At 62.6% G+C, this 51,854-nt stretch carries 35 protein-coding genes and 3 pseudogenes (1 of these 38 running past the window's edge); 21 read left to right on the top strand and 17 right to left on the bottom strand.

The window, feature by feature from the left end; all coding sequences use genetic code 11:
- Positions 1–143 precede the first annotated feature (143 nt).
- Positions 144–1,031 carry a threonine/homoserine exporter RhtA gene (gene rhtA / locus PSH80_RS09665; RefSeq protein ID WP_057441473.1) on the top strand — a complete coding sequence of 296 codons (888 nt, stop codon included), beginning with the start codon at positions 144–146 and terminating at the stop codon, positions 1,029–1,031.
- A gap of 169 nt (positions 1,032–1,200) precedes the next feature.
- Positions 1,201–1,482, top strand: coding sequence for a hypothetical protein (locus PSH80_RS09660; protein WP_057445083.1), 282 nt, complete (start codon positions 1,201–1,203; stop codon positions 1,480–1,482).
- 4 nt (positions 1,483–1,486) lie between these two features.
- On the opposite strand, the gene PSH80_RS09655 is transcribed toward PSH80_RS09660, so the two are convergent.
- A complete protein-coding gene (locus PSH80_RS09655; protein WP_057441472.1) occupies positions 1,487–2,047 on the bottom strand; it encodes a TetR/AcrR family transcriptional regulator in 561 nt (186 codons plus the stop codon).
- 90 nt (positions 2,048–2,137) lie between these two features.
- On the opposite strand from PSH80_RS09655, the gene PSH80_RS09650 reads away from it, so the two are divergent.
- Both PSH80_RS09650 and PSH80_RS09645 read left to right on the top strand, forming a co-directional pair.
- A complete protein-coding gene (locus PSH80_RS09650; RefSeq protein ID WP_057441470.1) occupies positions 2,138–2,869 on the top strand; it encodes an SDR family oxidoreductase in 732 nt (243 codons plus the stop codon).
- Between the two features lie 36 nt (positions 2,870–2,905).
- Positions 2,906–3,496 carry a 2-hydroxychromene-2-carboxylate isomerase gene (locus PSH80_RS09645; RefSeq protein WP_289142360.1) on the top strand — a complete coding sequence of 197 codons (591 nt, stop codon included), beginning with the start codon at positions 2,906–2,908 and terminating at the stop codon, positions 3,494–3,496.
- A 44-nt stretch (positions 3,497–3,540) separates the two neighbouring features.
- Here PSH80_RS09645 and PSH80_RS09640 read toward each other — a convergent pair whose 3' ends face one another.
- The 3 genes from PSH80_RS09640 to PSH80_RS09630 all read right to left on the bottom strand — a co-directional run bounded on the left by PSH80_RS09640 (position 3,541) and on the right by PSH80_RS09630 (position 7,050).
- Positions 3,541–5,349 (bottom strand): aminopeptidase P family protein, encoded by a 1,809-nt coding sequence (locus PSH80_RS09640; RefSeq protein ID WP_289142358.1) that lies wholly within the window; start codon positions 5,347–5,349, stop codon positions 3,541–3,543.
- Positions 5,350–5,386: 37 nt separating this feature from the next.
- Positions 5,387–6,547, bottom strand: a complete 1,161-nt coding sequence (locus tag PSH80_RS09635; protein ID WP_057441465.1) for a cysteine desulfurase family protein — start codon at positions 6,545–6,547, stop codon at positions 5,387–5,389.
- A 233-nt stretch (positions 6,548–6,780) separates the two neighbouring features.
- Positions 6,781–7,050: a hypothetical protein gene (locus tag PSH80_RS09630; protein WP_057441463.1), complete on the bottom strand. Its 270-nt coding sequence runs from the start codon at positions 7,048–7,050 to the stop codon at positions 6,781–6,783.
- Positions 7,051–7,365: 315 nt separating this feature from the next.
- Here PSH80_RS09630 and PSH80_RS09625 point away from each other — a divergent pair, with 315 nt between their 5' ends.
- Entirely contained in the window at positions 7,366–8,469 is a 1,104-nt protein-coding gene (locus tag PSH80_RS09625; RefSeq protein WP_115127883.1) for a sigma-54-dependent Fis family transcriptional regulator, read from the top strand.
- Here the strand turns inward: PSH80_RS09625 and PSH80_RS09620 are convergent.
- Positions 8,458–8,823 (bottom strand): antibiotic biosynthesis monooxygenase, encoded by a 366-nt coding sequence (locus PSH80_RS09620; protein ID WP_057960206.1) that lies wholly within the window; start codon positions 8,821–8,823, stop codon positions 8,458–8,460. The genes PSH80_RS09625 and PSH80_RS09620 overlap by 12 nt on opposite strands.
- Before the next feature lie 193 nt (positions 8,824–9,016).
- Between PSH80_RS09620 and PSH80_RS09615 the strand changes: the two genes are divergently transcribed.
- The 9 genes and pseudogenes from PSH80_RS09615 (at position 9,017) to PSH80_RS09575 (ending at position 15,974) form a co-directional block, all read left to right on the top strand.
- A complete protein-coding gene (locus PSH80_RS09615) occupies positions 9,017–9,472 on the top strand; it encodes a VOC family protein (protein ID WP_057441459.1) in 456 nt (151 codons plus the stop codon).
- 337 nt (positions 9,473–9,809) lie between these two features.
- Positions 9,810–11,020, top strand: a pseudogene (locus tag PSH80_RS09610) (PepSY-associated TM helix domain-containing protein).
- The gene (locus PSH80_RS09605) at positions 11,020–11,559 is read left to right on the top strand and encodes a hypothetical protein (protein WP_057441455.1); all 540 of its coding nucleotides are present in this window, start codon (positions 11,020–11,022) and stop codon (positions 11,557–11,559) included. Before PSH80_RS09610 ends, PSH80_RS09605 begins: the two are co-directional and overlap by 1 nt.
- Entirely contained in the window at positions 11,556–11,885 is a 330-nt protein-coding gene (locus PSH80_RS09600) for a hypothetical protein (RefSeq protein WP_057441453.1), read from the top strand. The genes PSH80_RS09605 and PSH80_RS09600 overlap by 4 nt, the downstream gene beginning before the upstream one ends.
- 5 nt (positions 11,886–11,890) lie before the next feature.
- Entirely contained in the window at positions 11,891–12,457 is a 567-nt protein-coding gene (locus PSH80_RS09595) for a DUF6162 family protein (RefSeq protein ID WP_115127880.1), read from the top strand.
- A 34-nt stretch (positions 12,458–12,491) separates the two neighbouring features.
- Positions 12,492–13,412, top strand: a complete 921-nt coding sequence (locus PSH80_RS09590) for a metal ABC transporter substrate-binding protein (RefSeq protein ID WP_057960209.1) — start codon at positions 12,492–12,494, stop codon at positions 13,410–13,412.
- Positions 13,409–14,155, top strand: a complete 747-nt coding sequence (locus tag PSH80_RS09585; protein WP_057441447.1) for a metal ABC transporter ATP-binding protein — start codon at positions 13,409–13,411, stop codon at positions 14,153–14,155. Before PSH80_RS09590 ends, PSH80_RS09585 begins: the two co-directional genes overlap by 4 nt.
- On the top strand, positions 14,152–15,051 hold the full coding sequence (locus tag PSH80_RS09580) for a metal ABC transporter permease (protein WP_057441446.1): 900 nt from the start codon (positions 14,152–14,154) through the stop codon (positions 15,049–15,051). The genes PSH80_RS09585 and PSH80_RS09580 overlap by 4 nt, the downstream gene beginning before the upstream one ends.
- Positions 15,051–15,974 carry a metal ABC transporter solute-binding protein, Zn/Mn family gene (locus PSH80_RS09575; protein ID WP_305419992.1) on the top strand — a complete coding sequence of 308 codons (924 nt, stop codon included), beginning with the start codon at positions 15,051–15,053 and terminating at the stop codon, positions 15,972–15,974. Before PSH80_RS09580 ends, PSH80_RS09575 begins: the two co-directional genes overlap by 1 nt.
- 250 nt (positions 15,975–16,224) lie before the next feature.
- Here the strand turns inward: PSH80_RS09575 and PSH80_RS09570 are convergent.
- From PSH80_RS09570 to PSH80_RS09545, 6 genes and pseudogenes are all read right to left on the bottom strand, one after another.
- Positions 16,225–17,584, bottom strand: a pseudogene (locus tag PSH80_RS09570) (IS3 family transposase).
- Positions 17,585–18,452: 868 nt separating this feature from the next.
- On the bottom strand, positions 18,453–18,677 hold the full coding sequence (locus tag PSH80_RS09565; RefSeq protein ID WP_032862749.1) for an MbtH family protein: 225 nt from the start codon (positions 18,675–18,677) through the stop codon (positions 18,453–18,455).
- A gap of 79 nt (positions 18,678–18,756) precedes the next feature.
- Positions 18,757–20,169 carry an aspartate aminotransferase family protein gene (locus tag PSH80_RS09560; RefSeq protein ID WP_120732428.1) on the bottom strand — a complete coding sequence of 471 codons (1,413 nt, stop codon included), beginning with the start codon at positions 20,167–20,169 and terminating at the stop codon, positions 18,757–18,759.
- 152 nt (positions 20,170–20,321) lie between these two features.
- Positions 20,322–21,095, bottom strand: a complete 774-nt coding sequence (locus tag PSH80_RS09555) for an N-acetylmuramoyl-L-alanine amidase (protein ID WP_305419989.1) — start codon at positions 21,093–21,095, stop codon at positions 20,322–20,324.
- 123 nt (positions 21,096–21,218) lie between these two features.
- Positions 21,219–22,538, bottom strand: a complete 1,320-nt coding sequence (locus PSH80_RS09550; protein WP_057960212.1) for an ATP-binding protein — start codon at positions 22,536–22,538, stop codon at positions 21,219–21,221.
- Positions 22,538–23,218, bottom strand: a complete 681-nt coding sequence (locus PSH80_RS09545) for a response regulator transcription factor (RefSeq protein WP_057439143.1) — start codon at positions 23,216–23,218, stop codon at positions 22,538–22,540. The genes PSH80_RS09550 and PSH80_RS09545 overlap by 1 nt, the downstream gene beginning before the upstream one ends.
- 171 nt (positions 23,219–23,389) lie before the next feature.
- Between PSH80_RS09545 and dsbD the strand changes: the two genes are divergently transcribed.
- Genes dsbD through dsbG form a run of 3 tightly spaced genes read left to right on the top strand, consistent with a single transcriptional unit; the run spans position 23,390 to position 26,726 of the window.
- Complete coding sequence (gene dsbD, locus PSH80_RS09540) at positions 23,390–25,120, top strand: protein-disulfide reductase DsbD (RefSeq protein WP_057960213.1); 1,731 nt, start codon at positions 23,390–23,392, stop codon at positions 25,118–25,120.
- The gene (locus PSH80_RS09535) at positions 25,120–25,989 is read left to right on the top strand and encodes a TlpA disulfide reductase family protein (RefSeq protein ID WP_057960214.1); all 870 of its coding nucleotides are present in this window, start codon (positions 25,120–25,122) and stop codon (positions 25,987–25,989) included. The genes dsbD and PSH80_RS09535 overlap by 1 nt, the downstream gene beginning before the upstream one ends.
- Complete coding sequence (gene dsbG / locus PSH80_RS09530; RefSeq protein WP_057439145.1) at positions 25,965–26,726, top strand: thiol:disulfide interchange protein DsbG; 762 nt, start codon at positions 25,965–25,967, stop codon at positions 26,724–26,726. The genes PSH80_RS09535 and dsbG overlap by 25 nt, the downstream gene beginning before the upstream one ends.
- A 129-nt stretch (positions 26,727–26,855) precedes the next feature.
- Here dsbG and PSH80_RS09525 read toward each other — a convergent pair whose 3' ends face one another.
- The 3 genes and pseudogenes from PSH80_RS09525 to PSH80_RS09515 form a co-directional block, all read right to left on the bottom strand.
- Positions 26,856–30,278 (bottom strand): hypothetical protein, encoded by a 3,423-nt coding sequence (locus PSH80_RS09525; RefSeq protein ID WP_305419986.1) that lies wholly within the window; start codon positions 30,276–30,278, stop codon positions 26,856–26,858.
- A gap of 177 nt (positions 30,279–30,455) precedes the next feature.
- Positions 30,456–43,402, bottom strand: a pseudogene (locus tag PSH80_RS09520) (non-ribosomal peptide synthetase).
- 70 nt (positions 43,403–43,472) lie between these two features.
- A complete protein-coding gene (locus tag PSH80_RS09515) occupies positions 43,473–44,231 on the bottom strand; it encodes a thioesterase II family protein (protein WP_057960217.1) in 759 nt (252 codons plus the stop codon).
- Between the two features lie 312 nt (positions 44,232–44,543).
- Between PSH80_RS09515 and PSH80_RS09510 the strand changes: the two genes are divergently transcribed.
- Positions 44,544–45,095 carry an RNA polymerase factor sigma-70 gene (locus tag PSH80_RS09510; RefSeq protein ID WP_029298131.1) on the top strand — a complete coding sequence of 184 codons (552 nt, stop codon included), beginning with the start codon at positions 44,544–44,546 and terminating at the stop codon, positions 45,093–45,095.
- A 159-nt stretch (positions 45,096–45,254) separates the two neighbouring features.
- Here PSH80_RS09510 and PSH80_RS09505 read toward each other — a convergent pair whose 3' ends face one another.
- The 3 genes from PSH80_RS09505 to PSH80_RS09495 all read right to left on the bottom strand — a co-directional run bounded on the left by PSH80_RS09505 (position 45,255) and on the right by PSH80_RS09495 (position 47,870).
- Complete coding sequence (locus tag PSH80_RS09505) at positions 45,255–46,268, bottom strand: GNAT family N-acetyltransferase (RefSeq protein WP_057960218.1); 1,014 nt, start codon at positions 46,266–46,268, stop codon at positions 45,255–45,257.
- Between the two features lie 81 nt (positions 46,269–46,349).
- Positions 46,350–47,147 (bottom strand): ABC transporter substrate-binding protein, encoded by a 798-nt coding sequence (locus PSH80_RS09500; protein WP_081044287.1) that lies wholly within the window; start codon positions 47,145–47,147, stop codon positions 46,350–46,352.
- Between the two features lie 99 nt (positions 47,148–47,246).
- Entirely contained in the window at positions 47,247–47,870 is a 624-nt protein-coding gene (locus PSH80_RS09495; protein WP_057960220.1) for a TetR/AcrR family transcriptional regulator, read from the bottom strand.
- Between the two features lie 157 nt (positions 47,871–48,027).
- Here PSH80_RS09495 and PSH80_RS09490 point away from each other — a divergent pair, with 157 nt between their 5' ends.
- The 3 genes in view from PSH80_RS09490 to atuC are tightly spaced (at most 12 nt apart) and all read left to right on the top strand, a layout consistent with a single transcriptional unit that may run on beyond the window.
- Positions 48,028–49,809, top strand: coding sequence for an acyclic terpene utilization AtuA family protein (locus PSH80_RS09490; RefSeq protein ID WP_305419983.1), 1,782 nt, complete (start codon positions 48,028–48,030; stop codon positions 49,807–49,809).
- 12 nt (positions 49,810–49,821) lie between these two features.
- Positions 49,822–50,694 (top strand): SDR family oxidoreductase, encoded by an 873-nt coding sequence (locus PSH80_RS09485; protein ID WP_057960222.1) that lies wholly within the window; start codon positions 49,822–49,824, stop codon positions 50,692–50,694.
- Between the two features lie 3 nt (positions 50,695–50,697).
- Positions 50,698–51,854, top strand: partial view of a geranyl-CoA carboxylase subunit beta gene (gene atuC / locus PSH80_RS09480; RefSeq protein ID WP_305419981.1) — the 5' portion only. 460 nt of this gene lie beyond the right edge of the window; 1,157 of the gene's 1,617 nt are visible here — the first part of the coding sequence; the start codon lies at positions 50,698–50,700; its stop codon lies off the right edge, out of view.

Here is a 51,854-nt window from a genome sequence, read left to right as displayed (position 1 = left end):
TTCTATCGAAGAGCCCAGCAACTCTCAAAAACCTCGCCTTCTATATAGAAGGCCCAAGAAATTGAGCAATATATTGCTCAATTGCCAGCAGTTGATCATCATAGTGCCCTCTGCCTCTATATGAACCTGGACAAACACCCCCAATGACCACCTCATCCCGCAGCCTGGGCTCGGCGCTGTTTCCTGTCGGCCTACTGCTGATTGCCATGGCCTCTATACAGTCGGGCGCTTCACTGGCCAAAAGCATGTTCCCGATTGTGGGCGCCCAAGGCACCACCACCCTGCGCCTGGTTTTCGCCAGCATCATAATGCTGCTGTTGCTGCGCCCCTGGCGCGCCAAACTCACCGCCAGGTCACTGCGTACCGTCATCGTGTACGGCATGGCGCTGGGCGGCATGAACTTCCTCTTCTATATGTCATTGCGCACCGTGCCCCTGGGTATTGCGGTAGCCCTGGAATTCACCGGCCCACTAGCCGTTGCCATCTATGCTTCCCGGCGTGCCGTCGACTTCCTGTGGATAGCCCTGGCCATTATCGGCCTGCTGCTATTAATACCCGTCGGTGAAGCAAGCCAAGGCATCGACCTGACCGGCGCCGCCTACGCATTGGGTGCGGGGATCTGCTGGGCCCTCTATATTCTGTTCGGCCAGAAGGCTGGCGCGGACAATGGCGTGCAAACCGCGGCTCTCGGCGTAATGATCGCCGCACTGTTCGTCGCCCCCATCGGTATCGTCCATGCCGGTAGCGCGCTGCTGACACCCGCGCTGATTCCGATCGCCATTGGCGTGGCGATTCTTTCCACCGCCCTCCCCTACACCCTGGAGATGGTCGCCCTGACCCGCCTGCCCGCGCGCACCTTCGGCACGCTGATGAGTATCGAGCCCGCGTTCGGTGCGCTTTCCGGGCTGTTTTTCCTCCAGGAATACCTGTCCCTGGCGCAATGGCTGGCGATCGCCTGCATTATCCTGGCCTCCGTGGGCGCAACGCTGACCATGCGTAGCCAGTCAAAGCCAATCATCGCGGCAGATTGAGACAGGATTTAACGAAGCTCTGGCATTTGCCGCTCAATTAGGCCATGTTTAGGCTGTAACTCAGTGTCAGTCATGGAGATTTTCGAATAAGGACATCCACCGACCCTACACTTGAGAGCGAGCAAAGCCAGCATCGGGCATTCCAACGGCGCGGCTATTAAGGATGGTAATGAAGCGAATTTTGATACTGCTTGTCGTCATCGCCTTGGCTGGGTGTGCCGCAACCACCAAGACAGAAGTCAAACGCGGAAAGAAAGGGCTGCATATCAACTGCTCTGGCCTGTCCTCCTCTTGGGACCAGTGCTACACCAGCGCAGCCAACTCGTGCGGCAAGAAAGGCTACAGAGTGATCGCCAAATCCGGCGACAACAGCGAGGAGCCGGGTGACTACCCCTTCGGCATCAACCCGGCCGGCTATACCAGCCGTAGCATGATCGTGCTCTGCAAGTAAGCGCTCATTCCTGCGAAATTCTCTGACTGAGCTCTTCATAGCTCGATGCAAGTACCTGCGCCTGAACCTGCGGGTCGACCATCATCCTGGCCACCACCAGTGCACCCACACACTGGGATAAGATCGCCCAGGCCAGGCTTTCGCTCTCCAAGGTCCGCGCCCAATTGGCCTGCAGCCGGCAAATCCACTCCTGGGCGTGTTGGCGTACCGCGATATCCGCACGGGCAATTTCCGCGCCCATGCTCGGCAAGGCGCAACCGTCTTGCACTTGCTCCACATGGGCCATGCTCAGATAGAACTTGAGGCAGCGCTGCAGGCGCTCCCGACTCTGCACCTCGCCCACACTCAAACGCTCCAGGCTTTGGCTCAACTCATGCTCGACGATGGAGCTGAACAGCGCGTCCTTGGACGAAAAGTGGCTATAAAAAGCCCCGCCACTCAGGCCAATGGCTTTCATCAGCCCATCTACGCCAACGCTGGCAAACCCTTCTTTTTTCGCCAGGGCCGCACTGCTGTGCAGGAGCTTGTCCCTGGTTTGCTGCTTGTGACTGACTGAATAGCGCATCGCCTCTCCCCTTGAAGACACCACCTTGACGCCTGCCGAATCGTAGCATAACGTTCGTTTAGTTAACGATCGTTTAACCAAGGACTTGCCATGACTGAGAATAAGAAAATCGTACTGGTCGTCGGCGCAGGCGACGCTACAGGCGGCGCCATTGCCAAGCGTTTTGCCCGCGAAGGTTATGTGGCCTGCGTCACCCGACGCAGTGCCGACAAGCTGCAACCCCTGGTGGACAGTATCCAGGCTGCGGGCGGCGAGGCTCACGGCTTTGCCTGCGATGCACGCAAGGAGGACGAGGTGATCGCGCTGATCGAGCAGATCGAAAGCGAGCTGGGTCCGATTGAGGCATTCGTGTTTAACATCGGCGCCAACGTGCCGTGCAGCATCCTCGAAGAAACCGCCCGCAAATATTTCAAGATCTGGGAGATGGCCTGCTTCTCAGGCTTCCTCAATGCCCGTGAAGTGGCCAAGCGCATGGTGACCCGCCAGCGCGGGACGATTCTGTTTACCGGGGCCACCGCCGGGTTACGCGGTGCCGCAGGCTTTGCCGCCTTTGCCGGGGCCAAACACGGTATTCGCGCCCTGGCCCAAAGTATGGCCCGCGAGCTGGGCCCGATGAACATCCATGTGGCCCACGTGGTCGTGGATGGCGCCATCGACACGGACTTCATCCGCGACAACTTCCCAAGCAAATACGCGCTCAAGGACCAGGACGGCATTCTGGATCCCGAGCATATCGCCGACAACTATTGGCACCTGCACCGCCAGCCACGGGATGCCTGGACCTTCGAACTGGACCTGCGCCCCTGGAACGAAACCTGGTAAGCACGCCAACATAACAATAAGCAGCGAGCATCCAACATGAGAAAAACCCTGGAATTTTTCTTCGACCTCGGCAGCCCCACCACCTACCTGGCCTACACCCAACTGCCCGGAATCTGTGCCGAAACCGGCAGCCAACTGGTGTATCAGCCCATCCTGCTGGGCGGCATCTTCAAGGCCACCGGCAATGCCTCGCCCGTCACCATCCCGGCCAAGGGCCGCTACCTGCTGCAAGACCTGGCACGCTACGCCAAGCGTTACGGGGTCCCCCTCAAGTTCAATCCGCACTTCCCCATCAATACCCTGACCCTGATGCGCGCCGTCACCGGCATTCAACTACGCCAGCCAGAACGCTTTATCGACTTCATCGACTGCCTGTTCCGGGCGATATGGGTGGAAGGGCGCAACATGGGGGATCCGGCAGTCGTAGCGGCGGTGCTGGCGCAACACCACTTCGACCCTGCCCAGGTGCTGGAGCTGACCCAGGATGAGGAGGTCAAGGACGCCCTCAAGCACAAGACCGAAGAGGCGATTGCCCGTGGCATGTTTGGGGCGCCTGCCATGTTTGTCGGCCAGCAACTGTTCTTCGGCCAGGATCGCCTGGACTTTGTCCGCGAAGCTTTGAGTTAAGCCTGCAAGCCGCTCGCCGGCCCACGCCTGCGAGCGGCCAGGCCTTATATAGCTGCCGTGCGCAACTGCAACCATTCCAGCGCGGCGCCGCTGAGCAACGGGCTCAAGCGTTGATGCACCTCGGCATGGTAGTCGTTGAACCACTGTCGCTCCTCGATCGTCAGCAGGGACGGTACCAGGCAACGGGTATCAATCGGGCACAGTGTCAGGGTTTCGAACTTGAGGAACTCGCCGAACTCGGTCTTGCCCGCCTCCCGGTTCAACACCAGGTTCTCGATACGCACCCCCCAACGCCCTGGGCGGTAGGTACCCGGTTCAATGGAGGTGATCATGCCCGGCTGCATCGCAGTTTGCGGCGCGGCCGCCGCCTGGTAGGCAATCACCTGCGGGCCTTCATGGACATTAAGGAAGTAGCCCACCCCGTGACCGGTGCCGTGACCATAATCCACGCCTTCGGCCCAGATCGGTGCGCGGGCGATGGCGTCCAGCAATGGCGAGAGGATGCCCTTGGGAAACTGCGCGCGCGACAAGGCAATCACGCCCTTGAGCACCCGCGTGCAATCGCGCTTTTGTTCCTCGCTCGGCGTGCCGATGGGCACCATCCGCGTGATATCTGTGGTGCCGCCCAGGTACTGGCCGCCCGAATCAATCAGCAGCAGGCCATCGCCTTCGATCACCGCGTGTTCTTCTTCGGTGGCATGGTAATGGGGCATCGCGCCATTGCCATTGAACGCGGCGATGGTATTGAAGCTCAACGACACATAATCCGGACGACGGGTACGCGCGGCCGTCAGGTGTTCATCAATGGTCAGCTCAGTGATGCGCTCGCGGCCCAAGGCCGAGTCCAGCCAGGCGAAAAACTCGCACAACGCCGCGCCATCCTGCTCCATGGCCCGGCGAATATGCTCGGCATCCGCCAGGCTTTTACGGGACTTGGCCAATGTAGTCGGGTTGAGGCCTTCGACCAGCTTCACGCCACTGGCCAGATTCTCCAGCAGCCCCGCCGTCACGCGTGCAGGGTCCACCTGCAGGCTGGCCCCGTCCGGCACTTCAGCCAGGGCCGCGGCCACTTCACTGTAGTCCCGCAGCGTCACGCCATCCTGTTCCAGCACCCCACGCAACTGGGCATCGACCTTGCCGAGGGCAACAAACAGCGTGGCCTGCTGCTGGTTGATCAGGGCGAACGAGACAAACACCGGGTTGAACGAAACATCTGCGCCGCGCAGGTTAAACAGCCAGGCGATGTCATCCAGGGTGGCAATAAAATGCCAATCCGCGCCCTTTTCCTTCAGGCTGGCGCGCAGTGCCGCGAGTTTTTCGCCTCGGCTGACGGTGGCCTGGGGCGGCAGGTGCTGGTAGATCGGCTGGTTGGGCAGCGCTGGGCGGTCGGTCCAGACCTCGCTCAACAAATCAATATCGGTACGCAGGCGCGCGCCCCGCTCAGCCAGCTTGCCGCCCAGGGTACGGGCCGACGCAACAGCCATCACCGCGCCATCCACGGCCACCACCCCGCCTTCCGGGGTTTGCTCCCCCAGCCACTCCAGCGGGCCGGGCTGCCCCGGTTGCAACTTCACCAACTCAATGCCGCTGCCGTTGAGTTCCTTGGTCGCCTGCTCCCAGTAACGGCTGTCTGCCCAGACGCCGGCGAAATCAGCCGTGACAATCAGCGTGCCGACCGAGCCATGAAACCCCGACAACCATTGCCGGCCCTGCCAGTAGCCCGGCAAGTATTCGGACAGGTGCGGGTCGGCCGATGGCACCAGCAGGGCATCAATGCCCTCCCGCTTCATCAACTCGCGGGTGCGCGCCAGGCGCTGGGGAACCGTTCCATGGGGCAAAGGCTGCGTACTCATCATCTCTCCTGCTAAGCACTCATAATTGTTATGTATTTCAAACCGCCCAAAAGGCCGGTGCGCTGGCCAACGAGTTCTTGATCAATTGCACCGCCTGATCGATATCCTGCCCGGTGGTAAACCGCCCCAGGCTCAAGCGAATGGTGCGACCGGCACTGCGCGCATCATGCCCCAGGGCAAGCAGTACATGGGAGGGCGCATTGCTGGCCGAATTGCAGGCAGAGGTCGCCGAAAAAGCGATCCCGGCGCTCAAGACCGCCGAATTGAACTCGCCTTCGCTGAAGGTCAGGCTCAAGGTGTGGGGGATCCGCTGGGTGGCGCTGCCGTTCAGGCGCACGCCGGGAATGTCCAGCAATTGCTCAAGCAAACGCTGGCGCAGGGCGACAATACCTGCCGACTCTTCGGCAAAGGATTGCGCGGCCAACGCGAAGGCACTGCCCATGCCTGCAATCTGGTGAGTCGCCAGGGTTCCCGAGCGCAGCCCGCCTTCGTGACCACCGCCATGGATCTGCGCCGTGACGTTCTGCTGCGCCCGCGGCCCGACATACAGCGCACCGATGCCTTTGGGGCCATACAGTTTATGCGCCGAAAACGACATCAGGTCCACCGGCCAGTGCGCCAGGTCGATCTCGACTTTGCCCGCCCCTTGCGCCGCGTCCACATGCAGCAGCGCGCCATGCTCACGCACCCGCGCACCAATGGCCGGGATGTCGTTGAGCGTGCCCAGCTCATTGTTGACCAGCATCAACGACACCAAAAACGTGTCTTCGCGCAGCGCCTGGCTGACCGCCTCGACGGTAATCAGGCCATCGGCATCCGGCACCAGGTAGGTCACCGCAATCCCGGCTTGCTGCAATTGGCGGGCGGTGTCCAGCGTTGCCTTGTGCTCGATCTGACTGGTGATGATATGGCCACCGGCCACGCCCCGCGCCTGGGTCACACCCTTGAGCGCAAGGTTGTTGGATTCGGTAGCACCCGAGGTCCAGACGATCTGCTCGGCCTGGGCGCCGACCAACTCCGCCACCTGACGGCGCGCCTGCTCGACCGTGTGCCGGGCCTGTTGGCCAAACGCATGGGAGCTGGACGCAGGGTTACCGAAATTGGCGTTGAAACCCAGGCACTCGACCATGACCTGGATGACCCGCTCATCCACCGGGGTGGTGGCGGCGTAGTCAAAATACAGAGGACGTTTATTCATGACGTTTAGAGACCCGCAGAGCATGTTCCCGAGATCAGCGTCTCAGGGGCAGCGACCAGTACAGAGTTCGTCAGGTTAACCTGATCGGATGCCGTTAAAGAAAGACCACTTTATTTAAAAGTGCGTAGGAACGCTCCTGAAATTGAGCTTAACAGGCTCGACGAAAAGGATGGAAAACAAAAAGCCCGAAGTTCCTGTACGGAACCTCGGGCTCTGGGACGCCGCAGTTTGTCTCAGCTCGGACGGTCATGCAGGGTAACGTTGCGCTCGGCATTCATTGCACCCTGGCGATCAAAGCCCATTGGCGCCTGTGGCCGGGCTGCGAGTTCAGTTTTCTTCTGTTGATATTCATCAAACGACAAACCCCGCCGGTTCAGCCCTTCCATTGCCAATTGCCGGCTCTCCTCGGCGGAGTACGGGCGCAATTCAGGCGCCGGATGGGTCGCACAACCAGCAAGAAAAGAGGCGACCAGCAACAAGGCAACAGAAAGTGAATGGTTCATGACGAAGGTCCTGCGAATTGGGCGTTGAGGCAATGGACACAGGCTACTCCCGCCTTTGCATCGGGAAAAATCATCCTCTGTGATAGTCGCTATCAGTCAATCCTTCATATTTCTTTTTGTTCTATAAATATATAAACACATTTGTTTGCGGAATAAAAAAGACCCTCTATAACAGACTCCCAGCGTCGCAACTGCCTCCACGAGCCGCTCGGCCTCGCCACTGAACGCCTGCAAGCGGCGCAGGCCTGGTACGAGGTGGCGCACCGCGTTGGGCCAGCCCCTGCCGACATCCACGTCCTATTCCTTGAGGTGCCCATGCAGCTTTTGACCCTTGCGCCCTCGCCCGCACTCGCCACGTCGATTCGCGCCACCGCGCAAGTCTTCGAAGACCCCAAATCCCGGGCCTTGCTCGCGCATATCCAGCAAGTGGCGCCCAGCGAAGCCAGCGTGCTGATCATCGGCGAAACCGGCACCGGCAAAGAGCTGGTGGCCCGCCATATCCATAACCTCAGCGCCAGGCGCAACCGACCGTTCGTGGCGGTGAATTGTGGGGCGTTTTCCGAATCCCTGGTGGAAGCGGAGTTGTTCGGCCATGAAAAAGGCGCGTTCACCGGCGCTCTCGGCGCCAAGGCTGGCTGGTTCGAGGAGGCCGACGGCGGCACCCTGTTCCTCGATGAGATCGGTGATCTGCCCATGGCCATCCAGGTCAAGCTGCTGCGCGTCCTGCAAGAACGCGAAGTGGTGCGCCTGGGCTCACGCAAGAGCATTCCGATTGATGTGCGGGTGCTGGCGGCGACCAATGTGCAACTGGAAAAAGCCATCAATGCCGGGCATTTCCGTGAAGACCTGTACTACCGCCTGGACGTGGTCAGCCTGGAACTGAGCCCCTTGCGCGAACGCCCCGGCGATATCCTGCCCCTGACCCGGCACTTTATCGACGCCTACAGCCAGCGCCTGGGCTACGGCCCCATCACCCTCAGCCCCGAAGCCGAGCACAAGCTCAAAGGCTACAGCTGGCCGGGCAATATCCGCGAGCTGGAAAACGTCATTCATCACACCTTGCTGATTTGCCGCAATGGCCTGATTGAACGCGATGACCTGCGCCTGTCGAACATGCGCATCGAGCGCCAGGATGATAGCCAGCACAGCCTCGACCACAGTGCCGAAGCCTTGCTGGAGCGTGCCTTCCAGAAACTGTTTGACGAACAGGCCGGTGCCTTGCATGAGAAAGTCGAGGACGCATTGCTACGCGCCGCCTACCGCTTCAGCCACTACAACCAGGTACACACCGCCAACCTGCTGGGCCTGAGCCGCAATATCACGCGTACGCGCCTGATCAAGATCGGCGAACTGGCGGTCAACAAGCGCCGCCCAGAGGGAAGCCTGCAAGGTGAGCGCATGCTGCATCTATCGATATAGGCTGCACGCCAACGCGTTGTCGGCGCTGCGCTCGATACTGCGCAGCACTTGGAATGAGCCAAAGGTCACGGCAGTGGCCCGATGGGCACGAATCAATGCCCAGAAGTTCTCGCCCTCGCGCTCCAGCCGCTGGAACGCCGTATCACCGTCTTCGCGTGCCTGCCATTGCAGGTAGTTGAGCACCCGCCGCCCGTCATCACTGACCAGCACACTGGCACTCAGAAACCCCTCATGGCCTTGGGCCAGGCGCTCGGTCTGCTCGGACAGCGCCAATACCAGCGCGGACTGCTGCCGGGGCTCGATCTGAAACTCGATCACTTGGGTAAAACCATGACTTTTCACTGAAGCTTGCATGACAAATCCCCTTTAGCTGTAGGTGCCACGCAGGGTAAAACCTCTAGTTAAGTTAAGGTCAAGCCTCTGTTTGAGAAACTGTTGAATGCACCTTTACAGGGCAGTCGTCGGTTGCCCGCAGGCCACGAATGGCCTGACCTATAGTGAAAAGACCGGAAGACCCGGCCCCTCCCCCCCCCTCAAGGAGAGCGAAATGAGCGTTAAACCCATTCCCGATGGCTACCACAGCATCACGCCCTACCTGGGCATCGACAAGGCAGCTGAAGCCATCGAGTTCTACCAAAAAGCCTTCGATGCCACCGTTTTCATGCGCCTGGACATGCCAGACGGCAAGGTCGGCCATGCCGAACTGCGCATTGGCGATTCGCCGATTATGCTGGCCTCGCCCTGTGATGAAATGGCCTTCGGCAGCCCTGGAGCGCACCCCACCAGCGTTGGCCTGCATCTGTATGTGAAGGACGTCGACGCACAGTACAAACAGGCGATCGCGGCAGGCGGCACGGCTATTTCCGAACCCAAGGATCAATTCTACGGCGACCGCTCCGGCACGTTGAGGGATCCCTTCGGACACGTCTGGTTCCTCGCCACTCATATAGAAGAGCTGACCGAGGAACAGATTCACAAGCGCGCCAAAGAGCTGTTTGCATAAGCCCCGATCCCCTAAAGCCCGCGCGGGGCTGCGTAGCTGCCCCGACCAGCAAGACCACCTGACTCTTGCAGAAACATCGAGTAGCCAGGTTTTGGGGCTGCTGCGCAGCCCAACGCGGGCAAGCCCCCTCGCCACACTTTTTTGTGCTGACTAACTGAACAGCAATGAGCCCCAACAGGGGGTTCCCGCGCACCTGAAACATTTGCTTTCATTTGCGCCTTAGGGTTTTGCGATTCTCATCCGTCTTAACTTAGATACAGCCCGTCGCGTAAGCAAAAGCTACGACCGGCCTTTCCCGGGCCTTTTCTGCCCTCCTCCGATCAAGACCCCCATAGACATGTCGAAGAAGTCACGCTCCAAACTCTGGTTTCTCGTCCACACAGCTGGCTGGCATTGCCCATCTGGTTCTTCGTACTGATCGTCTGCGTCACCGGGACCCTGGCGGTGGTCAGCCAGGAAATCGTCTGGCTGGCCAACCCGGAAATGCGCGCCAGCAAGCCATCGGACGATGCCGAACTGCTCACTTACGACCAGATCCTCGCCGCGATCAAGCAGGCCGAGCCAAAGGCCATTGTCGAGTCCATCGTCCGTCCGGACGAATCGCATTTTGCGCTCGACGTCGACATCAGCTACCCCGACGGCCGCTCCGTGGCGGTCTACGTCAACCCGTACACGGGGGTCATCCAGGGCATCAGCCCATCGTTCAACTTCCGCCAGTTCACCCGCGCCTTGCATGGCTGGTGGCTGGTGCCGTTTACCAATGGCTTCAGTTGGGGCTGGTACCTGGTGTCGTTCCTCGGGCTGCCGATGCTCGCCTCGCTGGTCACAGGCCTGGTGGTGTACAAACGGTTCTGGAAAGGGTTCTTCAAGCCAACCCTGCGCTTCAAGCATGGGGCGCGGATTTTCTGGGGCGACTTCCACCGCCTGAGCGGCATCTGGTCGATCTGGTTTATCGCGGTGATTTCCATCACCGGCACCTGGTTCTTGATCCAGGCGCTTCTCGCGGACAACCAGATCACCATCTCCAGCCAGCCGATCGTGCCGGTGATCTCCCGGGACAAGGTGCCGCTGTCGGCCCCCGGTGTACCGGCACCGATGATCGCCCTGGACGATGCCATCAACATTGCCACCCAGCGTATCCCCGGCTTCGACGTCAGCTTCGTCGGCCTGCCAAGCAATGCCTACAGTCACTTGAGCATCGGCGGCCGCGGCTGGTACCCGCTGATGTTCCAGACGGCCGACATCAACCCCTACAACGGTGAAATCGCCGCCACGCACCTGCTGTCCGACCGCTCGGGCCTGGAGTTCGTCACCGAGTCCATGCGCCCGCTGCACACCGGCGACTTTGGCGGGATCTGGATCAAGCTGGTCTGGTTCTTCTTCGGCCTGTTGCTGAGCATGATGGTCCTCAGCGGTCTGTTGATCTGGAGCAAGCGCACGGCCCTGGCCACGCTGCACGCGCTCAAGCGCAGCACCAAGGCTACGCGCAATACGGCGCCGGCCAACCCCATCGGCGCCATGCAGGCTGAAACCTCGGAGGGCAAATAATGAGCAAGGCCACCACCGTTCAAGCGCCCTCGCCACTGCGCGCCTTCTGGCTCAAATGGCGCTTTCACATCAATATCCTGCTGTTGCTGGTGCCCCTGGGCTTTATGCCCAAGTACTTTGCCGACGTCGCACTGTTTCGCGGCGACGCCGGCCTGGGCGAGCGCGAGGTCGGTGAAGTGCAGGTCGGCCCGTGGAGCATTACCCTCGCCGAGTTGCGCAATGAAGCGCCCCGCCCCGACCCGGCCGGCCCGATGAAATCCTTCAACGCCGCCCTGTGCGCCACCTGTGGCGACCAGGTCAAGGCCACCTACCTGCGCATCGGCAAGCCCCGCAGCCTGCGGGCCGCCGGGGTGATTTTCTTCGGCACCCCGTACCGCATGGGCGCTGTGCTGCCGATCCCGGAACGCACCCCGCCCGACGCCGAACTGTGGATCACCATGGAAGGCTGGGACGGCAGCATGCAGCAGGCCTCCATTCCCTTGAGTCAGGCTTCGCCTGCCACCGTCGCCTGGTTGAACAAGCAAGGAGTTAAACCATGACTTTACTGCGCCTGACCCGCGCCTGCGCCGTGCTGATCCTCAGCCTGGGTGCAAGCAACTACGCCCTGGCCCACAACCCGATGTGCGAATGCAAGGAGATCCCCGGCGAACAGATCCAGTGCACCGGTGGTTTTTCCGACGGCAGCGGCGCGCCCGGCGTGACCCTGGATGTGATCGGCTACGACGAAACCATCCTGGTGCCCGGCAAGCTGGGGCCCGACTCGACGTTGACCTTCAAAAAACCTGCCGCCGAATTCTATGTGCTGTTTGACGCCGGTCCCGGCCACGTTGTCGAGATCGACCAAGCGGATATCCAGGCGCCATGACCCCCATGAACCCAGGCAGCACCCAGGTAATCCGGCCCGCCGGTGCCGGGCACGAAACCCTCTACGTCCTGCTGCTGTGCCTGATCATCCTGGCCGTCGCCGGCACGGTGGTGTCCCTGCACGGCGAAACCCAGGCCGTCGAGGCCGTGGCCAGCCACCAGCTGGACGCCCGCCGCGACCTGAGCGCGGCCGAGCAAGGCATCTATGCCGACCTGCGGGTGACCCTGGATGAAATCCAGTTGCTGGCGCAGGAACAAAGCACCCTGCCGACGCCGGCGCAACTGGCCGAAGAAGGCTTCGCGCCCTTCGCCCAGGACGCCAGTTCGGTCAGCCGTGGCGACCACCACTGGCAGTTGCTGGCGCCAGCGGCGTACCTGGGCCTGAGCCAGGCCAACGACACCAGCGGCTCACTGCTGATGCGCGTCAACGGCGCCGAGCCGGATATCTGGCTCAACCGCAGCGCCAACCTGGCCGCCCCCACCGACCTGAGCGACCAGGGGCTGATCGCCGCTGGCTGGCAGCAGGTCGTTGCGCAATTCGACGCTGGCGTCACCCGCCAGCATCGCCACTGAATTCATGCTGTCTCCGAGAGAAGATCGATTACCCATGTCTATGTCATCTCCCTTACTCCGCCTGCTGCTGGTGGGCCTGTTCAGCGTGTTGCTGAGCCCCCTGGCCAATGCCGAGGCGGCCAAGCGCCTGCGTATCGGTATCACCCTGCACCCTTACTACAGCTACGTGGCAAATATCGTCGGCGACAAGGCCGAAGTGGTGCCGCTGATTCCGGCCGGCTTCAACCCCCATGCCTACGAACCGCGCGCCGAAGACATCAAGCGCATTGGCACCCTGGACGTGATCGTGCTCAATGGCGTCGGCCATGACGATTTTGCCGACCGCATGATCGCCACCAGCGAGCGTCCGGACATCCCGGTGATCGAGGCCAACGCCAATGTGCCGCTGCTGGCCGCCACCGGCAACGCGGCCCGCGGCGCCGGCAAGGTGGTCAACCCGCACACCTTCCTGTCCATCAGCGCGTCCATCGCCCAGGTCAACAACATCGCCCGGGAACTGGGCAAGCTCGACCCGGACAACGCCAAGGCCTATACCCAGAACGCCCGTGCCTACGGCAAGCGCCTGCGCCAGATGCGCGCCGACGCCCTGGCCAAGCTCACCAGCGCGCCCAACGCCGATCTGCGGGTGGCCACGGTGCACGCCGCCTACGACTACCTGTTGCGCGAGTTCGGCCTCGAAGTGACCGCCGTGGTCGAACCGGCCCACGGCATCGAGCCAAGCCCGAGCCAATTGAAGAAAACCATCGACCAACTGCGCGAGCTGGACGTCAAGGTGATCTTCTCGGAGATGGATTTCCCGTCCTCCTACGTCGATACCATCCAGCGTGAGTCGGGGGTCAAACTGTACCCGCTGTCGCATATTTCCTACGGCGAATACAGCGCCGAGAAGTACGAAGTGGAAATGACCGGCAACCTCAATACCGTGGTCCGGGCGATCCAGGAGTCGGGGGCATGACCGCGGCTGAACACCTGAATGTGGCCAGCATCGGCCCGACGATTGAGTTCGATAACGTCTCGCTGACCCTGGGCCGTACCGCGATCCTCGATAGCGTCAGCTTCCAGGTACAACCGGGCAGCATCCACGCCCTGGTCGGCCCCAACGGCGGCGGCAAGAGCTCGCTGATCAAGACCCTGCTGGGGCAGACGCCACACCAGGGCCAATTGAGCCTGCACTGGCCGAACACTCCCGGCACCATCGGCTACGTGCCCCAGGCCCTGGAGTTCGACCGTGGCCTGCCAATGACCGTCGACGACTTCATGGCTGCCATGTGCCAGCGGCGCCCGGCGTTTCTCGGCTTGTCCCGGCATTACGCCGGGGCGATTGGCGAGGCGCTGGAGCGCGTGGGCATGCAAGACAAGCGCAAGCGCCGCATGGGTGCGCTGTCCGGCGGCGAGCGCCAGCGTGTGCTGCTGGCCCAGGGTTTGATCCCGGCGCCGCAACTGCTGGTACTCGATGAACCGATGTCGGCCCTCGACGAAGCCGGGATCCAGGTGTTCGAACGCCTGCTGGGCGACTGGCGCCAGGCCGGGATTACCGTGCTGTGGATCGAACACGACCTGGAGGCCGTGGGCCGCCTGGCGGATCGCGTCACCGGCCTGAACCGCCGCCTGCTGTTTGATGCCACGCCCAAGGAGGCACTGACCCCGGAACGCCTGCTGACGCTGTTTTCCACTCACCCACGGAGCGCAGCCCAATGAGCTACGAAGCCTTTCGCTTGATGGTCCAGGGCTGGGCTTCCTCCGGCTACTTGCCGGAAGCCCTGGCCTATGGGTTTGTGGTCAATGCCTTGCTCGCCGGCCTGTTGATCGGCCCGGTACTCGGTGGCCTGGGCACGCTGGTGGTGGTCAAGCGCTTTGCGTTTTTCTCCGAAGCCGTCGGCCATGCTGCACTGACCGGCGTGGCCGTGGGCATTCTGCTGGGGGAACCCTACACCGGGCCTTACGGCAGCCTGTTCGGCTACTGCCTGTTGTTCGGCATCCTGCTCAATTACCTGCGCAACCGCACCGGCCTGGCCCCCGATACGCTGATCGGCGTGTTCCTCTCGGTGTCCCTGGCCCTGGGCGCGAGCCTGTTGCTGATCCTGGCGGGCAAGATCAACGTGCATATCCTGGAAAACGTGCTGTTTGGTTCGGTCCTGACCGTCAACGGCAATGACCTGGCGGTGCTGGCGGTGGTCGGCTCACTGGTGATGGCCCTGGCGTTGCCGCTGTACAACCGCATCATGCTCGCCAGCTTCAACCCGCAACTGGCTGCCGTGCGTGGCGTGGCGGTGAAGACCCTGGACTACCTGTTCGTGATCCTGGTGACCTTGATCACGGTGGCGGCGGTCAAGGTCATCGGTGCGATCCTGGTAGGCGCACTGCTGGTGATCCCGGCCGCCGCGGCTCGGCTGTTGAGCCAGTCACTCAAGGGCTTCTTCTGGATCTCGGTGGTGATTGCCACGCTCAGCACCCTGTGCGGGATTCTGTTGCCAATCATCTTCGACCTGCCTATCCCGTCCGGTGCCGCGATCATCCTCGTCGCCGGTATCGCCTTCGCCCTGGCCGCCATCGCGCGCGGCACGGTCCCCAGCCTGAAAGGGAATCTCGGATAATGCGCCCCGTTCTACGCCCCCTCGCCCTGGCCATCGCCTGCCTGATCAGCACCCCGCTACTGGCAGCCGAAACGACCAAACCCCTGCCGGTCGCCGCCCACGCCGCCAAACCGGTCAAAGTCCTCGCGGCCTTGCCCGTGACCTACGGCCTGGCCGCCGCCCTGCTCAAGGGCACTGCGGTCAAGCTGGAGCGTGCGGCACCGGCCAACCTGCCGGGTTCGCGCCAGACCTCGTACTTTACCGGGCGTGGCGCGCCCGCCTTGCATAGCCTGGCGCTGGACGCCGATGCGGCGATCGGCCTGCGCTCACTGTGGCCGGATGACCCGCTGTACCCAGTGGCCCGGCGCAGCAATATCCGCATTGTCGAAGTGGACGCGGCGCGCCCGGTAGACGGCGGTCTGCCAGGCGTGGCCCTGCAACCGGGGACTGTGGATGGCCTCAATAGCCAGCCGTGGCAGTCGAGCAACAACCTGGGGCGCATGGCCGATGTCATGGCTGCCGACCTGAGCAGGCTGGCGCCCGGCGCCAAGGCCCAGATCAACGGCAACCTGGCCAGCCTCAAGCAACGCCTGCTCAAGCTGACTGCCGACAGCGAGGCCCGCCTGGCCCAGGCCGACAACCTGAGCGTGGTCAGCCTGAGTGATCATTTTGCTTATTTGGTAAGTGGGTTGAATCTGGAGTTGGTCAGCACCGATCCGCGGCCGGATGCCGAGTGGTCTGCGCAGGCGCTACAAATGCTGACGACCAGCCTGAAGGACAACGACGTGGCGTTAGTGCTGCACCATCGCCAACCGGCTGAGGCGGTGAAAGCGGCTATCAGTGCAGGGGGGTCGAAGTTGCTGGTGCTGGGTACTGACGGTGCGGACCCGGTAGCGGAATTGGAAGGGAATGTGGATCAGGTGATCAAGGCCTTGGTGCCCTGAAAGCAAGGCAATACCCCTGTGTGTGTGCGAGCTTATGTGGGAGCGGGGTTGTGTGGGAGCGGGCTTGCCCGCGATGGCGGTGTATCAGTCAACTAATGTATCGACTGACACTTAGCCATCGCGGCATAGGTATCTACACAACTCTTTTATCTAGTGCTTATTGGGTTTGTTTACATATCCGTTGCTGCGGTCACGGCCACTTAGGGTTCCGCCCTTACGTGAACTGCCCCCCGAATGTTGGACAGGGACGCTATTGATTCAGCGTCTGGATACGAAATTGTACCGGACTCAAGCCATTCAGTCTGAGGCTTATGCGGTCTTGGTTGTAGTAGGCAATGTAATCCTCTATGCCTGATGCCAGCTGCTCCACACTCTCAAATGATTCCAGATAGAAAAACTCGCTCTTGAGTGTGCCGAAAAAGCTTTCCATGGCGGCATTGTCCAAGCAATTACCCTTGCGCGACATGCTCTGCTCGATGCTCTTTTCGGCCAGCATATGTCGGTAGGTAGGCTGCCTGTACTGCCAACCCTGGTCAGAGTGCAGTATTGGTTTTTCATCTCGACTCAGTCGCCCGAAGGCTTTTTCATCATCGAGACCATCCTGAATTCGGGACGTCGGTTGATCTGGTAGGCCAGGATCTCGCCGTTGTACAAATCCATGAGAGGCGAGAGAAACAGCTTTTGCCCCTTCACCTTGAACTCCGTCACGTCGGTTACCCATTTCTGGTTAGGGGCTTCTGCCTTAAATTCGCGCTTTAGTAGATCAGGCGCAACAAGCCCTTCAGCACCTCGGTAAGAGCGATATTTCTTCACTTTGACCAGCGACTTGAGGCCCATTATCTGCATCAGCCGATGCACCTTTTTGTGATTGATCAACTCACCACTGTTTCCAAGGGTCGCAGTGATACGGCGGTAGCCGTAACGCCCCTTATTCCCGTGAAAGACGCTGCGGATGCGATCTTTAAGGTCGGCATGCTTGTCGGTTAGCAGTGTTTTGCTTTGGTAATAGAAGGTGCTGCGTGCAAGTCCCGCTGCACGTAGCAACAGAGCAAGTGGATGCTCATGCCTCAATCCTTGGACGGCCTGCGTTTTTTTGGCTGCGCAGTACGGGGATCCGCTTGGATTAAGGCATCGAGCTTTTTTAAATAGGCATTCTCCGCGCGCAGATAGGCCAGTTCTGCGAGCATTTGTTCAGGGGTCAGCTCTGCGTCCGCAGGAAGAGCAGGACTTGCTTTGGGTTGTCTGGAAGGTTTGCGGGGCATGCTGGACTCTTGAAGACGATGCGGTTGTAGCGCTTCTACGCCGCCCTCATCGTACAGCTTTTGCCACTGCCTGATACTGCTTGGGCCACGGATATCAAACTGTATACAGGCCTGTTGGGCCGACAGTCCGTCTTGTTCGATGCACTGCAAAACCTTCAATTTAAACTGGGCATCGTAATGGCTGTACTTAGCAATCAAGCCAGAGGAACCGTGCTTTTCAAAACCCTTGATCCAGCGCCGCAGTAGCGATGGACTCAAGCCATGCCTGAGGGCCACCTCATGAACGCTACTGGCAGACAGACACTCTTCAATCAGTGATTGCTTGAGCGCTAGGTTGTATTTCGTCATGGAACACCCTCCCGAGGGGTCAGGTGTCCAACATTCGGGGGGCAGTTCAACGGCGGGTCACTTTTGGAAAAGAGCCCGGAGTGCCGGCCCAGCCAAAAGTAACCAAAAGGGCTCCTGCCCCACCACTCGGTGCCTCGCCTAGGCTCGGCATGCCCGCAGTCAGGCATTGCTCCGTGGGCCCGCCGCGATCGGCCATCCATGGCCGTGTCGCGGCTACCCCGGCATCCATGCCGGGGTGCCCACTGCGCAATACCTGCCTGCGGCCATCGTGGTTTAACGGGGCGCCTGAGATCAAGATCAAAAGCCAGATCAAAAGCGGAGCAACAGCAAAGCCGGGGTGCGAAGCTGCATTCCCCTGTGGGAGCTGGCTTGCCTGCGATGGCGGTGTATCAGTCGATAAATGTATTGGCTGGTACACCGCCATCGCAGGCAAGCCAGCTCCCACAGGTACACGCTCACGCCTCGACGATCAGGTCGGCTGTCAGGCCGCCTCGCTTTGCTTGTGATTTTGATCTTAGGCGCCCCGTTAAACCACGCTGGCCGTCATCCGATTTTGATTTGGGGGGTAACCCGGCAGGACGCCGGGTTAGCCGCGCTGGGCCATGGATGGCCCATCGCGGCGGCCCCCCAAATCAATGTCGGATGGCGGGCACACCGAGCCTGGGCGAGGTGCCGAGTGGTGGGGTAAGAGCCCTTTTGGTTACTTTTGGCTGGGCCGGCACTCCGGGCTCTTTTCCAAAAGTGACCCGCCGTAAGGGCGGAACCAATAGCCGCCATAACCGCAACAACGGATATGTACACAAACCCAGAAGATTGTGTAGCTACCTATGCCCATCGCAGGCAAGCCCGCTCCCACATTTGCTTGTGTTCAGCCAGCAACAACCTGCGCATCCATCTTCTGGCGCAAGCTCAGCGGGCGCATATCAGTCCAGACTTCTTCGATGTAAGCCAGGCACTCTTTCTTCATCCCGCTTTTACCCACGGTGCGCCAGCCCTCTGGCACGGCCTTGTAGTCGGGCCAGATGGAATACTGTTCTTCATGGTTGACCACCACCTGGAACAGGATGTCTTCGCGGTCAAATACTGAGGTCATTGCGGTTCTCCGTCACTCAAAGGCTGCCACGCACTGCGCGTGGCTGATGTATGTAGGAACGTATAGCGGCGCAGGAAAATTAGAGGCTGGCTACGGCCGCCGCCAAAGCCCGGCCGAAGATCTCTGCCACGCGGTCGATTTCTGCGGCGGTGATGACCAGCGGCGGCAGGAAACGCACCACGCTGCCATGGCGCCCGCCCAGCTCCAGAATCAACCCGCGCTTGAGGCACTCGCGCTGTACCAGCGGCGCCAATTGTCGATGGACCGGCGGGTGCCCCTGGACATCCGGCGTGCCGCTCGGGTTCACCAGTTCCACGCCCAGCATCAGGCCGCGCCCGCGGATATCCCCCAGTTGTGGAAAGTCCCGCTGCAGGATGCGCAGATGTTCACTCAAGCGCTCACCCATGGCGGCGGCGTGGTCGGCCACGTTGTGCTGCTTGAGGTAGCGCATCACCGCCGACCCCGCCGCCATGGCCATCTGATTACCCCGGAAGGTGCCGGCATGGGCGCCCGGCAGCCAGGTGTCGAGCCACTCGCGATAGACCACCACCGCCAGCGGCAGGCTGCCGCCAATGGCTTTGGACAACACCACCACATCCGGAACAATGCCGGCATGTTCAAAGGCAAACATCTTGCCGGTGCGCCCGAAACCACTCTGGATCTCATCCACGATCAGCGCCACCCCGGCCTGCTCGGTAATCCGCCGCAGGCCGCGCAGCCAGTCGAGGTCGGCCGGGATCACGCCGCCCTCGCCCTGCACCACTTCGACGATCACCGCCGCCGGTAGCAATACGCCGGCCTCCGGGTCGTTGAGCAGGTTTTCCAGGTAATGCAGGTTGACCTTGACCCCCTCTGCCCCACCCAGGCCGAACGGGCACCGGTAGTCATAGGGGAATGGCAGGAACTGCACGCCGTTGGCCAGCAAGGCACCCAATGGCTTTTTCGGCCCCAGACAGCCCATCAGGCTCAACGCGCCCTGGCTCATGCCGTGATAACCGCCCTGGAACGACAACACCGTGCTGCGCCCCGTGGCGGTGCGTACCAGCTTCAGCGCGGCTTCCACTGCATCGGTGCCGGTGGGCCCGCAAAACTGGATCTTCGCCTCCCGCGCCAGTTCCGCAGGCAGCAGGCCGAACAGATCCTGCACAAACTGATCCTTGACCGGCGTGGTCAAGTCCAGGGTATGCAGAGGCAACTCGTCCTGCAGCACCTGCTGGATCGCCTCGATCACCACCGGGTGGTTATGCCCCAGTGCCAACGTACCGGCCCCGGCCAGGCAGTCGATAAAACTGCGCCCCTCGACGTCCTCGACATAAATGCCCTTGGCCCGCTTGAGTGCCAGGGGGATACGCCGTGGGTAACTGCGGGCATTGGACTCCTGCAGGCGCTGGCGGGCCAGCAGCGGTGATTCATCGAACTGGTAAAGCGTTTCCGCCGGCGTCGGGCTGGCCGACACCTGCAAATCGTCAATGCGACTGGTAGCGACTGACATCTCTAGATCCCTCAATACGCGGATGATGGTGACCAAACTGCCAACCCGTTGACGTCTGGCCCCCAAAGGGCATGCGCACGGATTTCCTGTTCTGGAAACGCTTCAGCGGCGTGAGGATTTACACCTGGGTCGTTGAAAAAACGGCGAATGGCTCACTCGCCGGCACTGCTGTACCTTTCGTTCAACGCATAGAGAATCGCGCAGGTGTCGATATCCAGTTGCCCACGATAGTCGGCTGGCCGGAAGTGCATCTGGAACGCACGCACCCGTTGCTGGAACGCCTGGCGGTTTCGTGCCGGGGCGTAGCCGTAGCGCTGAAAGGCCCGTTCGATCTCCACCTCCTGGGGCAAGCCCATGCGAAAGCGGCGCACATAGGCGTTTTTGACCTCTTCATCGAACCAGGCGCCAATGCCCGCCTCGAACAAGCCGTGCCAGGGCAGCCGTGGACCCGGGTCACTTTTGCGCCAGAACGCCACATCCGAATGGCCGACGATATCGGTGGCGCCGATCTGCGGATGACGGGCGCAAATGTCGTGGATCAGCGCGATCAGTACCTCGATTTGCTCCGCCCCGTAGGCAGGAAAGGTAAAAACCCCACCATCGTCGCAAGCCAGATTGACGATCTCGATGCCGATGGAGCGCGTGTTGACGTTATCGCGGCCCGCCCAATGACTGGCCCCCGCATGCCAGGCGCGCTGATGTTCATCCACCAGTTGAAATACCCGCAACTCGTCGTAGCCGGCGTCTCGATAACCCGCCTCGAGGGGGTCGGGCAGCAGGTAATGGGCACTGACACCCTGCTGCGTCAGGGTGCGCAGGGAAGAGGCGAAGGGCGCGGCGGTGTAATGCACCACCAACTGGCGCACGGCTTCGCCATTGCGTTGATTAAAATCCTGGGCGGGATAAGTGGAGTCGATGACCAACATAGGCGCTGTCCTTTTCAATACAGGCTGAGTCATTCAGCCGGCAAACCTGCAAACACAAAAATTAACGCCATCCTGAAGCACCGGGCCTGAGGATGGCGGTAGTTATGTGGGTGCAAGGAAAGATCAGCGTCGCAGCGGCATCCCCAGGTCGACCCGCAGGCCGTCGGGCTGGCTGTCGAAGGCCAGGGAACAGGAACAGCGCTGGACAATCGCCTGCACGATGGCCAGGCCCAGGCCACAACCACCGCTGTTGCCATTGCGCCAGAAACGTTGAGTCAGATGTTGCAGGTCTTCGCTGGAGATCGGCGCGCCGTGGTCGCGCACGCGGAACACCACCTGATTGCCCTGGGTAAACACACTCAATTCCACCCGCGTATCGGCCGGGGTATGGCTCAGGGCGTTATCCAGCAGGTTGCGCAAGGCGGCAACCGCCAGGCCCACGGGCATTTCCACCGGATTATCGGGCAGGTTGTCCGGCAAGATCAGGTCGATGCGCCGGTTGTCGCCGGCGTTGGCGTCCTGGATCGCCAGGCGCGCCACCTGCTCGGCGCTGGACTGCAAGCCGTCATCAAACGACAGGCTGCCCTCGACCCGCGCCAGCAGCAGCAATTGCTCAAGGGTGCGATGCAGGCGGTCGGCGCCCTCCTCGGCATGGGCCAGGGATTGGTCGCGGGCCGCGCCGTCGGTCATGCGTGCCACTTGCAGGTGGGTCTTGATCGCCGTAAGGGGGCTGCGCAGTTCGTGGGCGGCATCGCCCGTCAGCCGGCGCTCGCGCTCAATGGCCTTGGCGATGCGTTGCAACAGCTGGTTCTGAGTGTCGAGCAACGGCTTGAGCTCGCTGGGCAACGGGTGAATCTGCAAGGGCTCGAGGGAGTCGGCGCTGCGGCGCATCAAGGCATCGCGCATACGGTTGAGTGGCACCAGGCTCTGGCCGATCCCCAGCCACAACAGGCACAGGCAGCCCAGCAGAGCCACGCCCACCGGCACCGAGGCCGCCAGCAGGATCGACATATTCAGCGCCTCGCGCTCCACCTGGCGGTCGGCGGTGGTGATAAACAAATCGCCCCGGGCCAGGGTAAAGCTGCGCCAGGCGGCGCCGTCGATGATCTGGTCGCGAAAGCCACTCTGCCGGGATTCCAGGCCCTGATCCGGGGTGGTATGGCTGCGCGCCAGGACTTCGCCACGCAGCGAACTGACCTGGCACGCCATGCCCCCCGGCACATTCAATTGCTCGGCGCCAAAGCGTTTGCCCTCGCCCACACTGGCCAGGCCGGGCATCTGCTCCATCAGCCCGGCCACCATGCGCGCCGACGCCACCAGCCGCTGATCCAGGGAAAACATCATCTGGTTACGCAGGTCGTTGAGCATCCAGGTCGCTGCCAGCACCCAGATCAGCACAAAAGCGGCGCCCAGCTTGAACGTCAGGCGCAGACGCAGACTCATCACGAAGCGTCCTCTCCACCGTCCGCCGGGCCCAGGCGGTAGCCCAGGCCACGCACGGTCTCGACAATGCCATTGCCCAATTTGCGGCGCAGGTGGTGGATATGCACGTTGAGGGCGTTGCTTTCCAACTCGTCGTTAAAGCCGTAGACGCTGTCTTTGAGCTGCTCGCTGGACAGCACCCGGCCACGGTTGTGCAGCAGTGCCTGCAACAACGCCTGTTCACGGCGGGACAAGTCCACCGATTGGCCGCCCAACAGGGTTTCCCGGCTGCTGGGGTTGTAGGTCAGCCGGCCATGCTCGATCAGGTTGACGCTACGCCCGGCCACCCGGCGCAGCAGGGTTTGCAGGCGGGCCGCCAGTTCACGCAAGTCGAAGGGCTTGAGCAGGTAATCGTCGGCGCCGGCCTGCAGGCCGTCGACCCGATTGGTCACCGAATCCCGCGCGGTGAGGATCAGCACCGGAATCTCCAGGCCTGCACTGCGCTGTTGTTGCAGCAGTTTCAGGCCGTCTTCATCCGGCAGGCCGAGGTCGAGCACCATGATGTCAAACTCCGCCGCCTTGAGCATCGCCCGCGCGGCTGCGGCCGTGGCTACGCGCTCGACCGTAAAGCCCTGGGCGCCGAGACCGGCAACGATGCCACTGGCAATCAGGTCATCGTCTTCACAGACCAGTACGTGCATGCTGAACCCTTTGCAAAAATGCTGATTTAAAGGAGGGCGGATTAAGCGCGCATTATGCCGGCAAAAGAGGCGCGCCTCGAAAATCCCTACACTCTAGAATAGCCCGGTTAATCATCGGTTAATCAGCACCCCACATTGTGTGCCCCACTTGCATCGAACTAAGGCTTGACCATGCGGCATCTGTTTATCTTCCTGTTGGTGTTGTTCACCGGATTGGCCCAGGCCGCGCCTGGCAACAATCCGTTCGAGACCAAGGCCGAGTTCCTCCCGGTAGGCAAGGCCTTCACCTTTACCTCCGAGCGCCTGGCTTCCGGTGAAACCCAGCTGTATTGGCAGATTGCCGACGGTTATTACCTGTACCAGCAACGCATGAAATTCGAAGGCCTGGCCGAACAGCCCGTGCTGCCCCAGGGCGAAGCCCATAGCGACGAGTTCTTCGGCGAGCAACAGGTGTACCGCCAGGGTCTGGAAGTGAAGCTTCCGGCCGGTGCCACCGGCAAGGTCAAGCTGGGCTGGCAGGGCTGTGCCGATGCCGGCCTGTGCTACCCACCGCAATCGCTCACCGTGGACCTGGGTGGTAACCCCGCCGTGGCCGCCACCGCCGAGGCCCAGGATGAAAGCCTGGCCAGTGGCCTGCAACAACGCAGCCTGGGCTGGAGCCTGTTGGTGTTCTTCGGCCTGGGCCTGCTGCTGGCGTTCGCCCCGTGCTCGCTGCCGATGCTGCCAATCCTTGCTGGCCTGGTGGTAGGCAGCGGTGCCAGCCCACGCCGTGGTTTTGCCCTGGCCAGCAGTTATGTGGTGTGCATGGCCCTGGTGTATGCCGCCCTCGGCGTGCTGGCCGCGCTGGCCGGCAGCAACCTCGCCGCGCTGCTGCAAACCCCGTGGATCCTCGGCAGTTTCGCCGGGTTGTTTGTGATCCTCGCCCTGCCGATGTTCGGCTTCTTTGAACTGCAACTGCCGGCCTTCCTGCGCGATCGCCTGGATAACGCCAGCCGCCAGCAAAACGGCGGCAGCCTGGTCGGCGCCGGGGTGCTCGGCGCCTTGTCCGGCCTGCTGGTGGGCCCGTGCATGACCGCGCCCCTGGCCGGCGCCCTGCTGTATATCGCGCAAAGCGGCAATGCCCTGCACGGCGGCCTGATCCTGTTTGCCATGGGCATCGGTATCGGTGTGCCCTTGCTATTGCTGGTGACCGTGGGCAATCGCTTCCTGCCCAAGCCGGGCACCTGGATGAACGTGCTGAAGGGCGTGTTTGGCTTCCTGTTCCTCGCGACCGCCGTGTTGATGATTCGCCCGGTCGTCGACGAAAGCCTGTGGCTCGGCCTGTGGGGTGTACTGGCGCTGGTCATGGCCTACTGCGGCTGGAGCCTGGCCCGTGAGTACGGGCTGATCGCCAAGGCACTGGGTGCCGGCTCCCTGGTCCTGGGGCTGTGGGGCGCGATCCTGGTGATCGGCGCCGCCGGTGGCAGCGACGACCTGTGGCAGCCGCTCAAGGTCTTCGGTGGCTCGACGGTGGCCGGCGCGCCGACTGCCCATGACAGCTTTATCACCCTCAACGACCCGGTAGCCCTGCAAGCCCAGCTCGACAGCGCCAAGGCCCAGGGCCAATGGGTGCTGCTGGACTACTACGCCGACTGGTGTGTGTCGTGCAAAATCATGGAAAAACAGGTGTTCGGCAAACCCGAAGTGATGGACGCCCTGAAGGACGTGCGCCTGCTGCGCCTGGACGTCACCGCCGACAACGCCGCCAGCCGTGAGTTGCTGGGTCGCTACAAAGTCCCTGGCCCACCGAGCTTCGTCTGGATCGGCCCCGACGGTGCAGAGCGCCGCGCCCAACGCATCACCGGCGAAGTGGATGCCGCAGCCTTCCTGCAACGCTGGACCCAGACCCGGGAAGCACTCTGATGCTGACCTTGACCATCGGCACCTTTGCCATTGCCTTGAACCATCTGCTGCTGATCAGTGCGCTGATCCTCGCCACAGTCGTGGGCTGGCGCGTGGCCAAGCGGGGCGGCGAGAACCCCGAATCGGTGCTGTTCAGCCTGTTCCTGCTGGGCATGCTCAGTGCGCGTATCGGCTTTGTCTTGATGTACTGGTCGTACTACCGCGACGACCCGTTGCAGATCGTCGACCTGCGCGACGGCGGTTTCCTGGCCTGGCCTGGGGTGATCGTGCTGATCATCGCCGCCCTGCTGTGGAGCTGGCGCCGCCCGGCCCTGCGCAAACCGCTTAGCGCCGGTGTGGTCAGCGGCCTGGCCTTCTGGGCACTGGCCAGTTTCTCGTTGAACATCTACGAAAAAGGTACGCGCCTGCCGGACATCGCCCTGCGCAATGCCGATGGCGAAACCGTGCAACTGGCTGACTACCAGGGCGGCCCGCTGGTGATCAACCTCTGGGCCACCTGGTGCCCGCCCTGCCGGCGGGAAATGCCGGTACTGGAAAACGCCCAGAAGCAGCGGCCGGACGTGACCTTCCTGTTCGTCAACCAGGCCGAAAGCATGCAAAGCGTCAGCACCTACCTGGCTACCCAGGGCCTGAACCTGGACAACGTGCTGTTCGACGCCAGTGGCCGCCTGGGCCAGGCCGTGGGTTCCATGGCCCTGCCGACCACCCTCTTCTATCAAGCCGATGGCCGGCTGATCAACAGCCACCTGGGCGAACTGTCCCAGGCCAGCCTGGCCCGCGCCATGGAATATTTCGACCCCATGGACAAGACTGCCGCCAAGACGGCCCCTGCAAGGAAACCCTTATGCCCCGCCTCCGCCACCTGCTAACCCTGCTGCCCCTGACCCTGGCTGCCAGCCTCGTCCACGCCGAAGAATGGCCGGCGCCGATCAAACAGATCGAAGCCAAGGGCGCCAAGATCATCGGCAGCTTCGACGCGCCGGGCGGGCTCAAGGGCTATGCCGCGCAATACCAGAACCGCGGCATGGCGCTGTACCTGACCGCCGACGGCCAACACGTGATCGCCGGCAATCTGTATGACGCCAAGGGCAATGACCTGAGCACCGCGCCCCTGGAAAAACTGGTCTACGCCCCAATGGCCAAGGAAATCTGGGCCAAGATGGAACAGAGCAGCTGGATCCAGGACGGCGATAAAAACGCGCCGCGCACCGTCTACCTGTTCAGCGACCCCAACTGCCCGTACTGCAACATGTTCTGGGAACAGGCACGGCCCTGGGTCAAGGCGGGCAAGGTACAGTTGCGCCACATCATGGTCGGGATTATTCGCGAAGACAGCCCGGGCAAATCGGCGGCGCTGCTGGCAAGCAAGGACACAGCCCAGGCCCTGGAAGAACATGAGTCTGCCGGCAAAGCCAGCAAGCTCAAGGCCCTGACCAAGATTCCGGCCCAGATCCAGGCCAAGCTCGATGCCAATATGAAGTTGATGGAAGAGCTGGAGTTGTCGGCCACGCCAGCGATTTTCTATCTGGATGACAAGGGCCAGTTGCAGCAACAGCAGGGGGCGCCGTCGCCGGATAAGTTGGGGAAAATCCTCGGGCCCAAGTGACTCGGATTAACCACACGCCACTAACAAGAATGCCCGCACAAAGCGGGCATTCTTGTATCTCGTTGGTCCAATACCTAACGGCCGAACCCGAGCGTTTGCTCACCCCTTTTCTGCAGGGCGGGCATTAGCTCAATGACGATAAGTCTCGCCACCATGCCAGATGGTTAGCGAATCAATCGCTCCATGCACCAGACACAAAACGTCAATACGGACTATTTTTGCTCCGTTTTCAGCCTCGAAATCGACCCAGGTCCTAGTCGCTGCCTCACGTGTCCCAAGTAGCTGATTATTTTCACCAAAGAACCTGAACGTCGCGATATCGGTGCCGGTATTTGCATAACCGAATCTCACCCGCGCGCATCTGAACTTAAACTTCAGACGTGATAGCTGCATTGTATTAGCGCTACCGCAGCGCACTGCCAATGCCTTGCCCTCAATCATTCCCGGCACCAGTTCTCCGGCAGTTCTGACTGGATGAAGCCCAATTCCAGGGGGAGATGAGGCTGGTAATTCAAAATCCAATAAGCGCGTATTGATGATAGTCCCTGCCCCCAGATACTCCTGGTTCGGATAACTCTCAAAATCATCAAAATCGGTTAAGAAATTGGCCCGGATAATCAGCTCCAGAATCGGAAACGCCAGCGCTTCACTTTCATGGGTACTGCCATCGGCGGTCACCTTACAGGTAAACATCAGGCGGCTGAGGTCCTTCAAGAGCTCAAGTTCGAAACGCTGTAGCGCCTTTTTCAAACCTGTACTCGCTTCACCTGCTGTCACCCCCTGCCCCAAGTAAACGTTGATCGTATAAGGGTTGCCATTCTTTTGGGTACCGACGCCCCGCAACCATACTTTCTGGTCCGGCAAGATAAACCACCAGGGTTCAACGGTGATATCCGCGTTCCCATTAAAGGTGCGCAAGTCCAGAATATTGTTGGTTGCCTGCGGCACCACCGGCGCTGGCAAACGTACCGGCACACTGATTTGCAGATCGAAATCCGGGGAAGTCGCCACTTTGCACAGGCTGGTAACGGTGTAGTTGATCTTCACCGTCTTGCCAATCCCACGAATCACCGCCTCCCGGGGGATATGGAAATCCACGTAATCCGGGTCATTGCTGCCAGGCTTCGAGGTCAGCGGCAGGCAGGTACCGTCTGCGCGTTTCCAGCACACGCTGATTGCATGGCCGGGGCTGATCAGGTCATAGGCCACTCGCACCGTCACGCCATCGCGGCCGTTGTATACCGTGAGCTGCGAGCCTACCGCTTCGCGCACCTTGGGCGCTTCGAGTACCAGGTCCTCCTGGGCAATTTCGAGGGTCAGCGATGCAAATTCCTTGGCGCTGGCCTTATCGGACTCGCCATTGAAGTTCACCGCGAAATGCACTTCAAAGGCACTGCAATCCGCCAGTTTTTGCAGTTCGTTGCGCGCCAGTGCCGCGGTGACGCCACCGGCCAGCCATTCCTCGGTTACCGCCTGACCTTCCAGCACCTCAAAACGGTAGGGGCTGCCATCCTCCAACTCACCCGTCACCCACAGCCAGCAAGGTTGGCCCAGGGCCAGATAGAACCAGGTAGCCACCATCGCTGTGGCATCGCCCCCAAAGGTATTAAGGTCCAACGTGCTGCCCGTGGCCTGTTCCACCGCAGGCGAGGGCAGGCCGCTCAGATCCAGGACCTGCACCTCTTTCACCGGCGACTCCCAGGAGCCACCGCAGGCACGCGACACATTGTAAGAAACCGATATTTTCTGACACAGGTTGGCGCTGATCGCAGAGGCCGGAATCGGGAACACCATGTTTCGCTCATCTACACCGACAGTACGACACTCCAACGCCGGCGAACCGAGCCCTGGTGTGCCGGTAAACGTCGGGCACACCCAATCCCCCGGACACATATGCCCGTACGCCACCTGAAGATGCGCGCCCTCCACCGTGTTCACCGGGTTGAGTAGCCAGCCGTCGGCGCCGCAGTCTACGGACTCGACGAGATGGGGGGCCGTCAACTCCAAGTGGGGCTCGGTGAGCAGATTCACCAGCAGTGAAGGAAAAGACCTGTAGACCGGCCTTGAATCCTTACGCGGAAGAAACTCGACACTAAAGAGAACATACAACTGGCTGTCATGTTTGAGCGCCGCCAGTTGGGCCCGAGACAAGGTTCTGGTCCAACCGCTACGCACGTCTTCTTCAGTAATCGGCGCCTCATCAAAAGGGAGCAGCCGGGCTTTCGAGCCATCCGGGTAAACACCACCGATAAACAACTGAATAACCTGGCTGGTGCCGATAAACGGCCAAGGCGCGACATGAACAGTCACCGGGTCATCACAGCACATCCCTCCAAGGTCCAGGGTGTTGAACGGCGCTTCGAAAATCTGCGGCTGGGGCAGGTTGGCCGGCAGTGGGATCCTGACCACACCTTCAGGCGACGTGTGCGGCTCCCCATCCCGGGTCACGGTATAGGAGAAATGCGCGAAGTTATCCAGGCGCATGCCCACGTATTCCGGCGGCACATGGAAGTCGATGCACCCCTCCTCTACGCCATACTGCGGTGCAATCGGCGCGCAATCACCGAAGGTGGATTCCCAGCACAGGGCAATATGGTCCGTGCTCTGCATATCCTCGTAACAAACACGTACCGTGGCCCCCTCCAACAACTTGAGGGGATCAACCTGGCCCTGGCCTTGCGCCTCGACCAATGTCGGGGCTTGCAAATGCAGGGAGGTATCGACAAACAACAGCGCCGTGTTGCGAGGATGAAACTCGTGGGCGTTTTCGGGCAGTCGGGTTTCGTAGATCGGATCGACCGGTACCGGCGGCTTGGGATCGGTGCCATCAAAGATCACGGCGATATGAAGGGTCAGTGCCGAATAGTCTTCCCGTCGCGCCATCCAGCCCCGTGACAGCTTGAACTCAAAGACATGATCGTCATGGGCTTCGGCCTCCATGACCACATGGTCCCGCGCCACCCAGCTAAACGCGAACGGCGGCTTGTGCTGATCACCGGCCACATTGATAAACAGGCGCTGCCCGGCCTGAATCATGGGCCAGGCGTTAAGGCGGATGGTCTCATCGCCCCTGAATGTCTTCATATCCAGTTGCCAGGTGCTATGGACATACTGGGCATGCTCAAACTTCGGCAGCGACTCCTTGAGGTCCGCCTCCCTGATCTGCTGGACCTCCAACTCCAGCACCAGCGATTCCTTCAACTGGCCCGCCACCCGCGCGGTGTACCAGACCAAAACCGTATGCCCAATGCTGGTGCTGACCGATTGCCAGGGAACCTGAATATCAATACTGCCGCTGGTACTGCCCGGTTGCACAACAGGTTCAAACACCGGCTCGTCCTGGCCCTTGATCGCCCAGTACAAGGTGATAGGACCCGTGCCCATCCCCGTAAAAGCGACGGTCGCGACAGTGCCGTTTTTCGCCTTGATGGGGTCCAGGGTGTTGTTATTGACGGCGTAGCGAATCTGCGGATAGGGCAATTCGACAGCAACCTCGGCAGGTGCCTGGGTAGCCGCCAACGGTGGGCTTTGGGGGGTGGTTTTTTTGACCATGATGCGACCTCCTGTCTGGGAAAGATAACCAGCAAGCCTGCTGGGCAGGCCCAAATCTGCAGGTATCTAGCCCCGGAAACAGGAGGTTTGCCTACTGTCAGAATTGACAGTTCGCACCCCAAAAATGTGCAAAACCGACCAATGGCGTGCCGCCTGTGTGGCGGCCCGTTCGCCGACTCAAAGCCCCTCCAGCTCCGCCATCAAATCGCTCAGGCGGTCCACCGTGCCGGCACTGATGTCACTGGCCGCCAAGCCCTCGATGTACGTCGCCAACTCCGCTACCGTGCTGCATTCGAACATCGCCCGCAGCGGCACATCCCGTTGCAGGCTCTTTTGCACCCGCGAGGCGATTTGCGTGGCCAGCAACGAATGCCCGCCCAGCTCGAAGAAGTTATCCAGCACGCCCACCTGCTCGACCTTCAGCACCTCGGCCCAGATTGTGGCCAGGGTCTGCTCCAGCTCGCTGCGCGGCGCCAGGTAATCCTGGCTGTGCAACTGACCGATCTCCAGAGCCGGCAAGGCCTTGCGGTCGAGCTTGCCGTTGGCATTCAACGGCAGGCGCTCCAGCCACAGCCAGTGCAACGGCACCATGTACTCCGGCAGTTCGCTGCGCAGGCGCTGCTTGATGCGGTCCAGGCGTTCGCCAGGGTTAAGGCTGGCATCGCTCGCCACCAGGTAACCCACCAAGTGCTTGCCATTCACGCCCTCCTGCACACCCACCGCCGCGTCGCGCACCTCGGGCTGCTCGTGCAGGCGCGCCTCGATTTCACCGAGTTCGATGCGGTAACCGCGGATCTTCACCTGATGGTCGATGCGCCCGACGTACTCCAGCACCCCATCGCTGCGCCGCCGCGCCAGGTCGCCGGTGCGATACAGGCGTTCTCCCGGCGCACCAAATGGATCCGCCACAAACACTTGCGCAGTACGCAGCGGGTCGCTGACGTACCCGCGCCCTACCCCGGTGCCCGCCACACACAACTCACCCACCGCCCCTTGCGGCACCAACTCCAGCGCGCCGTCGAGCAGATACAAACGGTTGTTGTCGGTCGGCGTGCCGATCGGCAGGTAGGTGCCACGGGTCGAGGCCAGGTCGACGCAAAAGAACGCCACGTCATCCGAGCATTCCGCCGGGCCATAGGCGTTGACCAGGCCGATATCCGGGTAACGCAGCAGCCATTGGTGCGCCAGCTCTGGCGGCATGGCCTCCCCCGTCGGCAGCATCCAGCGCAGGCCCTGCAGGCTGATACGCTCCTGGGCAAGCATGCCCTGGATCAGCGACGGCACGCTTTCCAGCACCGTGATGCCCTGGGCCTGGACATGGGCCAGCAGGCCCTGCGGATCATGGGCAATGGTGTTGGGCACAATGTCCACCCGTGCGCCAAACAACGGCGCGGCGAGGAATTGCCACACCGAAATATCGAAGCTTTGCGACGCGGTCTGGGCGATCACATCCTGCTCGCTCAACTGCAGGTACGGCACCTTGCTCAACTGGTTATTGAGCATGCCGCGCTGCTCGACCATCACGCCCTTGGGCAGCCCGGTGGAGCCGGAGGTGTAGATCACATAGGCGAGGTTGTCCGGGGCACTGTAGATCCCCGGATTGCTATCCGCGCCCGCCAACTCCTCCCACACCAGCAGCTTCGGCCGCGCGCCGCAGGCAAAGTCTTCGAGCAACACCTGCGCCTGTTCAAGGCAGGCTGCCGTGCACACCAGCAGCGGCGTGCGGCTCAGGTCGATGATCCGGCTCAGGCGCTGGGCCGGCAGGCCGGGATCCAGCGGCAAATAACCGGCACCGGCCTTGAAGCTGCCGATGATCATGCCCAGCAGTTCCAGGCCGCGCTCGGCCAGCAGCGCCACCGGCTGATCCAGGCCGACACCCGCCGCGACCAGGGCATGGCCCAGGCGGTTGCTGTGCTGGTTCAGCTCGGCATAGCTCCATTGCCGGTCCAGGCAACTGGCGGCAATGCGCTGCCCATGCTGCGCCACCTGCGCTTCAAACAGTTCAACGTAGCTGCTTTGCAGCGGGTAGTCGTGGGCGCTCTGGTTGCAAGCGTGCACCAGGAACTCACGCTCCTGCTCGCCAATCAGCGGCAGGTCGGCCATATCGCCATGGAAGCCCTGCACCAGCGCCAGCAGCAGGCGCTTGAACTCAGCAAGCATGCCCTGCACGGTGCTTTCATCGAAATAACGCTGGTCGTAGGACAGGTGCAGGCCCAGGTCATCCCCCGGGTAACACACGGCGGTCAGCGGGAAGTTGGTGTGGGTACGGCCCGAGTCCGAGGTGGCGTTCAGGCTTTGCGCACGGTCCAGTACCGAGACTTCCACCGGAGCGTTTTCAAATACAAACAGGCTGTCGAACAGCGGCTGGCCCTTGGGCAGTTCGCTGTGCTCCTGGATTGTCACCAGCGGCAGGTATTCGTACTCGCGCAGCTGCATATTGCTGTCGAGCAAGGCGCTCAACCACTGGCGCACGCTGCACGGCTGATCGTCCTCGGGCAACTTGACCCGCAGGGCGATGCTGTTGATAAACAGGCCGACCGTGCGCTGCATGTGCGGCATGTCCACCGGGCGCCCGGCCACCGTGACGCCGAACAACACGTCACGCTCGCCGCTCAAGCGCCGCAGCACCAAGGCCCACGCCGCCTGGGCGAAGGTATTGACGGTCAGTTGATAAGCCTGGGCCAGCTCGCGCAATTGCGCACCGTCACGGGCATCCAGACGGGTATAGCAATCCCCCACCACCATGCCGCCACTGTGGCCGGCGTGTTCACGCAGGAATGGCCGGTCGCTGGGGATCGGCGTGGTGCGCTCAAACCCTTGCAGGTTCTGCTGCCACCACTGCCGCGCCTCCGCCAGGTTCTGACGTTGCAGCCAGGCGATGTAATCGCGATAGCGTGGCGGCGCGGCCAGTTGTGCTTCTCGACCTTCACCCAGGGCGGTGTAGATATCGAAAAAATCATTCATCAACAACGAACGGCACCAGGCATCAATCAGGATGTGGTGGTTGCTCATCATGAACCAGTAGCGGGCCTCGCCGACGCGGATCAGGCGCAGGTGGAACGGCGCCTGATTGAGCAGATCGAAACCGGCCTCGCGCTCGCTTTTGAGCAGCGCTTGCAGGCGCGGTTCCTGTTGTTCGGCCGGGGTGCCGGTCCAGTCCAGGTATTCGATCGGCGTGCTGCCGGGCTTGTGGATCACCTGCAACATCGCTTCGCCGACGTTCCAGCAGAACGACGCACGCAAGGCTTCATGCCGGGCGATCACGGCTTTCCAGGCCAGGGCAAAGCGCTCGGGGTTGAGCTCGCTGTTGATGCGGTAGCGGTCCTGCATGTAATAGAGGCCGGTGCCCGGCTCCAGCAGGGTATGCAACAGCAGGCCTTCCTGCATGGGCGTCAGCGGATACACATCCTCGATGGCGCTGGCCGGCACCGGCAACGCGTCCAGTTGCACCTGGGTCAGGTGCGCCAGGGGGAAGTCGGACGGCGTCAGGCCGCCGGCATCATCGCGCAGGCAATGGGCGATCAGGCTCTGCAACTCGCCCAGGTAGGCCTCGGCCAGCTCGCTGATGGTCTGGTAGTCGTGGCGCTCGCGGCTGAAGGTCCAGCGCAGCAGCAGTTCGCCGCCGTACACCTGGCTGTCCACACTCAAGGCGTTGGGCAGTGGCGCATCCGGGTCATGGGCCGGGCCGGCAGACACGTCCAGCGGGTGGAACAGCGCCTGGCTGTCGAAGCTTTGGTCGAACTGCCCGAGGTAGTTGAAGGTAATCGAGGCGTTCGGCAACGCCGCCATGGCCTGGCGACAGGTACTGTCGGTCAGGTAGCGCAGCACGCCATAGCCCAGGCCTTTGTGCGGCACCGCGCGCAGTTGCTCCTTGATCGCCTTGATCGACGCGCCCTGGCCGCTGGCCTCCTCGATATCCAACGGGGTCAGGCGCAGCGGGTAAGCGCTGGTGAACCAACCGACACTGCGGGTCAGGTCGATCTCATCAAACAGGCTTTTCGCGGCCGTGGCCTTCCAGCTGGATCAGGGTCGATGCGTGGCCGCTCCAACGGCACAGCACGCGGGCCAGTGCAGTCAGCAACAGGTCGTTGACCTGGGTGCGGTAGGCGCTCGGTGCCTGTTGCAGCAACTGCCGGGTGCGCTCGGCATCCAGGCGCACACTGACAGTCTCGGCGTCGCGGTTGCGCAGGCTGCCGTCCGCCCGGTCCACCGGCAGTTCAACCGGCGGGCCAGCCAACTGTTGCTGCCACAGGCTCAGTTCTTCACGCAGGGATTCGCTAGTGGCATAGGCCTGCAAACGCGCGGCCCAGTCGCGCAGGGCGCTGGTCTTGGCCGGCAGGCTGACGGCCTGGCCGTCGCTCAATTGGCGATAGACGTTTTGCAGGTCTTCGAGCAATACGCGCCAGGACACGCCATCCACCACCAGGTGATGGGATGGCGATCAGCAAGCGTTGCTGGCCGAGCGGCCCGTCCACCAGCAAGGCGCGCAGCAGCGGGCCGCGCTCCAGGTCGAGGCTGCTCTGGGCATCGGCGAACAGCGCCTCGCACTGCGCCATATCCGCCACCTGGGCCAGCCACAACACGCCACCTTCCGGCACGGCCAGATGCTCGGCGTGCCATTGCGCGTCGCGCTGGGTGAAGCTCAGGCGCAAGGCGTCGTGGTGTTCCAGTACGGCCAGCAGCGCCTGTTCCAGGCGGTGCGGGTCCAGGGCCTGCACCGGCGCCAGCACCAATGCCTGGTTCCAGTGCTGACGCGCCGGGATCTCACTGTCGAAGAACCAATGCTGGATCGGCGTCATGCCCGAGGGGCCGGTCAACAGCCCTTGCTCGGCAGTGACCTGCTCACTGCACGTGGCCACTGCGGCCAGGGCCTGCACGGTCTGGTGCTGGAACAGGTCGCGGGGGCTGAAGTGAATCCCCGCCTGCCGCGCCCGGCTGACCACCTGGATCGACAGGATCGAGTCGCCACCCAGTTCGAAGAAGTTATCGTGCAGCCCGACCTGCTGCACATTGAGCACCGCACACAAGATCGCGGCCAGGCTCAGTTCCAGCGCATTGCTCGGCGCCACGTACTGCTGCCGATTGGCCTCGGGGTCCGGTTGCGGCAAGGCGCGGCGGTCGAGCTTGCCGTTGGCGGTCAGCGGCATGCTGTCTAGCACCATCAGGTGCGCCGGCACCATGTAGTCCGGCAGTTGCGCCTTGAGGTGGGTCTTGAGCGCCTCGCGCAAGGCGGCGTGATCGCGGGCATCGCTGACCAGGTACGCCGCCAGTTGCTTGCCACTCGGCGCATCCAGGGCCAGGACCACCGCTTCGCGGACCGCCTCATGCTCAAGCAGGCGGGTTTCGATCTCGCCCAGTTCGATACGGAAACCACGGATTTTCACCTGATGGTCGATCCGCCCCAGGTACTCCACCAGGCCATCGGCACGCTGGCGCACCAGGTCGCCGGTACGATAGAGCCGCCCGCCATCGGCATACGGGTCGGCCACAAAACGTTCGGCGGTCATGCCCGCACGCTGGTGATAACCCTGGGCCAGGCCGGCGCCGCCCACGTACAGCTCGCCAGTCGCGCCTTGGGGCACCAGCGCCAGGTCGGCATCCAGAATATAGGCGACCCGCGCGCCGATGATGCTGCCGATCGGCACGCTGCCGGCGCCCTCCTCCAACACCTCAGGGGCCAGGCTGGCCAGGGGCATGACCACCGTTTCGGTCGGCCCATAAGCATTGAAGAACAGCGCCGGCTGGAACGCTGCGCGGATGCGCTGCAGGTGCTCGCCAGTCAACGCCTCGCCACCGGTGATGCACATGCGCACCGGCAGGGTCTGGTTTTGCGTGGCCAGCCATTGCGCCAACTGGCTGCCATAGCTAGGGGTGAAGCCGAGGATATTGATCCGATGCTCACGGATCAGCCCGCAAATTTCTTCGGCATCCCATTGCCCCTGGGCGCGCAACACCACCTGCGCACCACTGAGCAGCGGCACCAGCAGGCGCTCGGTGGCGGCGTCGAAATTGATCGAATAGAAGTGCAGCTCGCAATCGTCGGGGCGCATGCCAAAGCGCTCGATCACCGCCTGGCAATGCATGGCGATTTCACCGTGGGACACCACCACGCCCTTGGGCTTGCCGGTGGAGCCGGAGGTGTAGATCAGGTACGCCTGATGCTGCGCCAGGCTGATCGCCGGCAGGTCACCGGCCGGGTAGTTGGCGAGCACCGGCAAGTCATCTTCCAGGCACCAGCAACTGACGCTGGCGGGTAACTCACCAAGGGCGTCGAACATCGCCGCATCGCTGAGCAACAGGCCGATGCCGCTGTCTTCGATCATGTAGTGCAGACGGTCCAGCGGGTATTCCGGGTCCAACGGCACATAGGCGCCACCGGCCTTGAGGATCGCCAGCAGGCCGATGACCATTTCCAGTGAGCGTGGCAGCGCCAGGCCGACCCGCACCTGTGGGCCCACCCCACGCTCGCGCAGCATCCAGGCCAGGCGGTTGGAGCGGCTGTCCAGCTCGCGGTAACTCAGGGTTTGCCCGGCGAAGGTCAGCGCGGGCGCATCCGCACGGGCCTGCACCTGGGCGCTGAACAGCGAATGGATGCACTGGTCGAGACGGTGCTCGCCGGCCTCGATACCGAGGCCGTCTTGCAGGGCGCGTTGCTCATGTGCCTGGAGCATCGCCAACTCGCTCAAGCGCTGTTGCGGATCGGCGATCAGCGCCTCCAGCAGGTTGCGCCAATGGGTGGCCATGCGCGCAATGCGCGGCTCGTCGAACAAGTCGGTGCTGTAGGTCAGGCAGCAACCCAGGCGATGATCGAGGTCGGTGACTTCCAGGTTGAGGTCGAACTTGGTGGCACGCGCATCGTTGGCCAGGTACTCGACGGTCATCCCGGCCAGTTGCCGGCTTTGCTGGAATTCCCAGCGCTGCACGTTGCACATCACCTGGAACAGCGGGTTATACGCAGCACTGCGCGGCGGCTGCAGGGCTTCCACCAAGTGGTCGAACGGCAGGTCCTGATGGGACTGGCCTTCGATTACGGTGTGGCGCACGTGCTCAAACAGCTCAGCAACGCGCATCTGCCCGTCGAGCTGGCAACGCAGCACCTGGGTGTTGAGGAACGCGCCGATCAGCCCTTCGCTTTCCGGGCGGATGCGGTTGGCCACCGGCGCACCGATGCGCAGGTCGGTCTGGCCGCTGTAGCGGTAGAGCAGCGTCGCCAGGGTCGCAGTCATGGTCATGAACAGGGTCAGGCCATGTTCGGCATTGAAGGCGCGCACCTTGGCGGCGAGTTCATCGCCAAGGTCAAAACGGTACAGCTCGCCCTGATGACTTTGCACCGCCGGGCGTGGCCGGTCGCTGGGCAATTCCAGCAGCGGATGCTCGTTGCCCAATTGCGTGGTCCAGTAGTCGAGCTGGCGCTGGCGTTCACCGGCCTCCAGCCATTGGCGCTGCCACACGCTGTAGTCCAGGTACTGCACCGGCAACGGTTCCAGGGGCGATTCGCGCTCGTCGATAAAGGCTTCGTACAGCGCGCTGAGTTCACGGGCAAAGATGTCCATGGCCCAGCCTTCGGTGACGATGTGGTGCAGGGTCAGCACCAGGTAGTGTTCCTGCTCGCCGGCCTTGACCAGACAGGCGCGCAGCAACGGTCCGGTTTCCAGGTTGAACGGGCGGTGGGCTTCCTGGTCGGCCAATTGCTGCACGCGCAGTTGGCGCTCGGCTTCGGTAAACGCCGAGAAATCCTGCCAGTTCATGCGCACGCTGCTTTGCGCGGCGACGTTCTGCCGGGCCACACCATCGACACTCGGGAAGGTGGTGCGCAGGGTTTCGTGGCGCATGATCAAGACTTGCAACGCCGCCTCGAAACGCCCCACATCCAGCACCCCGCGCAAGCGCGCCATGCCACCGACGTTATAGGCCGGGCTGTCCGGCTCCATTTGCCAGAGGAACCACATGCGCTGCTGGGAATAGGACAGCGGCACCGGCTGGCGGCGATCCACCTTGCCGATCGCGCTCTGTTGGTTGCGTTGGCCGCTGGCCTGGATCAGGCGCACCTGTTCGGCAAACGCCCCCAGCTCACTGGCTTCGAACAAGGTACGCAGGGGCAGCTCCACATCACAGGCCTGGCGTGTGCGGGAGATAATTTGCGTGGCCAGCAGTGAATGGCCGCCAAGGGCGAAGAAGTCGTCGCGCAGGCCGACACGCGGCAGGCCCAGCACTGTGCGCCAGATCGCGGCGATCTGCTGTTCCAGGGCGGTGTGCGGCTCGACATGCTCACGCACCTGCCACACCGGCTCCGGCAAGGCGCGGCGGTCGACTTTGCCGCTGGGGCTCAGGGGCATGACATCTAGGCGGATCAGTTGCGCCGGCACCATGTACTCCGGCAACTCGGCGGCCAGTGCGGCTTTCACGTCCAGCTCATCCAGCTCGCCGCTGGCCGTGTAGTAACCGATCAACTGCGCACCGCCGGCGGTCTCGCGAATCAACACCAGCGCCTGGGCGATGCCCTCCTGGGCCAGCAGCCGCGCCTGGATTTCTTCCGGCTCGACCCGAAACCCGCGCAGCTTGACCTGCTGATCCAGGCGCCCGAGGTACTCCAGCACGCCATCAGCCGTCCAGCGCACGCGGTCGCCGGTGCGGTACAAACGGGCGCCCGCCGCGCCCAGTGGGTCGGCGACAAAACGTTCGGCGGTCAGCCCGGCACGCCCCAGATAACCACGGGCCAGGCCAATCCCGCCGATGCACAGCTCACCCGGCACCCCTGCGGGCAGCAGGTTGAACTGCTCGTCCAGCACCCGGCAAAGCACGTTGCCCAATGGGCGGCCGATTGGCGAGCGCTCGCCGTCGGTGCGCTGACAGTGCCAATGGGTGACGTTGATTGCCGTTTCGGTCGGGCCATAACGGTTGTGCAACTGCACCGCCGGCAATTGCGCGAGGAGCCGATTGCGCAACTCGGCGGGCAAGGCTTCGCCCCCGGAAAACACCCGGCGCAGGCTGATGCATTCGGCCGCCAGCGGTTCATCGACAAACAGCTGCAGTAGCGGCGGCACAAAATGCAGGGTGGTCACGCCATGCTCCTGCACCAACTGTGCAATGCGATGGGGGTCGCGATGCTCGCCGGGGCCGGCCAGTACCAGGCGGCAACCGCTGATCAGTGGCCAGAAACACTCCCACACCGACACGTCAAAACTGATCGGTGCCTTTTGCATCAGCACATCGCTTTCATCCAGCTGGTAAGTGGCCTGCATCCACTGCAAGCGCTCGGCCAGGGCGCCATGGGTATTACCCACGCCCTTGGGCTGGCCGGTGGAGCCGGAGGTGTAAATCACATAGGCGAGGTTGTCGGCATTCAAGTGCAGGCCCGGCGCCTGGGTCGGCCAGCTGTCAAGCTTGAGGCTGTCCATGGCGATCACCGAAACGCCCTCGGCCACCGGCAGCTGTTGCAGCAGATGGGTCTGGGTCAGCAACAATTGCACGCCACTGTCGGCCAGCATGTAGGCCAGGCGGTCGGCGGGATAGTCCGGGTCCAGTGGCACATAGGCGCCGCCGGCCTTGAGGATCGCCAGTAAGCCGATCAGCAGTTGCGGCGAACGCTCGGCGGCAATCGCCACGCACACGTCCGGGCCGACGCCTTTGTCGCGCAGGTAATGGGCCAGGCGGTTGGCCTGGGTGTGCAGTTGGGCGAAGGTCAGGCTGGCGCCCTGCCAGACCAGGGCGGTGCGCTCGTCGCTGTGTTGGTTGAGTTGTTCCGGCACCAGGCGCTGCGCCGGGGCGCACGGGGCCTCGCTCCAGTTGCATTGCTCGGTGTGCTCGTCGGCCTGCAGCAGCGCAAGGTCGCCCACCGCTTGGTGCGGTTGCGCACAGGCCGCTTGCAACAGGTTGATCAAATGCGTGGCCAGGCGCGCGATGGTGCTGGCGTCGAACAGCTCGTCAGCGTAGTCGAATGACAGGCTCAGGCGCCCGTTGCGGTCTTCTTCGCTGTGCAGTTGCAGGTCGAACTTGGCTTCGCGGCTGTGCCACGGCAGCTCTTCGGCCAGCAGGCCCGGCAGGCGGCGCAAGGCACTCAGGTCACGCTGCTGGTGGTTGAACATGACCTGGAACAGGCCTTGTTCCCGGGCTTGGGGGAAGGCTTCCAGCAGCTGTTCGAAGGGTAAGTCCTGATGGGCCTGGGCCTCGGTGGCGGCCAGGCGCGTCGCCGCCAGCAGCTCGCTGAAGGGCAGGCGCGCATCCACCTCGGCGCGCATCACCAGGGTATTGATAAAGAAGCCGATCAGGCCCTGGGTTTCGTGGCGTGTACGGTTGGCGTTGGGCACACCGATGCGGATATCGCGCTGGCCGCTGTAGCGGTACAGCAGGCTCTGGAACGCCGCCAGCAACAGCATGAACGGCGTGGCCTGGTGCGCTTGGGCGGTCTGGCGGATCGCTTCGCCCAGGCTGGCGTCCAGGCGCACGCTGTAGCGTGAAGCGCTGCGCCGTTGCTGGGCCGAGCGCGGGTGGTCGGTGGCCAGGCTCAAGATGGGATGTTCGTCACCCAGTTGCTGCTGCCAGTAGGCCAACTGGCGCTGGCCCTCGCCTGCGGCCAGCCATTGGCGCTGCCAACTGCCGTAGTCGGCGTACTGTACAGCCAGGGCCGGCAACTCGAGGCGCTGGCCCTGGGACGCAGCAGCGTAGAGGCGCGAGAACTCGTCGATCAATACAGTCAGCGACCAGCCATCGGCGATGATGTGGTGCGGGGTCACCAGCAACTGGTGATCTTCATCGTCCAGGCGCAACAGCGTGACCCACAACAACGGGCCTTGCTCCAGATCGAACTGGGTGCGTGCCTCGTCCTCGCGGATCTGCGCGGCGCGGGCTTCACGCTCGGCCAGCGGCAGGTCGCGCAGGTCGATGACTTGCACGGCAAACTCACGCTGTGCATCCACGCGCTGGTAGCCCTGGCCGTCGCGCTCATAGAACCGCGTACGCAGCGCTTCGTGGCGCTGGATCAGTTGCGCGAAGCTTGCGTGCAGCGCGTCTTCATCCAGCTCGCCGCGCAGGCGCAGGGCACCGGGGATGGTGTAGGCACTGCTCTGCGGGTCCAGTTGCCAGGTGATCCACAGGCGATTTTGCGCCAGGGATTGCGGCATATCCTGCTGGCGTGACAAGGCGCTGATTGCGCCCTGGGCCACGCCCCCCTCCGCCTGCAATTGGCCGACACTGGCGGCGAATTCGGCCAGCACCGGCGCCTCGAACAGCAGGCGCAGATTGAGTTCCAGGCCCAGGGTTTCGCGCAGGCGGGCAACCACTTGGGTGGCGCTGATGGAGTTGCCGCCGAGCAAGAAGAAGTGATCATCGCCAGCCACCTGCGCCACCTGCAACTGTTCGCACCAGATCGCGGCGATCTGCTGTTGCAGGTCTGACGCCAGTGCCCCATCGCCCGCCTGCGCGCGCTGATCGGGGAACTGCGCGTAGCTGTCGAGGCTGCCATCGGCCAGGCGGGTGCGGCAGGCCGAACGCTGGACCTTGCCACTGGAGGTTTTCGGCAACGCGCCGGGGTTGAGCAGCACCACCACGCAGGGCGCTTCTTGATAGGCCTCGGCCACTGCCTGGCGAATGGCTTTGATGAGGGCTTCCGGCGGCAGGATCTTCTGCACGCTGCGGCTGATTTCTGCGGCGATGCCGATGCCTTCCAGGCCCTGGTCATTCACCGCAAATGCCGCGACACGCCCCTTGCGCACCACTTCCACTTCGCGTTCGACGGTTTGCTCGATGTCCTGCGGGTACAGGTTGTGCCCGCGCACGAACAGCAGGTCTTTCAGGCGCCCGGTGATAAACACCTCGCCGTCGCGGATAAAGCCCAGGTCACCGGTGCGCAACCAGGTGCGACCGGCGTGCTGTACAAACGTCTCGGCGGTGGCTTCGGGGTTGCGCCAGTAGCCGTGGGCAATACTCGGGCCGGTGGCCCAGATTTCGCCGACGCAGTTGTCGTCCAGCTCGGCGAGAGTCTGCGGCTCGACGATCAGCACCGCGTGCTCGGGCTGGCTCGTGCCACAGCTCATGATCGCGGTGCCCTGCCCTGGTTCGGCACGGTTGGCGGCCAGCGCCTGTTCGTCCAGGCGCAACGCCGGGATGCCCTGGCCACGGGTGCCGCCGGCGACAAACAGGGTCGCTTCGGCCAAGCCATAGGAGGCGAAGAAGTTGTTCGGGGTAAAACCGCACGGGGCGAACTTCTCGGCGAAGCGCTCCAGGGTGTCGAGACGGATCGGCTCGGAACCGGAATAGGCCACGCGCCAATGGCTCAGGTCCAGGCGCTCAAGGGCCGAGTCGCTGACCCGCTCGCTGCACAGGCGGTAGGCGAAGTCCGGGCCACCGCTGATGGTTCCGCGGTATTGGCTGATCGCTTCCAGCCAGCGCAACGGGCGGCCAAGGAAGTACGCTGGCGACATCAACACGCAGGGCACGCCGCTGAAGATCGGTTGCAACAGGCCGCCGATCAAACCCATGTCGTGGTACAGCGGCAGCCAGCTGACAATCACGTCATCGGGGTTGAGGTCGATGCCAAAGCCGCGACGGATCAGCAATTCGTTAGCCACCAGGTTGCCGTGGCTGACTTGCACACCTTTGGGCAAGGCGGTGGAGCCGGAGGTGTATTGCAGGAAGGCGATATCGTCGTCCTGCAGGTTTGGCGCGACCCAGCCGGCGGCGATTTCGCTGTGCAGTTCATCCACACAGAGCAAGGGCGGCGCTTGCTCGATCTGCCCCAGGGCGTCGCGCAAACCACTGCTGGTCAGCAACAGCTTGGGCTCGGCATCGGCGATGATCGACAGCAACCGCTCCTGGTGATGCCGGCGAGTAGACTCCGGCGGATAGGCCGGCACCGCGATCACCCCCGCGTACAGGCAGCCAAAGAACGCCGCGACATAATCCGGGCCGCTGGGGAACAGCAGCACCGCACGCTCACCTAGCCCGGCCGAGGCCTGCAAGGCGGCAGCGATGGTGCGGGCGCGCAGGTCCAGGTCACGGTAGCTGAGCACCACGGTCTCGGCGGCAGACTCAGCCAGAAAGCGCAGGGCCACCTGGTCCGGGGTCTGCGCGGCGCGGCGCTGGAGAGACTGGACCAGGGTGCGGGGAAGTTCGAAGGCGTCCATCATGAGGGGTTCCTGCCTGAAATCGGCTTACGGGGAAATCGGGGATAGAGGGCATGGGCGCGCGGCGGCGTGTTCAGCCGGTCGCCAGGGCCGCCCGCCGTGCAGCGCTATGGCGCCAGCGGGTCAAGTGTTCGTCGGCGTAGCGGCGCAGGCAGCGCAACAGTGAGCTTTCCTGTTGCACCAGAAAGAAATGGTGCCCCTCGAACATGTCCAGGGAGAAACCACTGGCGGTGTCTTCCTGCCAGTCGAGTAACTCGTCGGCGCGCACGTCATCCTGCTTGCCGCCAAACACATGGATCGGCATCGACAACGGCTCGCGCTCGCCATACTGGAAACTGCCGCACAACAGGAAGTCGGCGCGCAGGATCGGCAGCGTCAATTGCATCAATTCGCGGTTGGTCAACGCGTCTTCGGGCGTGCCCTTGAGCTTGCGCAGGCGCTCGATCAGTTGGGTGTCGTCTTTTTCAATGGCGTATTCGCTGACATCCCGTCGCGCCGGGCCGGCGGTGGCCGAAGCAAACAGCGCCAGCGGTTCAGGCAGCCCGCGTTCACGCAGGGCATGGGCCAGCTCGAAAGCCAGCAAACCGCCCAGGCTATGGCCAAACAGGGCGTAAGGGCCGTCGAGTTCGGCGCTGATCTCATCCGCCAACTGCGCGGCAAGCACCTTGATATCGCGCTGCAAGGGCTCGTCCATGCGCATGCCACGCCCCGGCAACTCCAGCGGGCGCACTTGCAACCACTCCGGCAGTGCCCGACGCCAGCGGCTGTAGAACATGGCGCTGGCGCCCGAATAGGGCAGGCAAAACAGGCGCAAGCGGGTCGATGTGCTCATCTCAGACCACCCCTGCCTGGATCGCTGGGTTCTCGCGATAGAAACGCATGTCGTCCTCCTCCGGGTGCAAATCCATGGCCGGCGTGTTGGCTGGCCTGTCACCAATGAGAACGGATGGCCCGGCAAAATAATTAGTCTGCCTGCCAGGGCCGGCACACAAAGAGAAGCGCCTCACAGTTTGTCTTTCGGTATAAGATTAGTTCCACTTCTCATTTGACAATCATTATCATTAAGCATAATTTGTTGCCCGATGTGTAGGAGGCCTCAGCAGGGATGCCCTCCACTAACCATATTTGCAGCAAGGTGATTTCCATGACGGAACAAGTATCCACAAGCAGGTGCGATTCACCGTTACTCCAGGCGTTTGTCGATAATCGACTGATCCTGGTCAAGATCGCGGCGCGCATTACCGGCTGCCGTTCCCGTGCCGAAGACGTGGTGCAGGACGCCTACTTCAGACTGCAATCGGCCCCGCAGATCACCTCATCGTTCAAGGCTCAACTGAGCTACCTGTTCCAGATCGTGCGTAACCTGGCTATCGACCACTACCGTAAACAGGCCCTGGAACTGAAGTACTCCGGGACGGAAGAGGAAGGCTTGAATGTGGTTATTCATGGCGCTTCACCGGAAACCTCGCACATCAATTTTTCCACCCTGGAAAACATCGCCGACGCCCTGACAGAGTTGCCCCAGCGCACGCGCTACGCGTTCGAGATGTACCGCCTGCATGGCGTGCCACAAAAGGACATCGCCAAGGAACTGGGGGTGTCGCCAACGCTGGTCAACTTTATGATCCGTGATGCGTTGGTGCACTGCCGTAAGGTTTCGGGGACCCATAGCGATACGTTTGCCCGACGGGTCTGACCACCACGCCATTGCAATGAGGCATGAGCTTGTATGGCAGCGGGCTTGCCCGCAATGGCATTGGATCAGCCAGTCAATCCAGTGGCTGACACACCGCTATCGCGGGCAAGCCCGCTCCCACACAAGCCCCCACAGTTGATCTTCATTACCCCCAAGGTCTCAGGCCAACCCACACCGCTCAAAAAACCGCTCCCGCCCCAGCATCATCAGCGCCGCGCGCTTGTGGGGGAAATCGAACTCCTTCTCGCAGTGGAAACACTGGTTCTGCATATACCCAATCATCTTCGCGTTGTCGGCCCTGGGCTCCGCCACCACCCGCTGGGTGCGCGGGTCGTCGAGAAACAGGTAGTGCACCAACGTCGCCAGCCAACTGGCCACCTTGTGCGGCCCGCGGTGGTGCTCCTCCCCCACCAGCATATGGATGCCCCGATCGTAATCGTCCACCTCATAGAACGGCGCAATGCGATCCTCCCTGGCCCAATACGCCTCGAAATAGGCAAACGGCTCATCGTCGAAACAGCCGATCAGCGTCAAGGCATGTGGATCAGCTGCAAGCTTCTCCAGATAGTCTCGATGCTGCTCCAGGCTGCCGCTTTCCTGCCAGAAACTGGCGACCCGCGCGCTGTTCTGCCAGCGATTGAAGCGGGCCAGGTCCACGTCGATCTCCAGCGTACGCAGTGAAATCCACGCGCCCAGGCGCGCGTCGAAACGTCGGTAGACTTCGCCGCACGGTTTGGGCGCACGCACCGGATGGCGCTTGCCATTGCTGAGGATCATTTGCTGCGGATAAGCGCCACTCACCGGCTGGCCCAACCACGGCTGTGGCAATTGCCAGAACAGAGTGCGCTCGCAACGGAACTGCCCTGCCACATCCGTGGCCAGCAGCAGGCCGCTGCGCAGGGCCTCGTCAGGGGCGTATTCGAGGTGCCAGGCCAGTTGCTGGCGCTCAGGCTCCCGGGCAAACAGCCAGTAACAGGCGGCCCACAAGGCCTGCACCGACGGCACCTCACCGGGGCTTTGCAACTGCAGGTGCAGCTCTTCGCCGCGCGCCAGGCGCAGGCGCACCAGCGGCTGGCCTGCGAGAGTCAGGGTCAGGCGGCCATCGCTTTCGTCTGCGTTAAGGGCAGGCCCTGCCGGGAGTGGCAGGACTGACAAGTCTTGGGGATTGGGCATGGAGGGGGCTCACGATAATCGTCGACAGTTAGACGAAGTGACGTGAACCAGCAGCAAAAATTTAAGCGGGCGTTGCCCGGATCAGGGCGCGTCAGCTACCGGCAGCACATCAATGCGGTACGGTTCGAAGATCTTCAACAGCTCGCCGCTGTCGCGCAGATCCTTGAGCAATGCGGCAAACGCCGGGCCGCTGATCGCCGCCTTGGGCCGCAGCAAGGCGTAGTGGTGGTACACCTGATCAATGCGCTCCGACACCAGGAACTGCCCGGCGGTGTCGGCATTGCGCACCATAAAGTCACTGAGGTAAGAACGTGTGACCAGGGCGATATCCGCGCGGCCACGGGTCACCATCAGCAAGTTGCTGTCATGGGAATAGGTCAAGGTGGCGTTGAACTGCGCGGCCATGGCCTTGGGGTCGGGGTTGAAGTTGGCGAAGGCGTAGTGATAACCGCTGAACACCGCCAGGCGCTTGCCCGTCAGATCGGTGAAATAGCCCTGGCCGCGATCGGTCTGGCGCTGGGCAACGAATATCTCGGCGTCCTCCAGGCCCATGTCGACACTGGCATGGGGGATATCCTGCCAACCCCACTGCGGGTTCTCGAAGATGGCCATATCGATCCGGCCCTGCTGGAAATCACGAAAACGCCGGGGAATGGAGGTGGGTACCAGCACAAACTGGTACTCGCGCTGCGCACGGTTCAGCGCTTCCAGCAATTGCGGGAGCAGCCCGCTGTCGGCGCCCTGCTCCGGGCGCACCGTATACGGTGGAAAATGCGCAGCACCGACCCGTACCAATTGGGCCGCCGAAACCTGCGCCTGCCACAAGGTGCCCATTGCCAATACTGTTAATCCTGCAGCCAGCCGCAATGGCGAAAACATCAGGCACGCACCGTTCAAAATCTGGATCTCGCTAAGCTAGGCGTTTTTGTCTGGGGAGACAACTTCCGGCCCGACAATTAAATCGCTTGCTTTACCCGCCTAATCCGCCTTCAGCACCAGCAGCAATGCTTCATCGGCCAATTGCTCGAGGGTCATGCTGCCCTGGGCGCGGAACCAGGTCGTGGTCCACGACAGCGCCCCGGTCAGGAAACGCCGAGTGATAAATACATCACCCTTGATATACCCAGCCTGCTTGGCCTCCCCCAATACCTGCAACCAGATCTCTTCGTAGACATCACGCAATGCCAGCACCTGGGCCTGCCCTTCTGCCGACAGCGAACGCCATTCATACACCAGCACCGCCATGGCCTCGCCGCTGCCGCCCATGATCGACTGCAACTCACAGCGAATCAGCGCCAGCACCCGTTCGCGCACGCTGCTCGCCTCGGCCAGGGAGGCGCGCATCAGCGCGGTGTTGTAATGGATGGTTTCCTCCATCACCGCCCGCAGGATTTCGTCCTTGCTCTTGAAGTGGTGGAAGATGCTGCCGGACTGGATCCCCACCGCACTGGCCAGGTCGCGCACGGTAGTGCGTTCATAGCCCTTGTTGCGAAACAGGTGAGCCGCGGTCTGCAGCAGCTTGCCCCGGGCGCTGTCGGGGTCGGTCAGTTGCCCGCCGTCCACCATGGTGCGCATCACCTCCAGGGCTTTTTGCTCATCCATGCTGCTCTCCTCAACTACTTTGATTGCGTCATGGCCGGCAATTTAGGCCGTGGCAGCCACCCAAGCAAGCGCTTGGGCACAAGTTGTGTACGTAGTTTACAAACCAAGCGCTTGCTTGGTAGTCTCGACCCAGCGATTTTGCAGAGAAGGACGTCCCATGAACAAGACCGTTCGTATCGGCTGCGCCAGTGCATTCTGGGGCGACACCTGCACCGCCGCCGCGCAGTTGGTGCAAGGCGGCGCGCTGGGCTACCTGGTGTTCGACTACCTGGCCGAAGTCACCCTGTCGATCCTCGCCGGGGCGCGCATGAAAGACCCCCAGGCCGGCTACGCCCCGGATTTCGTCGAAGTCCTGGCGCCGTTGCTCGGTGATATCCAGCGCCAGGGCATCCGGGTGGTGATCAGCAACGCCGGCGGCATCCACCCCCAGGCTTGCGCCGCCGCCTTGCAGGCCGCCTGCGACCAGGCAGGGGTGCCGCTGAAAATCGCCGTAGTGCTGGGCGATGACTTGCAACCGCAGTTCAAGCAACTGCAGGGCATCAGCGATATGTTCAGCGGCGCGCCTTTGCCGGCGATGTGCGTATCGACCAATGCCTACCTCGGCGCGCCGGGCATCGTCCAGGCCCTGCAACTGGGCGCCGATATCGTCATCACCGGGCGCGTGGTGGACAGCGCAGTGGTCAGCGCGGCCCTGGTGCATGAATTCAACTGGGGGTGGCAGGACTACGACCACCTGGCCCAGGCCGCACTGGCCGGGCATATCATCGAATGTGGCGCGCAGTGCACTGGCGGCAACTTCACCGATTGGCGCGAGGTGCCGGACTACGAGCACATCGGTTTCCCGATTGTCGAGGTCAGTGCCGACGGCCAGTTCACCGTCAGCAAAGTGCCGGGCACAGGCGGCCTGATCAGCGAACTGAGCGTCGCCGAACAACTGCTGTATGAGATCGGCGACCCACGCGCCTACCTGCTGCCGGATGTGATCTGCGACTTCAGCCAGGTCACGCTGGAGCAACAAGGCGAAAACCGCGTGCGTCTGCGCGGTGCCAAAGGGCTGGCACCCACCGACCAGTACAAAGTCAGTGCCACCTACCCGGACGGTTTCCGCTGTACCGCCAGTTGCCTGCTGGCCGGCATCGACGCGGTGGCCAAGGCCGAACGGGTCGGCCAGGCGATCATCAACAAGACCTCGCAGTTGTTCAGCCAGCGCGGCTGGGCACCCTATACCGAGGTCAGCATCGAGTTGCTCGGCAGTGAGGCCACCTACGGCGCCCATGCCCGGCGCCAGGATTGTCGCGAAGTGGTGCTCAAGCTGGCGGTGCGTCACCCAAGCAAACAGGCCCTGGTGCTGTTCGCCCGGGAAATCGCCCAGGCGGCCACCGGCATGACGCCGGGCCTGACCGGCATTGTCGGCGGCAGGCCCACGGTGTATCCACTGATCCGCCTGTTTTCGTTCCTGATCGACAAAAGCGCGTGCCGCCTGAGCGTCGACGTCCAGGGGCAATCCCACCCTTGCGAACTGCCTGCCACGGCCGCCCTGAGCACGCCCCACGCGCCCCTCGACCCGCCCAAACCCGAAGGCCGCGCCGAGGCCAGCGTGCCCCTGGTCAAGCTGGCCGTGGCGCGCTCCGGGGACAAGGGTAATCACAGCAATATTGGCGTAATCGCGCGCCGGCCCGAATACCTGCCATGGATTGCCGAGGCACTGACCCCAGAGGTGATCGTCGACTGGATGAGCCATGTACTCGACCCACTGCACGGGCGCGTCGAGCGCTGGTACCTGCCGGGCAGCCACAGCCTCAACTTCCTCCTCGAAAATGCCCTGGGCGGCGGCGGTATCGCCAGCCTGCGCATCGACCCACAAGGCAAGGCTTTCGCCCAGCAACTGCTGGAAATCCCGATTGCCGTGCCCCGCCACATCGCCGATCAACTCACCTAAGGGACTCTCGCCGTGGCCTTCGACTCGATCTTCAAAGCCGACCTGTTCCAGGGGCAGACCCTTATCGTCACCGGTGGCGGCAGCGGCATTGGCCGTTGCACCGCCCATGAACTGGCGGCACTCGGCGCCCATGTGGTGCTGGTGGGGCGCAAGCCGGAAAAGCTGCAACGGGTCACCCAGGAAATTACCCAAGACGGCGGCCACGCCAGCTGGCACGCCTGTGATATCCGCGATGAAGAAGCGGTGAAGGCGCTGGTCAGCCAGATCATCGAGGCACACGGGCCGATCCAGGGTCTGGTGAACAATGCCGGCGGCCAATACCCCTCGCCCCTGGCGTCGATCAATCAAAAAGGCTTTGAAACCGTAATGCGTACCAACCTGGTGGGCGGTTTCCTGATGGCGCGGGAAGTGTTCAATCAGTCAATGAGCAAGCACGGCGGTGCCATCGTCAACATGCTGGCCGACATGTGGGGCGGCATGCCCGGCATGGGCCACTCGGGCGCGGCGCGCGCGGGGATGGACAACTTCACCAAGACCGCCGCGTTCGAATGGGGTTACGCCGGGGTGCGGGTCAACGCAGTGGCGCCGGGCTGGATCGCCTCCAGTGGCATGGACACCTACGAAGGCGCGTTCAAGGCGGTGATCCCGACCCTGCGCGAGCACGTGCCCCTCAAGCGTATCGGCACCGAATCGGAAGTCAGTGCGGCGATTGTGTTCCTGCTCAGCCCCGCCGCCGCATTCGTCAGCGGCAGCACCTTGCGCATCGACGGCGCCGCCAGCCTGGGCAGCCGCGCCTGGCCGCTGCACAAGGCGCAGCCGCCGAGCCCGTCGTTCAATGGTTTTCACCGCGCCTACCTGCCGGATGTGCTCAAGGAGGGCCAATAAACCATGCCGGTCATCGACTCCCTACTCGACACCCACAGCCCGCAGTTCGCACAGAACCGCGAGGCCATGCTCACCGCCATCCATCATCTGCGCCAACTGGAACAGAACCTGTTGGACAAGGCCGCCGAGGCCAAGGGCAAGTTCGACAAACGCGGCCAACTGCTGCCCCGTGAGCGCCTCAACCTGTTGCTCGACCCCGGTGCGCCCTTCCTCGAACTGGCAAGCCTGGCCGGTTACAAGCTGCACGACGACAAGGATGGCAGCGCGGCCGGCGGCGGGCTGATTGCCGGTATCGGCTATGTCAGCGGCGTGCGCCTGCTGGTGGTGGCCAACAACAGCGCAATCAAGGGCGGGACGATTTCCCCCAGCGGCTTGAAAAAATCCCTGCGCCTGCAACAGATCGCCATGGAGAACAAATTGCCGGTGGTGACCCTGGCCGAAAGCGGCGGCGCCAATCTTAATTACGCGGCGGAGATTTTCGTCGAAGGCGCGCGCAGCTTCGCCAACCAGGCGCGGATGTCAGCCATGGGCCTGCCGCAGATCACCGTGGTGCACGGCTCGGCCACCGCCGGCGGTGCCTATCAGCCGGGGCTTTCGGATTACGTGGTGGTGGTGCGCGGCAAGGCCAAGCTGTTCCTGGCCGGCCCGCCGCTGCTCAAGGCCGCCACCGGCGAAGTGGCGACGGACGAGGAACTGGGCGGCGCCCAGATGCATGCGCAAACCGCCGGCACCGCCGAATACCTGGCGGAAAATGACGCCGACGGCGTGCGCATCGTGCGCGAGATTGTCAGCCTGCTGCCCTGGGACGACCGGCTGCCACCCCAGCCGGCGCGGACCTATACAGAGCCGCTGTATCCGATTGAAGAGCTGCTGGGCCTGATCCCCTCGGACCCGAAAAAGCCCTATGACGTACGGGAAATCATCGCGCGTATCGCCGATGGCTCCAACTTCCTGGAGTTCAAGGGCGAGTTCGATCCCCACACCGTCTGCGGCCACCTGCACATCCAGGGCCGGGCCTGCGGGTTTATCGGCAACAACGGCCCGATCACGCCCAAGGGCGCGAGCAAGGCCGCGCAATTTATCCAGCTGTGCGACCAGAGCCAGACACCGCTGCTGTTTTTCCACAACACCACCGGCTTTATGGTGGGCACCGAATCCGA

The organism is Pseudomonas sp. FP818 (assembly GCF_030687335.1).
Lineage (GTDB): Bacteria > Pseudomonadota > Gammaproteobacteria > Pseudomonadales > Pseudomonadaceae > Aquipseudomonas > Aquipseudomonas shahriarae.
This window is presented reverse-complemented; position numbering and strand designations above follow the sequence as displayed.

Excerpts from the sequence above, each read along its gene's own strand:
- rhtA (WP_057441473.1), top strand. The coding sequence starts at position 144 with ATGACCACCTCATCCCGCAGCCTGGGCTCGGCGCTGTTTCCTGTCGGC.
- PSH80_RS09615 (WP_057441459.1), top strand. The coding sequence starts at position 9,017 with ATGAGCGTTAAACCCATTCCCGATGGCTACCACAGCATCACGCCCTAC.
- PSH80_RS09645 (WP_289142360.1), top strand. The coding sequence starts at position 2,906 with ATGAGAAAAACCCTGGAATTTTTCTTCGACCTCGGCAGCCCCACCACC.
- PSH80_RS09510 (WP_029298131.1), top strand. The coding sequence starts at position 44,544 with ATGACGGAACAAGTATCCACAAGCAGGTGCGATTCACCGTTACTCCAG.
- dsbG (WP_057439145.1), top strand. The coding sequence starts at position 25,965 with ATGCCCCGCCTCCGCCACCTGCTAACCCTGCTGCCCCTGACCCTGGCT.
- PSH80_RS09560 (WP_120732428.1), bottom strand. The coding sequence starts at position 20,169 with ATGTCAGTCGCTACCAGTCGCATTGACGATTTGCAGGTGTCGGCCAGC.
- PSH80_RS09630 (WP_057441463.1), bottom strand. The coding sequence starts at position 7,050 with ATGAACCATTCACTTTCTGTTGCCTTGTTGCTGGTCGCCTCTTTTCTT.
- PSH80_RS09635 (WP_057441465.1), bottom strand. The coding sequence starts at position 6,547 with ATGAATAAACGTCCTCTGTATTTTGACTACGCCGCCACCACCCCGGTG.
- PSH80_RS09550 (WP_057960212.1), bottom strand. The coding sequence starts at position 22,538 with ATGAGTCTGCGTCTGCGCCTGACGTTCAAGCTGGGCGCCGCTTTTGTG.
- PSH80_RS09535 (WP_057960214.1), top strand. The coding sequence starts at position 25,120 with ATGCTGACCTTGACCATCGGCACCTTTGCCATTGCCTTGAACCATCTG.
- PSH80_RS09655 (WP_057441472.1), bottom strand. The coding sequence starts at position 2,047 with ATGCGCTATTCAGTCAGTCACAAGCAGCAAACCAGGGACAAGCTCCTG.
- PSH80_RS09625 (WP_115127883.1), top strand. The coding sequence starts at position 7,366 with ATGCAGCTTTTGACCCTTGCGCCCTCGCCCGCACTCGCCACGTCGATT.
- PSH80_RS09565 (WP_032862749.1), bottom strand. The coding sequence starts at position 18,677 with ATGACCTCAGTATTTGACCGCGAAGACATCCTGTTCCAGGTGGTGGTC.
- PSH80_RS09575 (WP_305419992.1), top strand. The coding sequence starts at position 15,051 with ATGCGCCCCGTTCTACGCCCCCTCGCCCTGGCCATCGCCTGCCTGATC.
- PSH80_RS09620 (WP_057960206.1), bottom strand. The coding sequence starts at position 8,823 with ATGCAAGCTTCAGTGAAAAGTCATGGTTTTACCCAAGTGATCGAGTTT.
- PSH80_RS09580 (WP_057441446.1), top strand. The coding sequence starts at position 14,152 with ATGAGCTACGAAGCCTTTCGCTTGATGGTCCAGGGCTGGGCTTCCTCC.
- PSH80_RS09605 (WP_057441455.1), top strand. The coding sequence starts at position 11,020 with ATGAGCAAGGCCACCACCGTTCAAGCGCCCTCGCCACTGCGCGCCTTC.
- PSH80_RS09590 (WP_057960209.1), top strand. The coding sequence starts at position 12,492 with ATGTCTATGTCATCTCCCTTACTCCGCCTGCTGCTGGTGGGCCTGTTC.
- PSH80_RS09555 (WP_305419989.1), bottom strand. The coding sequence starts at position 21,095 with ATGTTGGTCATCGACTCCACTTATCCCGCCCAGGATTTTAATCAACGC.
- PSH80_RS09490 (WP_305419983.1), top strand. The coding sequence starts at position 48,028 with ATGAACAAGACCGTTCGTATCGGCTGCGCCAGTGCATTCTGGGGCGAC.
- PSH80_RS09545 (WP_057439143.1), bottom strand. The coding sequence starts at position 23,218 with ATGCACGTACTGGTCTGTGAAGACGATGACCTGATTGCCAGTGGCATC.
- PSH80_RS09640 (WP_289142358.1), bottom strand. The coding sequence starts at position 5,349 with ATGAGTACGCAGCCTTTGCCCCATGGAACGGTTCCCCAGCGCCTGGCG.
- PSH80_RS09500 (WP_081044287.1), bottom strand. The coding sequence starts at position 47,147 with ATGTTTTCGCCATTGCGGCTGGCTGCAGGATTAACAGTATTGGCAATG.
- PSH80_RS09600 (WP_057441453.1), top strand. The coding sequence starts at position 11,556 with ATGACTTTACTGCGCCTGACCCGCGCCTGCGCCGTGCTGATCCTCAGC.
- dsbD (WP_057960213.1), top strand. The coding sequence starts at position 23,390 with ATGCGGCATCTGTTTATCTTCCTGTTGGTGTTGTTCACCGGATTGGCC.
- PSH80_RS09660 (WP_057445083.1), top strand. The coding sequence starts at position 1,201 with ATGAAGCGAATTTTGATACTGCTTGTCGTCATCGCCTTGGCTGGGTGT.
- PSH80_RS09495 (WP_057960220.1), bottom strand. The coding sequence starts at position 47,870 with ATGGATGAGCAAAAAGCCCTGGAGGTGATGCGCACCATGGTGGACGGC.
- PSH80_RS09585 (WP_057441447.1), top strand. The coding sequence starts at position 13,409 with ATGACCGCGGCTGAACACCTGAATGTGGCCAGCATCGGCCCGACGATT.
- PSH80_RS09515 (WP_057960217.1), bottom strand. The coding sequence starts at position 44,231 with ATGAGCACATCGACCCGCTTGCGCCTGTTTTGCCTGCCCTATTCGGGC.
- PSH80_RS09595 (WP_115127880.1), top strand. The coding sequence starts at position 11,891 with ATGAACCCAGGCAGCACCCAGGTAATCCGGCCCGCCGGTGCCGGGCAC.
- PSH80_RS09525 (WP_305419986.1), bottom strand. The coding sequence starts at position 30,278 with ATGGTCAAAAAAACCACCCCCCAAAGCCCACCGTTGGCGGCTACCCAG.
- PSH80_RS09650 (WP_057441470.1), top strand. The coding sequence starts at position 2,138 with ATGACTGAGAATAAGAAAATCGTACTGGTCGTCGGCGCAGGCGACGCT.
- PSH80_RS09505 (WP_057960218.1), bottom strand. The coding sequence starts at position 46,268 with ATGCCCAATCCCCAAGACTTGTCAGTCCTGCCACTCCCGGCAGGGCCT.